Origin of the sequence: Streptomyces sp. NPDC004732, from assembly GCF_040609235.1 — a bacterium.
Classification (GTDB): Bacteria; Actinomycetota; Actinomycetes; order Streptomycetales; family Streptomycetaceae; genus Streptomyces.
The window spans coordinates 1-52,987 of record NZ_JBEXJR010000010.1; the positions used below are offsets into that span (position 1 = coordinate 1).

Consider the following 52,987-nt stretch of genomic DNA (forward strand, 5'->3'; position numbering starts at 1 on the left):
ACTCTTTCGTGTCCGACTTCCTCGGTGCCTTTCCGGTTCCCGCTCCGGCCTTTCGGCTTTCGCGTTTCCCTTTCCGGCGGTTCCGACTTTATCAGAAGTTCTTGGCCGGTCTTACCGGCTTCAGATTCCGAATAATTCGGTGCGGCTTCTTGCGAGATGAGATTCAAGAAGCAGGCAGACTCTAACCGCCGCCACTGGACTTGTCCAGTTCTAGGCAACTGTTCGAATCTACCTCCCCGGTCCTTCCGTGTCAACGGTTTTTCCGGCGCGATGAGGAGACTAGCAGGTCAGATGCGGCGCATGCACATCACGCTGCGAGAGGGACGGAAGCGCTGCGTTCGTCCCTGTCGAGGTCGCCGGTCTCACCTGCACGGGCGGCCCTTCCGCCCAGCACGTAGACGTACACAAGGAAGGCCAGCTCGGCGCCGATTCCGATGGCGATGCGGGCCCACGTCGGGAGGCCCGAGGGGGTCACGAAGCCTTCGATGGCGCCCGAGACGAAGAGGACCAGGGCCAGGCCGATGGCCATGCCGAGGGCCGAGCGGCCCTCTTCCGCCAGGGCGGTTCGGCGCGTGCGGGGTCCCGGGTCGATGACGGTCCAGCCGAGACGTAGGCCCGTTCCCGCCGCGACGAAGACCGCGGTCAGCTCCAGGAGGCCGTGCGGCAGGACCAGGCCGAGGAAGGTGTCGAGACGGTCGGCCGAGGACATCAGGCCGATGCCGACACCGAGGTTGAGCATGTTCTGGAAGAGGATCCAGATGACCGGGAAGCAGAGGAAGGCTCCCAGGACGAGGCACATCGCGGCTGCCTGGGCGTTGTTCGTCCACACCTGGGCGGCGAACGACGCCGCGGGATGACTGGAGTAGTACGTCTCGTACTCGCCCCCCGGGCGGGTCATCTCCCGGAGCTCACTGGGGGCGGCGATCGTGGACTGCACTTCGGGGTGGGTAGCGATCCACCAGCCGATGACCGCCGCCAGGACCGTCGAGAGCAGGGCCGTGGGGATCCACCAGCGACGGGATCGGTAGACCGCCGCGGGGAAACCGTGTGTCAGGAAGCGGGTCACGTCCCGCCAGGAGGCCCGTCGCGTACCGGTGACGGCGCTGCGCGCGCGGGCCACCAGGTGCGTCAGGCGTCCGGTGAGCTGTGGGTCCGGGGCCGTGGACTGGATCAGGGAGAGGTGGGTGGCGGTGCGTTGGTAGAGGGCGACGAGTTCGTCGGCCTCGGCTCCGGAGAGGCGGCGCCGACGGCGCAGCAGGGCGTCCAGTCGGTCCCACTCGGCTCGGTGGGCGGACACGAAGACGTCGAGGTCCATCGGAAGACTGCTCCTCGTACTGCGGCGCGTGATTGTTCAGCTTGGCAGACTGGCCAGTCCTACGGCAGGGCAGGGAAGGGTGGCGGGCGTGAGTGAGCTTGTGACGGGCGAGGCGGTGGCGCTGGAGCTGCGGCCCGCGAAGCTGCCGAGCCGGGCGCTGGCCGTGCTGATCGACCTGGCCGCAGCATGGACGGTGTATCTGGTGGTGACCTTCGCGGTCATCGCCTCGACTTCTTCGTTGGACGATGCCGCGGCTGCCGCGGTCGCGGTCGCGGGCTTCGTCCTCGTGCTGATCGGGGTCCCCATAGCGGTGGAGACCCTCAGCCATGGGCGGTCGCTCGGGAAGCTGGCGTGCGGGCTGCGGGTGGTGCGGGACGACGGCGGGCCGATCCGGTTCCGGCACGCGCTGGTGCGGGGGGCCGTCGGGGTCGTCGAGATCCTGATGACGTTCGGGGTCGTCGCGTGCATCGCCTCCTTGGTGTCGGCGCGTGGGCGGCGGCTCGGGGACGTGTTCGCGGGGACGCTGGTCGTACGTGAACGGGTGCCTGCGGGACGGGCCGCGGCCGTTCCTCCCCCGCCGCCCTGGCTCGTCGGGCGGTTCGCCGAGCTGGATCTGTCCGGGGTGCCCGAGGGGCTGTGGTTGGCGATCCGCCAGTACCTCACGCGCATGGGGCAGCTGGATCCGCAAGTGGGCTGGACGATGGCCGAGCGGCTCGCGGGTGATCTGGTGGAGCGGACCGGGGCGCCTGCACCGCACGGGGTTCCACCGGCCGCGTATCTCGCTGCTGTGGTGCACGAGCGGCAGGCCCGGGACGCTCGGCGTGCATTTGGTGGCCATGGCTATGAAGGCGGCTCTGGTTACGGGCCTGTGGCTGGTGCCTATCCCGCTGGTCCCGTTAGGCCCGCTGATCCCGTTGGTCCCACAAGGCCCAGTGGGTCTGGTGGGTCTGGTGGGTCTGGTGGGTCTGGTGGGGACGAGGCTCCTCCGGCCACGGGGTTCGCGCCGCCTGCCTGAGCGGAGTGCCGTGGCGTGGCGTGGCGTCAGGTGAACGTCGACGGTGGGGTTTCGAGGTGTTCCAGCTCGATTCCCGGGGCCGCGAGGACGACGTCGCCGGCGATGTGGACGGCGTGCTGTTCACCGGTATCCAGGGCTGTGACCTGGTATTCGTCGACGGTCAGGGGGCCGTTGTCAGTGGCGTGTGCTTCGCTTTTCAGCAGGGCCCAGGACTGGTCGAGGGTGCGGGGGGCGAGGACCGGGTCCGTGAAGGCGACCAGGCGGAGACGGGTCGCGGGGGACGCGGGGGTGAGGCTCAGGAGCCTGGCCGTCGCGACGAGGAAGGCGGGGGATGTGCCGGTGAAGGCGTGGGCGGGGGCGTTCTCTTCGGTGGCGTGAGCGCCTGTGGGGTCGGTGCGGACCCAGGTGACGCCGTTGAGGGCACCTGCGCGGACCTGCCAGTCGCCCGCGTGGAGTTCGAGGCGGATGGGGCGGCCGCGGGCGTCGAGTGCGAGGTCGACGGAGCCTGCGGGGGTGCCTGAAGGGGTGGTTCGTTGGGAGACGTAGCGCCAGCCGGAGGGGCCGGGTGCGCAGTGGAAGTGTTCTTCACCGAGGGGGGTGTGATCGTGTGGATCATGGAGCGAATATCGGCCGCGGGGCATGGGTCTCGGTCCTCGGTCCTGTTCCTGGCGTGAGTCTCGTGCGTTTCGTGAGTCAGGTGAGTCTCGTCGGCGCAAAGGGGCAGGCCCCCGCCGCTGGGGCGAGGGCCTGCTGAAGTGGTGCGTGCTGACCGGCGGCCGGTGGGCCGTCAGTAGCGGTAGTGGTCCGGCTTGAAGGGACCCTCGACCTCGACGCCGATGTAGGCGGCCTGCTCCGCGCTCAGCGTCGTCAGCTTCACGCCCAGCGAGTCCAGGTGCAGGCGCGCGACCTTCTCGTCCAGGTGCTTGGGCAGCACATAGACGCCGGTCGGGTACTCCTCCTGCTTGGTGAACAGCTCGATCTGGGCCAGCGTCTGGTCCGCGAACGAGTTGGACATCACGAAGGACGGGTGGCCCGTCGCGTTGCCCAGGTTCAGCAGGCGGCCCTCGGACAGCACGATCAGCACCTTGCCGTCCGGGTGCGTCCAGGTGTGGACCTGCGGCTTGACCTCGTCCTTGACGATGCCCTCGATCTGCGCGAGACCGGCCATGTCGATCTCGTTGTCGAAGTGGCCGATGTTGCCCACGATCGCCTGGTGCTTCATCTTGGCCATGTCCGCGGCCATGATGATGTCCTTGTTGCCGGTCGTGGTGACGAAGATGTCGGCCTTGTCGACGACCTCGTCGAGCGTGGTGACCTGGTAGCCGTCCATCGCCGCCTGCAGCGCGCAGATCGGGTCGATCTCCGTGATGATCACGCGGGCGCCCTGGCCGCGCAGGGACTCCGCACAGCCCTTGCCCACATCGCCGTAGCCGAGGACGACGGCCGTCTTGCCGCCGATGAGGACGTCGGTGGCGCGGTTGATGCCGTCGATCAGCGAGTGCCGGCAGCCGTACTTGTTGTCGAACTTCGACTTGGTGACGGCGTCGTTCACGTTGATCGCCGGGAAGAGGAGCGAACCGTCGCGGTGCATCTCGTAGAGACGGTGGACGCCGGTGGTGGTCTCCTCGGTCACGCCGCGGATCTCCGAGGCGAGCTGGGTCCACTTCTGCGAGCCCTCGGTGATGGTGCGGTTGAGGAGCTGCAGGATGACGCGGTGCTCGTCGTTCTCGGCCGTCTCGACCGCGGGGACCTTACCGGCCTTCTCGTACTCGACGCCCTTGTGCACCAGGAGGGTGGCGTCGCCGCCGTCGTCCAGGATCATGTTCGGGCCGCCGGTGGGGGTGTTCGGCCAGGTCAGCGCCTGCTCCGTGCACCACCAGTACTCCTCCAGGCTCTCGCCCTTCCAGGCGAAGACCGGAATGCCCTGCGGGTCCTCCGGGGTGCCGTTCGGGCCGACCGCGATGGCGGCGGCCGCGTGGTCCTGGGTGGAGAAGATGTTGCAGGACACCCAGCGGACCTCGGCGCCCAGGGCGACCAGGGTCTCGATGAGGACGGCGGTCTGCACGGTCATGTGCAGCGAGCCCATGATGCGGGCGCCGGCCAGCGGCTGCGCGGCCGCGAACTCCTTGCGGATCGACATCAGACCGGGCATCTCGTGCTCGGCCAGGGTGATCTCCTTACGGCCGAAGGCCGCCAGGGAGAGGTCGGCGACCTTGAAGTCCTTGCCGTTGGTGAGAGTCATGAGTGAGCTGCTCCTCGTGGATCGATCGAGGGTGGACATGGCTGACCTGCGGCGTTGGGATGCACGGGTGCACCGACGCGCGCAGCGCAGTCCGTCGGAGGCCCTCTCTCCCTCGGACAGTCCGTGCGCGGACCGCCCGACCGCCATCAGCAGCGACGTCTGGCTCGGTCTCCAAGCTACACCGATTGGCCCAGCAAGCCCCAGCCCGCCTTCCGGCACGTGATGACTGGCGAATAGGCCGTCAGACCCGGACGATATGGGACCTTTGCGCTTTTGATCCTGCGCTTATGTGTTGCAGGATGCCTTGAGATCGGGAACATTTGCGCGATCTTGTTCGGCAAAGGCGTTAGGAGATCCACGTGACCAGTCCGGCCGATCCCCCCATAGGCGGGGGCAGCAGCGGGCAGAAGAAGCTCAAGCTGCTCGCCGTGACCGCCTGTCCGACCGGTATCGCTCACACGTACATGGCGGCGGAGAAGCTCTCGCAGGCCGCGGAGAGCCTCGGTGTCGACATGAAGGTGGAGACCCAGGGCTCCATCGGGGCCGAGAACGTCTTGACTGACAACGATGTCAGAGAAGCCGACGGCATCATCATCGCAGCCGACAAGGACGTGGACCGCTCCCGGTTCGCCGGAAAGCGGGTGCTGTCCGTCGGCGTCTCCGAGGGCATCAGCCGTCCCGAGCAGCTCATCGAGCAGGTGCGGAGCGCGCCCGTGCACGGCGGTGGCGCGGGCGGTGGCTCCGCCGAGGGTGCCTCGACGGGCAGCGGCGGAGGTGGCGGCGGCCGGGAGCGCAGCGTCGCGTACAAGGCGCTGATGAACGGCGTCTCGTACATGATTCCGTTCGTGGTGGTCGGCGGTCTGCTGATCGCCATCTCGCTGTCGCTCGGCGGGCACACCGACCCCAAGGGCGGGCTCGTCATCCCCGACGACTCGTTCTGGATGCACGTCAATCAGATCGGGACCATCGGGTTCACGCTGATGGTGCCGATCCTCTCGGGATACATCGCGTACGCGATCGGCGACCGGCCCGCATTGGTGCCGGGCATGATCGGCGGCTGGATCGCCAACACCGGTGAGCTGTACGACTCCAAGGCGGGCGCGGGCTTCATCGGCGCCATCGTGACCGGCTTCCTGGCCGGTTATCTGGTGTTGTGGATCAAGAAGGTCAAGGTTCCGAAGTTCGTCCAGCCGATCATGCCGATCATCGTGATTCCGATCATCGCGACGACGGCGCTCGGTCTGTTCTTCATCTACGTCATCGGAAAGCCGATCTCGTGGGTCTTCGAGCATCTGACCAGCTGGCTCAGCGGCATGACGGGGACCAGCGCGATCCTGCTCGGCGCGATTCTCGGGCTGATGATCGCCTTCGACATGGGCGGCCCCGTCAACAAGACCGCCTTCCTGTTCGGCGCGGGGCTCATCGCGACCGGCAACCAGACCGTCATGGGCATGTGCGCCGCGGCCATCCCGGTCATGCCGCTCGGGCAGGGTCTCGCGACGCTGATCCGCAAGCGGCTCTACAGCGAGCAGGAACGGGAGACCGGGCTCGCCTCGCTCTTCATGGGCTTCTTCGGGATCTCCGAGGGCGCCATTCCGTTCGCCGCCGCGCGGCCCGCGCAGGTCATCCCCGCCAACATGCTCGGCGGCGCCGTCGCCGGTGCCATCGCGGGCATGGCGAGCGTGAAGGACGCGGTGCCGCACGGCGGGCCGATCGTGGCGATCCTCGGTGCGGTCGGCGGTGTGCCGATGTTCTTCGTGGCCATCGCCATCGGTTCGGTCGTCACGGCGCTCACGACCGTGACGCTGGTCGACCTGACCGAGCGCAAGCGGCGCGGGGCTCCCCTGGTCGACGCGCCGGGCGGGCTCGGCGGTCCCGAGCCGGTGCTCGCCGGGGTCGGGGCGACCGCGGGCGGCGCGGCCGTCGCCGCCGGGTCCCTGCAGAAGCAGCCCACGGCTCCCGCCGCCGCCTCCCCCGCGCCGGAGCAGGCCGGTGAGGTCCTCTCCGGCTATCTCACCCGGGAGACCGTGCAGGTCCAGCTGGCCGCGGGCGACAAGGAGGCGGCCATCCGGGAGATGGCCGCGCTGCTCGCCGCCACCGGCAAGGTCAACGACGTCGAGGAGCTGGTGCGGACCGCGCTGCGGCGCGAGGCGCAGGGCACCACCGGGCTCGGCGAGGAGATCGCCATCCCGCACGCCAAGACCGACGCCGTGGATTCGCCGATCGTCGGGTTCGCGCGGTCGGCGGAGGGCATCGAGTGGGGCGCGCTCGACGGTACGAAGGCCAAGCTGATCTTCATGATCTCCGTGCCGGAGGCGGCCGCGGGCGACGAGCACCTGCGGATCCTCGCGCTGCTTTCGCGCAAGCTCATGGACACGGGCTTCCGGGAGCGGCTCGTCGCGGCGCCGGACGACGCCGCGATCCTCGACGTGCTGCGTGAGGTCCAGTAGCGGTCGGGTCTTCCCGGATACGTCGATGGGGCCCCGCACCGAGCATGGTGCGGGGCCCCATCGACGTACGAGCGCAGCGCGCCGGGCTCAGTGGCCGCCGGGTGCCTTCGCCGGGTTCTGGCCCGCGGCTGCCGCCGACTCGCTGTAGATGTCCGGCTCCAGGTAGATCACGCGGGCGATCGGGACCGCGGCGCGGATGCGCTCCTCCGCGGCGTTGATCGCGGCGGCGACCTCGGCGGCCGTGTCGTCGTGCTGGACGGCGACCTTGGCGGCGACGAGCAGTTCCTCGGGGCCGAGGTGGAGCGTGCGCATGTGGATGACCTTGGTGACGGTGTCGCCGTCGACCAGGGCCTCCTCGATCTTGTTGACCTCTTCCGTGCCCGCGGCCTCGCCGAGCAGCAGGGACTTGGTCTCCGCGGCCAGGATGATCGCGATCAGGATGAGCAGGACACCGATGCAGAGCGTGCCGATGCCGTCCCAGACGCCGTCGCCGGTGGCCAGGGCGAGGCCGACGCCGCCGAGGGCGAGGACCAGGCCGACGAGCGCGCCGAGGTCCTCCAGGAGGACGACCGGCAGCTCGGGGGCCTTGGCGCGGCGGACGAACTGCGCCCAGCTGAGGCCGCCGCGCGTCTGGTTGGACTCCTTGATGGCGGTACGGAAGGAGAAGCTCTCCGCGATGATCGCGAACACCAGGACCCCGACGGGCCAGTACCAGTGCTCCAGCTCGTGCGGGTGCTTGATCTTCTCGTAGCCCTCGTAGATCGCGAACATGCCGCCGACCGAGAAGAGGACGATCGAGACGAGGAAGGCGTAGATGTAGCGCTCGCGGCCGTAGCCGAACGGGTGTTGCGGGGTCGCCTCGCGCTGGGCCTTCTTGCCGCCGAGGAGCAGCAGGCCCTGGTTGCCGGAGTCGGCGAGCGAGTGGACGCTCTCGGCGAGCATCGAGGACGAGCCGCTGAAGATGAACGCGACGAACTTCGCCACCGCGATCGCGAGGTTCGCGGCGAGTGCCGCGACGATCGCCTTTGTTCCGCCTGACGCGCTCATGAGTGCGGGGTGTCCCTTCGCCTTCGTACGTATCGACCCTGCCGGGGCAGTGCTTTGCCCTGCCTTTGCGGTGGGTCATTGTTGCAGCACGGGAGGGCGGTGGTGTGTCAGGCCACCACAGTGGCCCGGAAAACCGTGCCGTCCCCGGACACTTCGGCCTTTTCACCCGCAGGGACGAATACGGACCGGCCGGGCGTCAGGGCGAGTTCACCGGCGCGGACCGCGCCCGCCGTGCAGAGCAGGATCTGCGGGGTGGCGGCGGTGAGGTCGTGCGGGGCGGTGCCTTCGGGCAGGACGAAGCGGGAGAGGCGGAACTCGTCGATCGGGGTGTCGTAGACCTCCTCGCCGTCGGGGGACGCCTCGGGGCGCAGCACACCGGGGTCGGTCGCCTCGAAGCGGACGATGCGCAGGAGTTCGGGGACGTCGACGTGCTTGGGGGTCAGGCCGCAGCGCAGGACGTTGTCGCTGTTGGCCATGATCTCGACGCCGAGGCCGTCGAGGTAGGCGTGCGGGACACCGGCGCCGAGGAACAGGGCCTCGCCGGGCTGCAGTCGGACGAAGTTGAGGAGCATGGCCGCGATGACGCCGGGGTCGCCGGGGTAGTGGTGGGCGATGCCCGCGTACGGCTCGTACGCTCCGCCGAGGCGCTGGGCGGCGGCCGTGACCTCCGTGACCGTCTCGGCCATCTGCTCGCGGTCGGCGGTCAGTACGGCCGTCAGGACCTCGCGCAGGGCGGCCTCTTGGGGCTGGGCGCGCAGCAGGTCGACGTACGGCTTGAGGGAGTCGACCGCCAGGGCCTCCAGGAGGTCCGCGGTCTCGGCGGGCGGGCGGAAGCCGCACAGGCCGTCGAACGGCGTGAGGGCGCAGATCAGTTCGGGCTTGTGGTTGGCGTCCTTGTAGTTGCGGTTCGCGGCATCGATCGGGACGCCGCGGCGCTCCTCGTCCGCGTAACCCTCCTTCGCCTGCGCGAGGTCGGGGTGCACCTGGAGGGAGAGCGGGGCGCCCGCGGCGAGGATCTTGAGGAGGAAGGGCAGGCGCGGGCCGAACTTGGCGGCCGCGTCCTTGCCGAGCTCGCGCTCCGGGTCCGCGTCGATGACCTCGTTCAGTGCGCCGCGCTCGGTGCGCGAGGGTGCGCCCGGGTGGGCGCCCATCCACATCTCGGCCTGCGGTTCGCCGGTCGGTTCGGCGCCGATGAGCTCCGCGATGGCGGTGGTGGAGCCCCAGGCGTAGGGGCGGATGGTGTTGGTGAGGCGGTCCACGGAGGGGCTCTCCCTTACTTACTGCGTACGCGAGTGCTGACGTGCGGCGGTGACCGGCGCGAGGGTCATGATCCGTCCCCGGGGGCGAGCGCCAGGTAAACGGCGGCGAAATCCGTGACGGCGATCAGCTCCGCGAGGGCTTCCAGTTCGTCGCCGGTCTCCGGCTCCAGCTCGCTGAGCGCGACGTCGTGGCCGTTCGCCAGCTCGCGGGCGGCGGGGGCCGCGGTGAGGCCTCCGGCGTCCGCGGGACGGTCGCGGAGCAGCACCACGCGCGCGCGGAGGGCGGCCCGGTCGTCGACGCGGTCGCGGAAGAAGTCGTCGGTGTCGTCGCCGCCCGTCGGGTTTCCGGCGAGGACGGCGCCGTGCGCGGGGAGCGCCTCGGGCAGTTCGGCGGCAAGCGCGGCGTGCCCGGCGAGCTCGACGAGGATGGCGGCGAAGCGGCGTCCTGCCGCCCCCGCGGACTGCCCCTCGGTCCAGATCAGCGGGAGCGCGTCGGTGAGCTCGGCGGCGAGGGTCTTGGCGGGATTGCTGTACGTCGCGATGGCGGGCCCGCAGCGTTCCGCGACGTGGTCGAGGCGGTCGGCGACCTTCTGCAGGGCGTCGACGGGGGCGGTGACCAGGCCGGTGCGGTCGAGGAGCACGAGCAGCGGGACGAGGAGGGCCCACAGGGTGCCGGGGGCGCCGGGCGCGGCCTCGTCCTCGACGCGGCGTGCCTCGTACGAGGCGGAGTCGCGGGCGGCCTCGTCGTGCGCGCCTTCGTACGCGCCGTAGGGCGAGGTCGCCATGGGGACGGTGAGGCCGTGGCTGCCCGTCACGCTCTCGGCCAGGGGGGTGCGCGCGGGGGCGACCGCGACGACGGTGCAGCCGCGGCGGTAGGCCTGCTCGGCGAGGAGCGAGAGGCCGGGCTCGGTGCCGTCAGGGGTGGCGATGAGCAGCAGGTCGACGGGGCCGACCCAGCCGGGCAGCGCCCAGCGCAGGGCTCCGGCGGCGGGTGCGACGCCGGTCGGGGCGAGGCGGACGACGGGGCAGCCGGAGCCCACGAGCCCGTCGAGGAGGTCGGCGACGCAGCCTGCGGCGGTGCCAGGACCCGCGATGAGGACGGCGCGCGGGCGGCCGTCGGGCTTGAGCTCCGTCAGCCCTGCCTCCGCGGCGTGCCGGACCGCGGTGCGGACGCGGGCGCCTGCCTCCGCCGCGCCGCGGAGCAGGCCGCGGCGGTCGGCGCGGGCGAGCGCCTCGGGGTCGTCGAGCAGCGACTCGTCGAGCATGGGGTCAGGTCTCCGATCGCGGTGCGCGGCTTCCTGCGGGTGCCGGGTCGTGCCGGGCGGTCGGCGCTACGCGGGGCGGCGTGCCTCGTCGACCAGGAGGACGGGGATGCCGTCGCGGAGCGGGTAGGCAAGGCCGCACTCCTTGGCGTCCGCCGTGCAGACCAGCTCGGTCTCCGTCTCCTTGAGGGGAGCGTGGCAGGCCGGGCAGGCGAGGATCTCCAGGAGGCCGGCTTCGAGCGGCATGGGGTGGGTCCCTTCGAAAGGATGCGGTGGGTGGTGCGCTGCTGCGACGGGGCGTTCGCACGCGGTGATCCGCCGGGAACCGCGCCGCCGCCGCGCAGGATGCGGCCTGGTCAGCCTACCTCCGTGCGGGGCGGGGCGCGGGGGGCCTGCGGGGGCGCAGGGGCGCCGTGCGCGGGACCCCGTGCGGCCCTCAGGCGCGGATGATCGCCAGGGCCTCGTCCCGCACCTTGGCCATCGTCGCCTCGTCGCGTGCCTCCACGTTCAGGCGCAGGAGGGGCTCGGTGTTCGACGCGCGTACGTTGAACCACCAGTCCGCGGCGGTCACGGTGAGGCCGTCGAGCTCGTCGAGGGTCACGCCGTCCTGGTCGGCGTGCGCCGTCCTGATCGCGGCGAGGCGGGTGCTCTGGTCCTCGACCGTGGAGTTGATCTCGCCGGAGCCCGCGTAGCGGTCGTACTGGGCGACGAGGGCGGAGAGCGGGCCGTCCTGGCCGCCGAGGGCCGCGAGGACGTGGAGGGCGGCGAGCATGCCCGTGTCCGCGTTCCAGAAGTCCTTGAAGTAGTAGTGCGCGGAGTGTTCGCCGCCGAAGATCGCGCCGGTCTTGGCCATCTCCTCCTTGATGAAGGAGTGGCCCACGCGCGTGCGCACGGGCGTGCCGCCGTTCTCCTTCACGACCTCCGGGACCGACCAGGAGGTGATGAGGTTGTGGATGACCGTGCCCTTGCCGCCGTGGCGGGCGAGCTCGCGGGAGGCGACCAGAGCGGTGACGGCGGACGGGGAGACCGGGTCGCCGTTCTCGTCGACGACGAAGCAGCGGTCCGCGTCGCCGTCGAAGGCGATGCCGAGGTCGGCGCCCTCCTCGCGCACCCGCGCCTGGAGGTCCACGATGTTGGCCGGGTCCAGGGGGTTGGCCTCGTGGTTGGGGAAGGTGCCGTCGAGCTCGAAGTACATGGGCACGACGTCCAGGGGCAGGCCCTCGAAGACGGTGGGGACCGTGTGCCCGCCCATGCCGTTGCCCGCGTCGACGACGACCTTGAGGGGGCGGATGGCGGTCAGGTCGACGAGGCCGCGCAGGTGCGCCGCGTAGTCGGTGAGGGTGTCGCGCCGGGTGAGGGTGCCCGCGGTCGCCGCGGACTCGGGGGCGCCGGACGCGCTCCAGCCCTCGACCAGGGTGCGGATCTCCGCGAGGCCGGTGTCCTGGCCGACCGGGGCGGCGCCCGCGCGGCACATCTTGATGCCGTTGTACTGGGCGGGGTTGTGCGAGGCCGTGAACATGGCGCCCGGCAGGTTCAGCGCGCCCGACGCGTAGTACAGCTGGTCGGTCGAGCAGAGGCCGATCTCCGTGACGTCGACGCCGCGCGCGGCCGCACCGCGTGCGAAGGCCCGCGAGAGGCCGGGCGACGAGGGCCGCATGTCGTGCCCGACGACGATGGCGTCCGCCGCCGTGATCTGCGCGAAGGCCGCCCCGAACAGCTCGGCGAGCGACTCGTCCCACTGGTCTGGGACCACCCCGCGGACGTCGTACGCCTTCACGATCTGGGACAGATCAGCAGTCACGGCCAACCCTCTCTGCAGGTTCTGCGAGTTCAGCGCGTACGGCGAGTCCACCGCGCAGCACAAAACTACCCGCTGGAGCCGACAGCGGGCCGGGCACCGGCCACACACGTCTCACGCCTCGGAAGACCGAAGCCGAAGCCGAAGACGAAGACGGCTCACGGCAGCATCCAGCCGAGCACCGCCGTGCTCTGCCCCACCACGATCAGACACATCACGAGGAGCAGGCCGAGGCTCCACGGCAGCACCTTGCGCAGCAGGTCGCCTTCCTTGCCCGCGAGTCCGACGGCGGCGCACGCGATCGTCAGGTTCTGCGGGGAGATCATCTTGCCGAGGACGCCGCCGGAGCTGTTGGCGGCGGCGAGGAGTTCGGGCGAGAGCCCGGACTGTTCGGCCGCTGTCACCTGGAGGGCGCCGAAGAGCGCGTTGGCCGAGGTGTCGGAGCCGGACACCGCGACGCCGAACCAGCCGAGCACCGGTGACAGGAAGGCGAGTCCCGCGCCCGCGGCGGCTACGTAGTGCCCGATCGTGGCGGCCTGTCCGGAGAGGTTCATGACGTACGCGAGAGCCAGCACGGAGGTCACCGTGAGGATCGCGAAGCGCAGTTCGTGGACGGTGGCGACCCATTCCCGCACCGCCACGCGCGCGTGCACCCCGATGATGGCGGCGGTCCCCACGCCCGCGAGCAGCACCAGCGTCCCGCCGGTGGAGACGAGCGGCATCGAGAAGACGTTGCCGCCGACCGGCTTCCCCGAGGGGTCGGCGACGTTCAGGAAGGGCCAGTCGAAGGTGCGCGTCGCCTTGGCCAGGAAGTCCTTGACGGCCGGGATCTGGGCGAGCGAGAAGATGGCGACGATCAGGGCGTACGGGGCGTAGGCGCGCAGCACTTCGGGGCGCGGGTCGTCCTGGTCGAGGTCTTCGCTGCGGGCGCCGGTGAGGACCGCGGCACGGACGGGCTCGGCGGCGGGCCTGCGCGCCTGCGGCACGGCCATCAGCGCGCCCGCGCCCGCCAGGGCCGCGCCGATGTCGGCGAGTTGCGCGGAGACGAAGTTGGATGCCGCGAACTGCGCGGCGGCGAAGGCGAATCCGCAGGCCAGGGCGGGCACCCAGGTCTCGCGGAGGCCGCGCCGCCCGTCCACGAGCACCACCAGGAGGAGTGGTACGACCAGGGCGAGCAGCGGTGTCTGGCGGCCGACGACCGTGGCGACGGTGTCGAGCGGGATCCCCGTCACCTGGGCCAGCGTCACCACGGGGGTGCCCATGGCTCCGAAGGCCACGGGCGCGGTGTTGGCGACGAGGGCGACGACCGCGGCGCGCACCGGGTCGAAGCCGAGCGCGACGAGCATGACCGCGCTGATCGCGACGGGCGCTCCGAAGCCCGCGAGCGCCTCCAGGAGCGCGCCGAAGCAGAACGCGACGACGAGCGCCTGGATGCGGGGGTCGTCGGAGAGCCTGCCGAAGGAGCGGCGCAGGATGTCGAAGTGCCGGGTGCGGACCGTCATGCGGTACACCCACAGGGCGTTGACGACGATCCACAGGATGGGGAAGAGCCCGAAGAGGGCGCCTTGGGCGGCGCTGGACGCGGTCTGGCCGAGCGGCATGCCGTACGCGAGCCAGGCGACCAGGACGGCCACGGTGAGGCCGATGAGTCCCGCCCTGTGGGCCTTCATGCGGACAACGCCGAGGAGGACGAGGACGGTCAGGAGGGGCAGGGTCGCGACGAGTGCGGACAGGCCGAGCGAGTCGGCCACGGGCTCCAGTTGCTGCACGAACACAGGACGCCTCCCGGCTGTGGGGTGGCGAAATCGTCAGTGCGTGGGCGAACGCGCGTCAACGAGGCGGACGGCGAAGATCCAGTGAAGGGGCTCGGGAATCCGGTGAGCGCAGCTGACGGAGCTCAGGAATCCGGTGAGCGCAGCACCCTGAGGTGACCGCGTCGCGCGACCTCCATCGGGTCGGCCCTGCGGGCGCCGCCACCGGCCTCTGCCGTGCGCTGCTGCGGGCGGGCCGCCTCGCGCACGGCGTTGGCGAGCGCTTCGAGGTCGTCGCCGGACGGGCGGGCGGGACCCGAGGCGTCGGCGAGCCGGACGACCTCCCAGCCGCGGGGGGCGGTGAGGCGCTCGGAGTGCTCGGCGCACAGGTCGTAGCAGTGGGGTTCGGCGTAGGTGGCGAGGGGGCCGAGGACCGCGGTCGAGTCGGCGTAGACGTACGTCAGCGTCGCGACGGCGGGACGGCCGCAAGCGGTGCGCGAACAGCGACGTACAGGGCTCACAGCGTTGGACGGTACCGCACTCTTGAGCGGGCCGCGACGACTCTCCCCGAGGTCACCCCACCGTGTCGTGCGCGGGCCCGCGTGTCGAGGCCTCCCCCGGGCACGGCTGTGACCTGCAGAGACACCAGTGACCACAGGGGCGGGTGGTATTGAATCCGGTCACCACATGGCTGGGATCACGTCATTCGGCGCGAGATCGACGGTCCAGGAGAGATGCGGAATTGAGTCCGAGCCCGGCCGGAACGGTCCGGAAGCGACATGCCGCGCACCGCGCGGAAAGGGCGATCTCGGGGACTACTCTTCGTCAGTGATGGACGACCCCGTACAGCCCCGCTCAGCAGACCCGAGGCCCCGCCGACGCGACCGCCACGGCAGAGGCATGCGCGGCCCCGTCGCACCGCCTCAGGTCCCGCTCTCCAGCAGCCGCGGCGAGGCCTTCACCGACCTCGTGCAGGACTCCGTGGAGCGTCTGGAGCGGCGCTGGCCGCAGCTCGCCGAGATCGAGTTCGTGGTGCTGGAGGTGCCGCCCCTCGGCGGGCCCGATGCGGACTGGCAGGACGAGGTGGTGCCGCTCGGCGGCACGGTCCAGGCGGCCGAGGGGCAGCCCGCGCGGGTGATCATCTACCGTCGCCCCGTCGAGATCCGCACCAAGGGGCGCGACGAGCGTGCGCACCTCGTGCACGAGGTGGTCGTCGAGCAGGTCGCGGAACTGCTCGGTCTCTCCCCGGAGTCGGTGGACCCGCGCTACGGGGACGAGGAGTGAACCGACGCCCCACGCGCGCGGGCAGAGCCACTACGGCAGCGTGATCACTGCCGCGGCGCCCTCACTTCTGCAGCACCGCCAGATCCCGCTCCGCCTTCGGCACCTCCACCGTCCCCCGGTCGTCCGGCAGCGTCTGGATGGTGAACATCGGGACGCCCTCCTCGGGCACGGACAGCATCCGCGAGCCGTGGACCGGGCCGCCCGACACCCGCTCCACCGTGAGGGCATAGGCGCCCTTGAGCCCCGCGGGCACCGGCGGGTCCGCGATCTCCAGGGTCGTGCCGCCCTTGACCGTGTACGTCTTGCCGGCCGGTGAGCCGCCCTCGGTCCCTGCCGACGCCGTGACCTTCACCTTCGCCGACTTGCCCGGGGCGACCAGCGCGAGCGTGGAGCCCTTGGCGCGGTTGTCGGCGACCGTCGCGCGGGCGCCGACCGCGGGGGTCGCCGGGATGAACGCCGTCTCCTGCTTGCTTCCCTTGCCGCGGGTGACGCGCAGCGCCGCCACCACGGGCACCGACCTGTCCGTCGGCGTCAGGAGCAGCGAACCGGCCTCGCCCTTGGTGACGTCGCCGAGGTCGACGGCGGCCGTCATGCCGGACTTGACCTGGAGGCTCTCGTTCCCTGCCGGGGTGATGGTGCCGGTCGGCGAGGCCAGCTGGACCTTCAGGTCGGCGTCGTCGGAGCCCGGCGCATAGGCCACCAGGCGGACCGAGGTGGCGTCCTTGGGGATGCCGGGCAGGACGAGGCTGTCCGCGGGGTCCGCGGCGGCGGGCAGCCAGTCGCCGCCCAGCTTCTCGTCGGAGGACTGCACGGCGGCCGCGACCCGGCCGCTGCGCGCGGTCACGTGCATGGTGAGGTTCGTCTGCTGCTTGTCGGCGAGCGTGGACAGCAGCACCGGGACGCTGGAGTGCGGCTGGACCTGGATGGAGTCGCCCACCGCGGACGTGACCTCGCCGTCGGGGCCGTAGAGCTGCACGTCGACGACGGCGGCGGAGTCGTCCGGGTTCGTCAGGTGGATGTAGTCGCTGCGGTCCTTGGCGGTGCTCGCGCCGGGGAACCAGAAGTCCGTGTCGGGCGCGGTGCAGTTGGCGCCGTGCATGCCACGGCCGCTGCCCGCCGCGTACGTGGTGGTCTGCTGCACGGTCCAGCCGGGAGCGAGCCTGCCGTCGGCCGTGCCGATGAGCGCGGGCGACTCCGCGCCGGACTCCTCGCCCGCGACCGGCTCGCCCGGCGCCTTCTGGGTCAGGAAGGGCTTGGCCTTCTTGTCCTTCTCCTTGGCCGCATCGGTCAGCGCCTTGCTCACGGGGAGCAGTTCCGCCTTGCCCTTGGACTCGGCCTCCGCGCCGCTCGCCTTGGGCGTGAACGCGGTGTACGAGGTCTCGGCCAGGTCGGAGGAGCTGGGCACCGGGCAGAGCAGGCTGGTGCGCTCTACGGGCAGCCGCGTCGCGGCCTTGGCCCCGTCGTCGTCCGTACGGTCCGAGCCGCCGAACGCGGCGAACCCGGTGACGGCGCCGAGCGCGACGACCACGGCGATCAGGGACTGGGTGGGGCGGTTCACTGCTGGCTCCCGTCGGGGCGCTCGCTGTCGGTGCCGTGGGGCGGTTGCGGGGGCAGCGGCGGCATCGGGGGCTGCTGCTGGTCCTGGTGCTGCTGCCGGTCGTACGACGCTTCGTAGGAGGCGTCGTACGAGGCGTCGAAGGACTGGCCGTACTGCTGCTGCTCTCCGTAGACACCGCCCGCGCCTCCGTAGGACGCGTACGGGTCGTACTGGCCGCCGTTCTGATAGGCGTCCTGCTGGTACGACGGCTGCTCATAGGTCCCGGCCGGGGCCTGCCCGCCCGGGTACTGCCCGCCTTGGTACTGCTGTCCCGCGTCGTACGCATCCTGCCCGGCGCCCTCGTGGGCGGACGCCTGCCAACCCTCGTCATAGGACTGGGGCTGAGAAGGGGACTGGGGCTGGGACTGCTGCTGCGGGACCGCGGCGAATGCCTCCTCCGAAGGAGGAGGCGGTACGTCCTGGCCCGCCTCCTGCGCGGCCTGCTCGCTCTGGGCCCGCAGCCTGCGCGCCCTGCGGCCCTCGCCCTCGACCGCCTGGGCCGGGATGACGGGCTCGTCGGGGAGGTCGTCGTCGACGTCGCGGCGGCGGCCCGGGAGGGCCATCACCACGAGGACGAGGGCGAGCGCGCCCTGCGCCCACAGCCAGGCGCTGTGGGTCATCGAGGCGTCGTAGGTGACGTCCAGGCGGCCGCCCGCGGTGGGCAGTTCGAAGCCCTGGGCCCAGCCGTCGACCGTGGTGCGGGGCAGCAGGCGGCCGTCGAGGGTCGCCGTCCAGCCCGGGTCGGCCGAGTCGGAGAGCCGCAGGACGCGGCCCGCGTCACCGGATTCGATCTTCGTGTGGAGCTCGACGGGGCCTGCCGCGACGGGTTCCGGGTCGCCCGTCCTGTGGACGATGGCGGCCCGCGCCACCTGCCGGTCCACGCGCCACAGGGCGCTGCCGTCCTCCTGGCTGAGCCGGGTCAGGCCCGGGGTCGCGTCCAGGGTGCGGCTCATCTGGCGGGGGGCTCCGTCGCGTACGAGCACGTATCGCACTGCGTAGCCACCGAGCTGGTCGGCCTGGTCGGCGCCGGAGCCCGCGACCAGGCGGGCGACGATCTTGTCGAGGCGCTCGTCGTCGGCGGCCGCCGAGGCGAGTTCCGCGTCGCCGAGCCGGGCGCCCGAGCCGCGCACGAGCGAGTACGAGACCTGGGCGTCGGATTCGCTGCCGAGGACGAGGGTGCGGGCCTGGTCCTCGGTGCCGCTCTCCTCCGCGACGAAGGCGGGCACCTGCACGGGGTCGCGGCGCTCCAGCGGGCCGTCGGCGCCGCCGATCATCCAGCCCGCGGCGACGAGCAGCGGTCCGGCGGCCGCGGCGAACGCGATGAGCGCGGCCACCGGCTGGCGCCAGCCGAAGCTCTGCTCGGCGACCCGCGCGCGTGCGCCGTCGGCGCCGAGCGCGGCGGCGGCCAGGAGCGCGATGCCGTAGCCGAGGGTGGCGGGGCCTGCCCAGGCCGAGCCGTTCGACAGGACGGCGAAGACCAGCGAGACCAGGGCGACGGCCCAGGCGGTGCGGACCGCGAGCTGCCGCTCACTGCGCAGCAGGGCGCCGAGCGCGGCGAGGACGATGCCGATGAGCAGCAGGCCGTCCACGGTGCCGGGGCCGCCGGGGCTGGCACCGAGCAGGTCGGTGGCGGAGGCGGAGCCGGAGCCGAACTCCAGGCCCGCTTCCGTGAAGAAGCCGAAGGGCAGCAGCGTCAGGGACCACGGGGCGAGGACGAGCAGCGGGGTGCCGAGTGCGGCGAGGAAGCGCAGCCCGTAGGCCGTGATGTCGCCGCGGCGGACCACGAGGAGGGCGAGGCCCAGCACCAGGGCGATCGGCCAGACGATCGGCGTGAAGGCCGTGGCGAGGGTCAGGAGCAGGGTGTACGCCCAGGTGGCGCGCCAGGTGCCGCGGGTGCCGCGCGGGGAGCCGAGGCCGCTCGCCGCGATGCCCGCGCGCGCGATGAGCGGCAGCAGGACGGCGAGGACGGCGGTGCCGATGCGGCCGCCCGCGAGGGCGCCGGTGGCGGCGGGCAGGAAGGCGTACGCCACCGAGGCCCAGGCGCGCAGCAGGCGCGAGGTGACGAGCGGGCGCGAGGCGAAGTACGCGGCGAAGCCCGCCAGGGGGACGGAGCCGACGAGCAGCACCGTGACCGCAAGTCCGGTGGAGCCGAAGAAGAGCGTGGACAGGCCCGCGACGAGCGCGACGTAGGGCGGTGCGCCCTGGGTGCCGCCGGTGCCGACGGGGTGCCAGCCGTCCAGATAGCGCGCCCACAGGTCCGAGGAGTCGGCGGGTGCGGGCAGCAGTGCGCCGCCCGCGAGCGCTCCGGAGCCGAGCAGCGCGCGGCAGGCGATGAGGGAGGCGAAGAGGAGCACTACGAAGAGCATCGGTCCCGGTTTGCGGGCGATGCGCTTGAGGCGGGCGAACTGCTCGATCTGCAGGAAGTCGGCGTCGTCGCCGCCGGGTCCCGACTCGACGACGCCGTGCCGGCCCGCGCCTGCGGGGGCTTCGGTGTCGTTGCGGCCGACGAGGCTGCCCGCGGCCTGTTCGACGGTGGCGCGCACGGTGGCGCCCGGCGGCGGGAAGAGGGGCCGCATCTCGCCCGCGTCCGGCACGGGCTTGCCGCGCTGTTTGCGGGCGCCGAGGATGCGTCCGGGCCGCAGCAGGGTGGCGAGCAGACCGGCGACCTCGTCGATGGCCTGCACGGGTGCCTTGCCGACGAGGTAGGCGACGGTGCGCAGGAGCGTGCCGACGACGACTCGGAAGAGCACCCAGGGGAGCACGGCCGTGCGGGCGTTGACGAGCAGGGTGTATGTGGCGCCGGCCTTGTCGACGCGGTGCGGTGACGTCGCCGTGCGGCCGACGCAGTCGACGGTGCGGCGCTCGCGCGAGGAGGCCTCGGCGTGCCGGACGACGGCGTCGGGGGCGACGAGGACGCGGTGGCCCGCGGCGTGCGCGCGCCAGCACAGGTCGACGTCGTCACGCATCAGCGGCAGGCGGCGGTCGAAGCCGCCCAGCTGTTCGTAGACATCCCGGCGGATCAGCATGCCCGCGGTGGACACGGAGAGGACGGGCCGCACGTGGTCGTGCTGGCCCTGGTCCTGCTCGCGCCGGTCGAGGCCGGTCCAGCGGCGGCCGCTGTTGGCGATGGAGACGCCGACTTCGAGGAGTTGCCTGCGGTCGTACCAGCCGCGGAGCTTGGGGCCGACCACGGCCACGTCCTTGCCGAGCTCCCGTTCGTTCTCCACGACGCGGAGCATTTCGGTGAGGGCGTCGGGGTCGGGCGCGCAGTCGTCGTGCAGCAGCCAGAGCCACTGCACGGGCTCGCCGTGCGGCAGGTCCGGCATGTCGTACGCATCGTCGCGCCAGGTGCGGCTCACCGGGTCCCAGCCGCTGGGGCGCTTCAGATACGGCAGCTCTTCGGGGGTGAGCACCGGGGCGGTGCGGACGGCCTCGTCGACGGCGGTGCCGAAGCCGGAGCGGCGGGCGAGGTGCAGCACGCGGTCGGCGCCGAGGGCTTCGGTGACCAGGCGGGCGGAGTCGTCCGCGCTGCCGGTGTCCGCGGCCACGGCGCTCTGCACGGGGCGCTCCTGGCCGAGGAGGCCTGCCAGGGCGTCGGGCAGCCAGCGGGCTCCGTCGTGGGTGACGAGGACGGCGGTCACGACGTGCCGCGGGAACGCGGGCGGGTGGGTCGGGTCGAACCCGGCGGCGGCGGCCTCTTGGTGGGCTGCCGAATGGCTGTGCACGGACATCGAGGTACGGGCCCCGGTTCGATGGACTGCGGTGGACGCCTGCGCCCTGCGGGGGCGCCGGGGCGTCTCGGACGGGGCCCCACACTAACGGCTGGCACCGGAACGGCCCGCCGCCTGTGGATAACCCTTGGGCGACGGGCCGTTCGTTGCGCATTGTTTGAGGGATATGTGTGCCGGATCGGCCGGCCGGGGCATGCCGTCGGGGTTTTCAGACCGCGGCCTTCTTCAGCCGGCGGCGTTCGCGCTCCGACAAGCCGCCCCAGATACCAAATCGTTCGTCGTTCGCGAGTGCATACTCAAGGCATTCGGAACGGACTTCGCAGGCGAGGCAGACTTTCTTGGCCTCACGCGTGGAGCCGCCCTTCTCGGGGAAGAAGGACTCGGGGTCGGTCTGGGCGCACAGTGCGCGCTCCTGCCAGCCGAGTTCCTCGTCCGCGTCCTCGACCAGCAGTTCCTGAACCAGCTCGGTCATGTGCGCCCCTCGTCTGTCTGTGCGTCCCCGTGGTGCGGCCGTTACCGATTTCGGCTGAACGACACGAGTGAAATTACAAGTGTGCTGATCCGGGCCAGTCAAGCCGAGATCTGCTATTGGGCCCCTTATTCACTCTGCGGAACCAAGGCTGTGCGGAAAGTGTTCAAATCGGCCTAAACCATGACACCGTTCGGCAGCCCGTCCGGCACCCCGCAAACGCGTTCCCCTGAAACGTGATCCCAGTCGAACTTGAGCCGGTCGGGCCTCACGGAGAAAGACGTCGATGTTTGAGTGCCGGTTGCTGCGCGATGTGTCCGGAGCGGCATCTGCACAAACCTTTCGCCTGACAGAACAACCGGATGAGGTGAAACATATTCCACATAGTGGACATTGAGTTGACACCGAAGGTGTAAGACGCTGTCCTGGTGGGCATGCTCGCGAACCTGGCTCTTTCGATGACCCGCACCAGCGGGTCCATCGGTGCTGCCCACGCGCGCTGTTGCTGTTCCTGCTCCAGCTGTTGAGTTTCTCCAGCTGTCGAGCCGCTTTCCCCGCTTCACTTCTTTCGCGTCCTCCCGGGCCTCCGCGGTCCGGCACCCGCTCTCTGCGCTCCACCTTCCTTCGCGAGATCCCAGCACTCTTACGTTGAGGAACCACCGCACGATGAACAGCGACAGCGACCTCCAGATCGCCGGCGACATCCTCGAAGTCCCGCACCTCCTGCAGCCCGCCCGCGAGCACCCGGCCACGGTGGCCGAGTTCGTCGGCCTCGCCCGCACCATCGCCGCCGACCGCTCCCAGTGGGAGCACCTCGTCCAGTACGACGCCACCAGCCGCTGGTACCACCGCCTCACGACAGGACCCGGCTACGAGGTGTGGCTGCTCTCCTGGGTGCCGGGTCAGGGCAGCGGGCTGCACGACCACGGGCGCTCCTCCGGCGTCCTCACCCTCCTGGAGGGCGAGCTGACCGAGCGCACGGACCGGGGTACACGGGCGCTCGGCGCGGGCGCGCAACGCGTCTTCGCGCCGGGGTACGTCCACGAAGTCGTCAACGACTCCCTCGAACCCGCCGTCAGCCTGCACGTCTACTACCCCGGCCTCACCGAGATGCCGATGCACTCGGCCCAGTGCGCCGCCGCCGTCACGCCGGACATCGCGGAGGATGTCGTAACCGCCTGACACGGTGTCGTACCCGCCTGACATGCTGGTGGTTATGCGCATTGTTGTTCTGGCCGGCGGCATCGGCGGCGCCCGTTTCCTCCGCGGGCTCAAGAAGGCCGCGCCCGACGCGGACATCACGGTCATCGGCAACACCGGTGACGACATTCACCTGTTCGGGCTGAAGGTCTGCCCCGACCTGGACACCGTGATGTACACGCTCGGCGGCGGCATCAACGAAGAACAGGGCTGGGGGCGTACGGACGAGACGTTCAAGGTCAAGGAAGAGCTCGCGGCCTACGGCGTCGGGCCCGAGTGGTTCGGGCTCGGCGACCGCGACTTCGCCACGCACATCGTGCGGACGCAGATGCTGGGCGCCGGATATCCGCTCAGCGCCGTCACGGAGGCGCTGTGCGAGCGGTGGCAGCCCGGGGTGCGGCTCATCCCCATGTCGGACGACCGCATCGAGACGCACGTCGCCGTCACCGTGGACGGCGAGCAGAAAGCCGTGCACTTCCAGGAGTACTGGGTGCGGCTCCGCGCCTCCGTGGACGCGCACGCCGTGGTGCCCGTCGGCGCCGAGCAGGCCAAGCCCGCGCCCGGCGTCCTGGAGGCCATCGCCGAGGCCGACATCGTGCTCTTCCCGCCGTCCAACCCGGTCGTCAGCGTCGGCACCATCCTCGCCGTGCCCGGCATCCGCGAGGCCATCGCCGACGCGGGCGTGCCCGTGGTCGGCCTCTCCCCCATCGTCGGCGACTCCCCCGTGCGGGGCATGGCCGACAAGATGCTCGCCGCCGTCGGCGTGGAGACCAGCGCCGCCGCCGTCGCCGAGCACTACGGAAGCGGTCTGCTCGACGGCTGGCTCGTCGACAGCGTCGACGCGGGCGTGGTCGAGCAGGTGGAGAGCGCCGGGATCCGGTGCCGGGCCGTGCCGCTGATGATGAGCGACCTCGACACCACCGCACAGATGGCGCGCGAAGCCCTCGCGCTGGCCTCGGAGGTCCGCGCGTGACACCACCGTCGTACAGCGTCTGGGCCGTGCCCGGACTGCCCGAGGTGCGGGCGGGCGACGACCTCGCCAAGCTGATCGCGGCCGCCGAGCCGGGGCTCGCCGACGGTGACGTCGTGCTGGTCACCTCCAAGATCGTCAGCAAGGCCGAGGGCCGGATCGTCGAGGCGGCGGACCGCGAGGCGGCCATCGACGCCGAGACCGTACGGGTCGTGGCGCGCCGCGGGACCCTGCGCATCGTCGAGAACCGGCAGGGGCTCGTGATGGCCGCGGCCGGGGTCGACGCGTCCAACACTCCCGCGGGAACCATTCTGCTGCTGCCCACCGACCCCGACGCGTCGGCCCGCGCGGTGCGCGACGGGCTGCGGGACGCGCTCGGTGTCGACGTGGGCGTCCTCGTCACCGACACGTTCGGGCGGCCCTGGCGGGCCGGGCTCACCGACGTCGCCATCGGGGCCGCGGGCGTGCGGGTCCTCGACGACCTGCGGGGCGGCCAGGACGCGTACGGCAATCCGCTCAGCGCGACCGTCGTCGCCACCGCGGACGAACTCGCCGCCGCGGGCGACCTCGTGAAGGGCAAGGCCGCGGGGCTGCCGGTCGCGGTGGTACGGGGGCTGCCGGGCGTGGTGGCGGGGGCGGGGGACGGTTCCGATGAGGGGGCCGATGCAGGAGCCCGGGCGTTGGTGCGCAATGCGCGCGACGACATGTTCCGGCTCGGTACGTCCGAGGCGGTACGGGAAGCGGTGACGGGGCGGCGGACCGTCCGGGAGTTCACGGACGAGGAGGTCGACCCGGGCGCGGTGCGGCGGGCCGTGGCCGCGGCGATCACCGCACCCGCGCCGCACCACACGACGCCGTGGCGCTTCGTGCTCCTGGAGTCCGCCGCGTCCCGGGTCGAGCTGCTCGACGCGATGCGGGACGCGTGGATCGCCGATCTGCGGCGGGACGGGAAGTCCGAGGAGTCCGTCGCCAAGCGGGTGCGGCGCGGGGACGTGCTGCGCAAGGCGCCCTATCTGGTGGTGCCCTGTCTGGTGACGGACGGCTCCCACACGTACGGGGACGCGCGGCGGGATGCGGCCGAGCGCGAGATGTTCGTCGTCGCGATGGGGGCGGGGGTGCAGAACTTCCTGGTCGCGTTGGCCGGGGAGCGGCTCGGGTCCGCGTGGGTTTCGTCGACGATGTTCTGTCGGGATGTGGTGCGGGAGGTTCTGGGGTTGCCGGGGTCCTGGGATCCGATGGGGGCGGTGGCTGTGGGACATCCGGTTCGTGAGGCTGCGTCGCGGGGTGGGCGGGTGGTGGAGGACTTCTTCGCCGTGCGGTAGCTGGCGTTAGCTGGCCGGGGGCCTTGGGGGGTGTTGCGCAGTTCCCCGCGCCCCTGATCGGTCTCGGCCGGGGTTCGTTGTCAGGGGGAGCGCCGTGGGTTTTTTTGCGCAGTTCCCCGCGCCCCTGACATGTTTCCCGCGCCCCTGACACCGCGCCCCCTAACATCGCAACCCCCTAGCAGCGCGACCCCTGGCACCGTGCGCCTGACTTCGCGTCGGCGCGGCTGGGGTTACCAAGTGGCGATGTTTGTTTTTCGCATTTTGGGGGTTCTTCGGGGTGGGGTTCTGCCGCTCAGGAGGATCAGGCGGGTGGCTCTGTGGCGTTGGCCCTCGTAGGGGGTCAGGAGGGTCAGCATTTCGGAGTCGTTCGCGTCTCTGTTGTTCGCCAGGGCGTGGCCGATGATGCCTGGGAGGTGGACGTCGCCGAGCGTCACCGCGTCGGGGGCGCCGTTGCTGCGCTGGACCGTTTCCGCCGAGGTCCAGGGGCCGATGCCGGGGATGAGTTCCAGGCGGGCCTGGGCCTGAGGGGGGTCCATCGACGCCGCTTCCTCCAGGCGGGCCGCCCGGGCCACCGCGCGCAGGATCGTGGACGCCCGCTTGTTGTCGACGCCCGCCTTGTGCCACTCCCAGGAGGGGATGAGGGACCAGGTGCGCGGGTCCGGCATCACACACATGTGGAGTGCGGGGCCGGGGGCCTGCTCGCCGTACTTGCGGACCAGGAGGCGCCAGGCCCGGTAGGCCTCCTCCGTCGTGATCTTCTGCTCCAGAATCGACGGGATCAGGGATTCCAGGACCAGGCCCGTACGGGTCAGCCGCAGGCCCGGGCGGCGGTGGGCCGTCGCGGCGACCAGGCTGTGGCGCGGGGTGAAAAGAGCGGGGTCGTCCGACTCGCCCAGGAGCGCGGGCAGTTGGTCGAGGAGCCAGGCCGCGCCCGGGCCCCACGCCTCCGCCTCCACCGAACCGCCGCGCGCGGCGACCCTGAGGGTGCCCGCGCCCTGCGGCGTGCGGCTCGCGCGCCAGACCGAGCCGTCCGGCGTCGTACGGAACGTGGGGTCCGCCGGGCCGCGGCGCAGCGGGCCCAGGGTCAGGCCCAGGTCCAGCGGGAAGGGCGGCTGCCAGGTGCGGGACAGCGCCGCGGTCGACTGGCGCGGGACGCCCTCGGGCACGGCCGTCTCGCCCCCGCGCACGGTGGTGCGTGTGGGACGCGGGGCGAAACGGGACGACATCTGTACGAGGGTAGAGGGTAGGTAGAGGGTGCGGGAGGGACGTACGCCTTACTGGTCCGAGGAGAAGCGGACCGCGCCCGCAGGCAGCGTCGCCTCGCACCAGACGCGTACGCCGTCGCGCAGCTCGTTGTCCGCGCCGACGGTCGCGCCGTCCCCGATCACCGTCCCCGAGAGCGTCGAGCGGGCGCCGACGCGGGCGCCCGCGCCGATCAGGGAGTCCGCGACGACCACGCCGGGCTCGATGACCGCGCCGGACAGGATCGTGCTGCCGGAGATCCGCGCACCCTCTCCGACCTGCGCGTTCTCGCCGACCACCGTGCCGCCGGTGAGCTTGGCGTCGGGGGCGACGGAGGCGCTGGGCAGGACCAGGTGCTCGCCGCAGCGGCCGGGGACCGCCGGGGAGGGGGCGCGGCCGAGGACCAGGTCGGCGGAGCCGCGTACGAACGCCTGGGGCGTGCCGAGGTCCAGCCAGTACGTCGAGTCGACCATGCCCTGGAGGTGGGCGCCGGAGGCGAGGAGGTCGGGGAAGGTCTCGCGTTCGACCGAGACGGGGCGGCCCGTGGGGATCGTGTCGATGACCGAGCGGCGGAATACGTACGCGCCCGCGTTGATCTGGTCGGTGACGATCTCCTCGGGGGTCTGCGGCTTCTCCAGGAAGGCGGTGACCCTGCCGGTCGCGTCGGTGGGGACCAGGCCGTAGGCACGCGGGTCGTCGACCTTCGTGAGGTGCAGCGAGACGTCGGCGCCGGACTCCTCGTGGGTGGCGACGAGGGCACGGATGTCCAGCCCGGTGAGGATGTCGCCGTTGAAGATCAGGACCGGGTCGTCCGGGTCCGAGTGCAGCCGCGACGCCACGTTGCGGATGGCGCCGCCCGTGCCGAGGGGCTCGGTCTCCGTGACGTACTCGATGTGGAGGCCGAGGGCCGAGCCGTCCCCGAAGTACGGCTCGAAGACCTCGGCGAGGTAGGAGGTGGCGAGGACGATGTGGTCCACGCCCGCCGCGCGGGCCCGCGCCAGCTGATGGGTGAGGAACGGGACGCCTGCCGCCGGGACCATCGGCTTGGGGGTGTGGACCGTGAGGGGTCGCAGCCGGGTTCCCTTGCCGCCGACCAGGAGGATCGCTTCTGTCACCTGTCGTCTCTGCTTCCTGCTGGGGCCGGCCGAACTTGAGTTTCGGCCGGCCAGTGTATGCAGACGGATGTGCAGGTCGTGCAGGTCGTACGGATCGAGCGGGTGCCTCGGACCTCAGCGGCCCTGGAAGCGGGCCGAGGTGGTCCGGGCCTTGCCGAGCTTGTTGTACAGGCGGCTACCGGGGCACTCGGTGGCGAATCCGTCCCGATGACCGGAGATCACCCGGAGCCGGACGTTCTTGCCTTTCTTGTACAGGTTGCCACCGCCGGACTTCAGGTAGGTGGTTCCGCGCGGATTGGCGCCGTACAGGCCGAGCTTCCACGCGGTCAGCCGGGCGACGGCGTCCACGGCCGCCTTCGGCGGGTTGGAGTAGCTGTACGTGCCGAGGACGGCGATGCCCATGCTGTTGGTGTTGAACCCGAGAGTGTGGGCCCCCAGGACCGGCTTGGCCACACCTCCGGCACGTCCTTCGTAGATGTTTCCGCAGCGGTCGACGGCGAAGTTGTAGCCGAAGTCACGCCAGCCACTGCTCTTGACGTGGAAGCGGTAGATGCTGCGGAGCACCGCTCCGGACTGTGAGCAGCGGTAGTAGTTGCCGGACGCGCTGTGGTGCACGAAGGCGGCCTTCACCGTCTTCGTGTACGCGAAGTCCTTCTCGCGGAGCTTCTCGTCGGCGCCCCAGCCCTTGCGCGTGATGATGCGCGGGCGCGGGCCGACGTAGGGCCCCGCCTTGCTGCCGGACTTGCCGCCGCCCTTGGCGACCGCCTCGATGCCGCCGCGCGCGGCGGTCAGGTCGGCCTCCGTCTGCCGCTTGGTCAGCGCGGGGATCACCGAGGCTCCGATGGGTGCGAGGTCGGCGTTGACGGCGGAGGAGGCGGCGGAGGCGGAGGCGGCGGACTGGGCGCTCGTCGCGGAGGCGCGCGGCGCTTCGGCCTGGGGGCCCTTCGGCGGCGGTTCGTCGCCCGGGTCGACGAGTTCGAGGCGTAGGCCCTTGGGGAGGGAGGCCCCGGAGGGGGTGGCAGCGGCGCGGTTCGTGGGGGCGGCCTGTTCCGGACGTACGCGGATCTCGACGCCGTCCGAGTCGCCGACCCACAGCGGTGCGGTCGAGCCGCGGACCGCGCCGCCGCCGCGCTCGGGGGTGCCCGGGTCGGCGGCGTGTTCGTGGTTGTGGGTCTCCACGCGCCGCCAGCCCGACCAGGTGGTGGTGCCGGTCGCGCGGGTGCGGACCTGGACGGTGCCGTGCAGTTCCGCTTCGGGGTCGTGCCAGACGACGCCCACCAGGGAGAAGGGGTGGACATCGCGTCGGTCCAGGCCCTGTTCGCGCGCCCCGGCCGAGCCGAGCGCGCGATCGGAGCCGAGGGAGGCGAGCGGGATGGACTGGGTGCTGCCGGGGACCGCCTCCGCGGCGGGCCCGGCGGCCGACGGTGCGTCGGGCGCCGCGGCTCGGGCGCCGGACGACGGCAGGGAGAGGGGCAGGGCCAGGGCGGCCGCGCACGTGACGCCGATCGAGGAAGCTAGAAATCCACGCATACGTACGATCGTTGGCATAACGGTGCATTTCTGTCCATTGGGAAACTGACGGCCCGTCGGCCAAGTGTGGGCGATCCAGCCACCCGCGCTCCCCCGCCACGCCGGGGGCACGCGGCGGCCCGCGTACCCTTGCGCCCGTGAACGCCAACGACCGCACCCCTGCCGACCTGCTGCGATCCGCGCTCGCCTCGGACCCGGCCCGCCCACTGGTCACCTTCTACGACGACGCCACCGGTGAGCGCGTGGAATTGTCCGTGGCCACCTTCGCCAATTGGGTGGCCAAGACCGCCAATCTGCTCCAGGGCGACCTTGCCGCCGAGCCGGGCGACCGGGCCGTTCTGCTGCTGCCCGCGCACTGGCAGACGGCCGTGTGGCTGCTCGCCTGTTCGTCGGTGGGCGTGGTCGCGGACGTGGGCGGCGATCCGGCTGCGGCGGACCTCGTCGTCAGCGGGCCCGACTCGCTCGACGCCGCGCGCGCCTGCTCCGGGGAGCGGATGGCGCTCGCGCTGCGGCCGCTCGGCGGGCGCTTTCCGCAGCCGCCGGTGGGCTTCGCCGATTACGCGGTGGAGGTGCCGGGGCAGGGTGACCGGTTCGCTCCGTACGCCCCTGTGGACCCGGACGAGACCGCCCTCGTGGTCGACGGGGTCGAGCTGACGGGCTCGGAGCTCGTGGAGCGGGCGCGGGCGGATGCGGGGCGGCTCGGGATCGAGGCCGGCTCCCGGGTGCTGTCCGGGCAGTCGTACGGGACCTGGGACGGGCTCAGTGTGGGGCTGTACGGGGCGCTGGCTGTGGGCGGGTCGGTGGTTCTGTGCCGGAATTTGGGGCGGCTGGCTGAGGGTGGGCTGGAGAAGCGGGTCGAGGATGAGCGGGTGGGTGTGGTCCGGCCCTGACGGTAGGGCGGGCTCCCTCCCGGGGGGCGGGTGTGCTTTCGGGTTCGCTTTCGGGTGCGGGTTCGTTGTGGGTTTTGCGCAGTTCCCCGCGCCCCTGAATTGCGCCCCCTGGATCGGTCGTCTGCCGGTTCGTTGTGGCTGGTCGCGCAGTTCCCCGCGCCCCTGAGTCGCGTCCCTGGATCGTTCGTCTGCGGGTTCGTTGTGGGTTTTACGCAGTTCCCCGCGCCCCTGAATTGCGCCCCCTGGATCGGTCGTCTGCTGGTTCGTCGTGGCTCGGCGCGCCGTTCCTCGCGCCCCTGAGTCGCGCCCCTGCGTCGCGGCCCTGGAGCGGTCGTCCCCCGTTCGGCTCAGTCGGAGCGGCGGTCCAGAGGCCGGGCGGGGCTTGGCGGGCCATGGTCGTAGTGGACGCATCACGGACCGACGCAGCCATGAGGGGTGGACGCACACGTGACCGAGAACGCAGGCATGCCCTCCGGGGAGGACGGTGTCGCGCCTGAGCCGAAGGCCACGTATGGACCGGGCGCGGGCGCCAGCCCCACCGGCGCGGGCACCGTCCGCCGCAGGCGCCGCTGGCTGCGCTACACCGCGATCGGCGTCGCCGTCCTCGTGCTCGGCGCGGGCGGCGTGGGGTGGGCGGCGTACCAGAAGCTCAACGGGAACATCACCGAGGACACGGACGCGGCCGCCGAGCTGGCGCGCTACGAGAAGGAGCGCCCGACACCGCTGGTGCAGGACGCGCAGAACATCCTGCTGCTCGGCTCCGACACCCGTGCCGGCAAGGGAAACCGCAAGTACGGGAGGGATCCGGGCACCCAGCGCTCGGACACCACGATCCTGCTGCACCTGGCGGCCGACCGGCAGAGCGCGACCGCCGTGTCCATCCCGCGCGACCTGATGGTGGACATCCCGGGCTGCCGCAAGCCGGACGGCACCCGGACCGACGCCCAGTTCGCGCAGTTCAACTGGGCCTTCGAGTTCGGTGGGACGGCCTGCACGATCCGTACCGTCGAGAAGCTCACGAACATCCGCGTCGACCACCACATGGTCGTGGACTTCGCGGGGTTCAAGGACATGGTCGACGCGGTCGACGGCGTGCAGGTCTGCCTCCGGGAGCCGATCGACGACACCGACGCGCACGTGAAGCTCGCGCCGGGGCTGCGGACCCTCAACGGCGAACAGGCGCTGGGTTATGTGCGGGCCCGCAAGAGCCTCGGCAATGGCAGCGACACCGACCGGATGGACCGCCAGCAGGAGTTCCTCGGCGCCCTCGTCAACAAGGTGCAGAGCAATGACGTCCTGCTGAATCCGACGAAGCTCTATCCCGTTCTCGATGCGGCGACTTCTTCGCTCACCACCGACCCGGGACTGGCGAGCCTGCGGGGTTTGTACGAACTGGTGCGCGGCATGCGCAATATCCCCACAGAACGGGTGCAGTTCCTCACCGTGCCCCGGCAGTCGTACACCTACGACGCCAATCGCGACGAGCTCGTCGAGCCCGCGGCGGCACGGCTCTTCACGCGCCTCCGCACGGACACTCCGGTGGCCGTGACCCCGCAGAAGCCCGCGGAACAGGCGGGGCGGGACTCCTCGGACCAGTCGGCCGAGTCGGCGGAAGAGGGGGCCTCCTCCGAGGAGGAGTACGACGACTCCGGCGAGGACTGGAGCGACGAGAAGCCGGACGACCCTTCACATACGCCGTCACCCGCGCCGACATTCCGGGGCAACACGGCCGCGGGATCGAGCTGCGAGTAAAACGCTCCCCAAGGGAAGGGCTCGCCCCACAAAGAAATAGGGCGGATTGCCCAGTTGTAGGGGAGTGGAATTTGTCACCGGCGTCGTTCGACGCTGAACTGGGCGGATAGTGTGAGCGATCCGGTGCGCCAAGGCCCTCTCGGCCATGCACCGATGGAACGACTGACCGAGCGCCTTCTTGAGGGGGGAAAGGCGCCGCGTGGCCCCGACGGAGGACGCAAACAACCGTGGACGCGCAAGGCCGTGGGCGGGCGGAGAACATCGACCCCGCAGACCAATGGGTTCTCAATCCGGATACCGGTGACTACGAACTGCGACTGAGCCCCTCCGCAGGGCAGTCGCCGGTGCCAGGACCCCGTGGATCGTCATCCCGTACGGGCGGCCGTGGCCGCTCCGCACCGGGCCGTGAGCGCTCCCGCCCCGACGAGCGCGACGAGCGCCGTGAGGTGCCGGGGCAGCGCAGGCGACGCGTGAAGGAGCCGGAGCCGGGCTCCGGTGGCCGACGCAAGCAGAATTCCCGCAAGTCCAAGGGCAAGGGCAAGGGGAAGTCCAAGGGCAAGAAGGTGATGATCTGGACGGGCGGCACGCTGGCCTTCCTGCTCGTCGCGGGCTGCACCGGCGGCTATCTCTACTACCAGCACCTCAACGACAACATCACGTCGATAGACGACGACGGCGCGGGCACCGGCGGCTTCAGCAAGGACCGCGCCATCAACATCCTCGTGATGGGCACCGACAAGCGCAGCGGCAGCGGCAACAAGGGCTACGGCGACGAGGGCAGCGTCGGTCACGCGGACACGACGATCCTGCTGCACGTCTCCAAGGACCGCACGAACGCGACCGCGTTGAGCATCCCGCGCGACATGATCGTGGACATTCCGAACTGCCCGACGAAGCAGGAAGACGGCAGTGTCAAGGACATCCAGGGCACGGAGAAGTCCCGCTTCAACGAGAGCCTCGGCCAGTTCGACCGCACGCCGAGCTGCACGATGCGTACGGTCAAGGCGATCACCGGCATCACGCCCGACCACTTCATGGTGGCCGACTTCAACGCGGTCAAGACGCTCTCCAGCGCGGTCGGCGGCGTCGACGTGTGCCTCGCCAAGGACATCGACGACCCGAAGTCGCATCTGAAGCTGCCCAAGGGCAAGCACACGATCGAGGGCGAGGACGCGCTGGCGTTCGTCCGCACCCGGCACTCGGTGGGCACGGGCGGCGACTTGAGCCGGATCGAGCTGCAGCAGCAGTTCCTGAGCGCGCTCATGCGCAAGCTCAAGTCGAACGACACCCTGACCAGCCCGAAGAAGATGATAAGCCTCGCGGAGGCGGGCACCGAGGCCCTCACCGTCGACTCCAAGATCGCCGACATCATGAAGCTGAAGGACCTCGGCATGGAGCTCGGCAAGCTCGACATGAAGAACCTGAGCTTCGCCACGGTGCCGGTCATCGACAACCCCGCCGAGAAGGTCCACACCACGGTCGTGCCGGACCCGACCAAGGCCGAGCAGCTGTTCGCGATGATGCGCGCCGACGAATCCCTGACCGTGGTGAAGAAGAAGGAGAAGAAGGAGAAGGCCGCGGTGGCCGCCCGCCTCAAGGGCCCCAAGGCCGACCCCTCCGAGGTCCGCGTCGACATCTACAACGGCAGTGGGAAGACCGGCGCCGCTCAGACAACTCTCACGTGGCTGCAGAACACTGAGGGCGTGCTCAAGTCCAGCCAACTGGGCAACGCGCCCTCGGACATCAAGAAGACGACGCTCGAGTACGCGCCTGACCAGGCGGACCAGGCCCGTCGGCTCGCCGACATCATGGGTCTGTCCGGCGCCGCCCTGAAGCCTGGCAAGAGCGAGAAGAACGCACAGGGCCTCCCGGCCATGAAGCTGACGCTCGGCGGAGACTTCAAGGGCGCGGGGGTGCCCATTGATGCTTCTTCGAAGGCACCTAAGGACATCAAGAAGGTCGAAGCGGACAAGGTTATGTGCGCCAAGTGACCTGAAGCGGTCGTTCTGCGTCTAACAATGCGCCAAGGCGCCGCAGGGCGACCGCAGTTCACGAATGGGCGGGGAGGGGCTGGGGATGAGGCAGAACAGCGTGCGTAAGGAGGGGGCGCGACAACGCGCTCCGCACGCAAGTGATCACGGCTGGGACGAGGGTACGCAGGACGGTGCACCCGCCGGTACGCAGCAGGGCTCCAAGGATGGGGAGGGCCGCTCGGGGAAGTCCCGGGACAAGGGCGACGATCCCCCGGAGGGCAGTGCAAGACATCGCCGAGGCGCGGGCGGCGGTGCGCGTCCGCCGCGCCGGAAGCGCCGTGTGCTCCGCTGGTCGGCGACGATCCTGTCGGTCCTGATACTCGGCACGGCCGGCGCCGGATACCTCTACTACCAGCACCTCAACGGCAACCTGGAGACGGACGTCCTGAACCTCGGCGACCACCGGGCCCCCGAGCCCACGCCGAACGCCGCGGGCCAGACCCCGCTGAACATCCTCCTGATCGGGTCGGACGCGCGGGACTCCAAGGCGAACCAGAAGCTCGGCGGCGCCAAGGAGACCTTCGGTTCGCCGCCTCTCGCGGACGTCCAGATGCTGCTGCACCTCTCGGCCGACCGCTCCAACATGTCGGTCGTCAGCATGCCGCGCGACACCCTGCTGCAGATCCCCAAGTGCACCGACCCGGACGACGGCAAGGTCTATCCGCAGACCGGCCCGAAGTACATGACGAACGAGTCGCTGGGCCGCGGCGGCCCCGGCTGCACGGTCGCCACCTGGGAGAAGCTCACCAACATCCACATCAACCACTTCATGATGGTCGACTTCTCGGGTGTGGTCTCCATGGCGGACGCCATCGGCGGCGTACCGGTCTGCGTGGACAAGAACATCCACTCGCGCGACAGCGAGGGCCACGGCTCGGGCCTGAAGCTGAAGAAGGGCACCACGGACGTCAAGGGCGAGCAGGCCCTGCAGTGGCTGCGCACCCGCTACGGCTTCGAGGGCGGCACCGACATCAGCCGTGCCAAGGCCCAGCACATGTACATGAACGCGCTGGTCCGCAAGCTCCGCGAGAACACCGGCCTGACCAGCCCCAACCAGCTGCGCAAGCTGGCCGAGAAGGCGACGAGCGCGCTGACGGTCGACGACGGCCTGGGCAGCCCCATGAGGCTGTACGACCTGGGGAACGAGCTCAAGAAGGTCTCGCCGAGCCGTACGACGATGACGACCATGCCGTTCGACTACGTCGGGGCGCGCGTCGTCCCCAAGCCCGAGGACGCGGAGCAGCTCTTCCGCCTGGTCCGCGACGACGTCGCGCTGGACGGCAAGGGCAAGAAGAAGCCCGCCAAGGAGAAGGTGTCGGACGACCCGGCCGCCGCGGACGACGAGATCGCGGTGCAGGTCCAGAACGGCACGCGCAGCGCCGTGGAGCCCCCGGTCAGCGGCCGGGCGACCACGGTGGCCCAGCTCATGGCGGGCAAGGGCTTCAAGAAGGCGACGCCGGACACGACGACGGCACTGGCCGAGGAGCAGACGGTCGTCCGCTATCCCAGCGCGGATCTGGAGGGCGACGCCCAGCGGATCGCCAAGTCCCTCGGGCTGCCGCTGAGCGCGGCGAAGAAGTCGACGGACGTGTCCGGTGTGACGCTGGTCGTCGGCGCCGACTGGCGCGAGGGCGACACCCCGCCCAAGAGGAAGAAGAAGGACGACAGGACGCCGGATTCCGCCGATGCGCTGAGCGGGTCCGACAAGAAGGCGTGCATGAAGGTGGACCCGAACTTCACCTGGTAGCCGTCCAGGACGCACGAAGGGCCCCGGCACACTGCCGGGGCCCCTTCTGGCGTGGTGGTGGGGCCCTCTCAGGCCCCTCCTGGCCCTCTCAGGCCTCCTGCGTCTCCTGGGTCCCGCCGAGGACCGCCGGGCGGCGCGAGGCGATGACCCGCTTGGCCAGCGAGCGCGGGCTGGTGAGGAAGCCCCAGCCCCACGACATGTGCATGGTCGCGAGCGCCACCGGGATCTGCAGGCGTGCCTTCAGGGGCAGGCCCTTGCCCGCGGGGACGGACCCTGCGGCGATCGCCGCGAGGTAGCCGCCGGGGATCACGAAGCCCCACGGCGTGAGGGCCGCGCCCACCACGATGCCCGCGGCGATCGCGCAGACCGCGGTCGGCGGCGCGAGGTAGCGCAGGTTGATGGAGCCCTCGTGGTAGCGGGCGACGACGTGGCGCCAGCGGCCGTAGTCCTTGTACTGCTTGGCGAGCGCCTTCACGCTCGGCCGCGGGCGGTACGAGACCTTCAGCTCGGGCGAGAACCAGATCATGCCGCCGGCCTCACGGATGCGGAAGTTCAGCTCCCAGTCCTGGGCGCGGATGAACTCCTCGTTGTAGCCGCCCTGCTGCTCGAGGGCCTCACGGCGGAACACGCCCAGGTAGACCGTCTCGGCCTGCTGGGCGTCGCCTCCGGTGTGGAAGGCGGCGTTGCCCACGCCGATCTTCGACGTCATGGCGGCGGCGACCGCGTGCTCCCAGTCGTTCTGCCCCTCGGCGTGCATGATGCCGCCGACGTTCATCGCGCCGGTCTCCTCCAGGAGGCGGACGGCGGTGGTGATGTAGCCGGGCGAGAGCGCGGCGTGGCCGTCGACGCGCACCACGATCGGGTGACGGGACGCCTTGATCGCGGCGTTGAGCGCCGCGGGCGTGCGCCCGGTCGGGTTGGGGACCGTGTGCACCCGCCCCCAGGCATTCGATTCGGTCTCGCGGACCAGCTCGGCGGCGATCTCGTCCGTGCGGTCGGTGGAGGGGCCGAGCGCGACGACGACCTCCATCTCGCCCGCGTACTCCTGCTGCAGGATCGCGTGCACGGCCTCGCGCAGATGCCGCTCCTCGTTGAGGACGGGCATGATCACGGATACGGCTGGAGGCTGCACCTCAGACTTCGCGTTCATCACGCGTCACGTTACCGCGAATGGGGGACACCGGTGCGCGCCGTCCGGGTCGCTACCCCGGGCCGCATTTCGTATGGCCTTACGTTTCTAGGGTTAACCGGCTCATCCCCAACCGGGCCACGGCCCGTCTCGCGGAGGTGCCCCGCACGTGCCCACACCGCCCCGCCGCTCCCCCGCCCCTCCACCGCGCCGCCCCCGCCCACCGGCTCCGAGGGCCGCGCGGGCCGAGAGGGCTCCCCGGAAGCCCGCGGGACGGCGGCGGCCGCGCTGGGCGATGCGGGTGGCGACCGCCTTCTCCGTGACGGTCCTGGTCGCGGCGGGCATCGGGCACTCGGTCCTGAGCAGCCTGGACACCGGCATCAAGCGGGTCGACGCCTTCAAGGACATGAAGAACAGGCCCGCGGCGGGCAACGGCATGAACGTCCTGCTCGTCGGCACCGACGGCCGCGACAAGCTCTCGCCGGAGGACAAGCAGAAGTACCGCCTCGGCGGCGCTCCCTGCCACTGCACGGACACGATCATGATCGTGCACATCTCGGAGGACCGGGACCGGGCCAGCGTCGTGAGCCTGCCCCGGGACAGCTATGCGGATCTGCCCGCGCACACCGACAGGAACACGCGCAAGAAGCACCACGAGCACCCCAACAAGATCAACGCGGCGTACGCGGAGGGCGGCCCGAACCTCACGGTGCGCACCGTCGAGCACATGACGAAGGTCAAGATCGACCACTATCTGGAGGTCGACTTCACCAGCTTCATGAAGACCGTGGACGTGCTCGGCGGCGTGGAGATCTGCACGGCGACGCCGCTGAAGGACTCGCACACCGGCCTGAACCTGGCGGAGGGCACGCACCTCATGAACGGCGGTGAGGCGCTGCAGTACGTCCGCTCCCGGTACGTCGACGGGGCGTCGGACCTCGGCCGCATGCAGCGCCAGCAGCGCTTCCTCGCGGCGCTCATCGCCAAGGCGACGGGCAGCGGCGTACTGCTGAATCCGGTCAAGTTCCGCGACGTGACACGGACGCTGCTCGGCGCGGTCCGTGCGGACAACGGCTTCGGGACGGACGAGATCCTCGACCTCGGGCGGGCGATGCGGGGCTTCTCGCCGTCGTCGTCGGAGTTCACGACCGTGCCGCTGAGCGCCAAGGGGACGAACATCCCGGGCATCGGGTCGACGCTGAGGTGGCACCCGAAGAAGTCCGAGAAGCTGTTCGCGGCGCTGCGCGAGGACCGTCCGCTCGCGGTGCGCCGGGGCAAGGGAAGGGCCACCCTGGTCGGCGTCGCGCCGCAGCAGATCCGGGTCCAGGTGGAGAACGGCACCGGGACCCCGGGGCTCGGGAAGCAGGTCGACGCGGGGCTGCGGGGGACCGATTTCCGGACCTCGCGGCTGCCGGTGGACGTGCCCGGGGCCAAGGAGAAGCCCCTCGGGCGGACCGTCGTCGCGTACGACCCGCGGTGGGACCGCTCGGCGAAGGCCCTGGCCACGGCGTTGCCCGGGGCCCAGATGCGGCCGGTGAAGGGGCAGGGGGCGACGTTGAAGGTGATCGTGGGGAAGGACTTCAAGGCGGTGCGGCCGGTGCGGGCCGAGGATGTGCGTCAGGGGGAGTTCGGTGCGGTCACCGGGGACGAGGTCGTCTGTTCCTGAGTCCGGTCTCAGGGCTTCCTGAGTCCGGTCTCAGAGCTTCCTGGGGCGGGCCCCGTGCTCCCTGAGGTCGGGCCCCGTCTCAGTCCTCGAACTCAGTCCTCGAAGCCCTCGGCCGCCCGGGACTCGCGCAGCTCCTTGATCGCCCGGCGGCGTGCCAGACGGTGGGTGCGGCGGATCTGGGCCTCCTGGTAGCGGCGGCGGTCGCGGTCGGTCTCGGGGACGACCGGGGGGACCGTGCGGGGCTTGCCGTCCGCGTCGACCGCGGCGAAGACCAGATAGGCGGAGCCGACCTGCTGCGCGGGCGTCGACTCGTTCCAGCGCTCGGCCAGGACCCGGACGCCGACCTCCATGGAGCTGCGTCCGGTCCAGTTGACCTGGGCCTTCACATGAACGAGGTCGCCCACGCGGACCGGCTCAAGGAACACCATCTCGTCCATCGACGCGGTGACCGCGGGGCCGCCGGAGTGGCGTCCGGCGACGGCTCCTGCCGCGTCGTCCACGAGTTTCATGATCACGCCACCGTGCACCGTGCCGAGGAGGTTGGTGTCGTTGTGGGTCATGATGTGGCTGAGCGTGGTGCGGGATGCCGAGGTCGGCTTGCCCGGAATCTCCGATTCCGAGCGGGGAGCCTGGTCTGTCATGCCCTCCACCCTATGCCGGACGTATGTCCGAGCTCTCCCCGGCCGCTTTGCATCAGCTCTGCAACAGCCGTGACCCGAATTCCCGACCGCCCTGTGAGGCACGGCCCCCGAGACGGCAGACTGGGCCACATGAGCGATTGGCCTGACGATCAGGGGGGCGGCCGGGGATACGGCCGCGGCAGCGGGAACTCCCAGCCCGAGGGAGCCCGCGCGATGCGGCACGTCCAGCCCGGCCGGTCCTCCCGTCCGGCCGGACCACCGCCCGGTGGCGTCCCACAGCAGTCCGCGTACGACGACGGCTACGACGGCTACGACGAGCCGCGCGGGAACGGGCAGCCGTACGGCGACGCCCGTGACCAGGTCTTCGAGCCGCGCGCCGCGCGCCAGGACCCGTACGCCCAGAACCAGAACCAGGGCTACGACAGCGGCTACAACACCGGCCAGGTCTACGGCAGGCCCGGCCCGGGCGAAGGTGGCCCGCCGGGCGGCGAAGGACACCCGCCGCGCGCCGCGCGCCCCGCGCCGAACTGGCGCAAGCGGATCAAGTGGACCGCGATCACGCTGGTCAGCGTGTTGCTCGTGACCTCCGTCATCACGTACTTCTGGGCCGACTCCAAGCTCAAGCGCGAGGTCGACCTCTCCAAGGTCATCGAGCGGCCCGAGGGCGGCGACGGCACGAACTACCTGATCGTGGGCTCCGACAGCCGCGAGGGCATGACCGCGGAGGACAAGAAGAAGCTCCACACGGGCTCCGCCGATGGCAAGCGCACGGACTCGATGATGATCCTGCACGTCGCGGACGACGGCGGGAACACGATGATCTCGCTCCCCCGCGACTCGAACGTCACGATCCCCTCGTTCAAGGGCGCCGAGTCCGGCAAGCTCTACCCGAACCAGGGCCGCCAGACGAAGCTGAACGCCGCGTACGCGGAGGACGGCCCCGAGCTGCTCGTCCGTACCGTCGAGTACAACACCGGCCTCAAGATCGACCACTACGCCGAGATCGGCTTCGGCGGCTTCGCCAAGATCGTGGACTCGGTCGGCGGCGTCGAGATGGACATCCCCAAGGCCTTCAAGGACAAGTGGTCGGGCGCCGACTTCGAGGCGGGCAAGCAGACGCTCAACGGCCAGGAGGCCCTGGCCTTCGTCCGCACCCGGCACGCCTTCTCCAGCGACCTGGACCGTACGAAGAACCAGCAGAAGTTCCTCGCGTCCCTGGCCCACCAGGTGGCGACGCCCGGCACGGTCATGAACCCGTTCAAGCTCTACCCCACGATGGGCGCGGGCCTGGACACGCTGATCGTCGACAAGGACATGGGGCTGCTGGACGTGGCCTCCATGTTCTGGGCGATGAAGGGCGTGACCGGCGGCGACGGCAAGTCGATGAACATCCCGATCTCCGGCTCCACCGGCAGCAACCTCGTCTGGGACAAGGCCAAGGTCAAGCAGCTGGTCAAGGAGCTCAACAACGACGAGAAGGTCACCGTCTCGGGCGACTGAGCCGTCTCGCAGAAGGGCCCCGCCGATTCGTCCGGCGGGGCCCTTTCGCGTCCCCTGGCGGCGCCCCGTACCCCGAACGCGTACCCCGAACGCACCGTCCGCCGCGAAGCCCTGGCCGTGCCGTGCCACGGTTTGTTGGAACTGCCGCCCGCCGACGTCCGGAGCACCTGCCATGGCAGACCTGCAGGAGGAACTCAACACCACCGCCGAGGCGGGGGCGCTCGACCAGGCCCTCGCCCCACCCGACCCCGCCCCTGACCCCGACCCCGACCCGCTGCCCGAAGTCGCCCCCGAGACCGCCCCCGCCCCGGAGACGGCCCGCCGCGCCTCCCCGGCGGAACGCGCCCGCGCCCTGCTCACCGCCCACCCCGTCGCCGACGGGTACAGCGGGCTGCCGTGGGCCCTGAGCGCGCTGCCCTGGCACGACTTCGAGACCGGCGACAGCGGGCTGGAGAGCGACGTCCCGCGGCTGCGCTCGGGCCGCGTCGGCGCGCAGTTCTGGTCGGTGCACGTGCCCGAAGGGCCGGGCGGCGACCGCACCGTCCGCGCGACGCTCGAACAGATCGACCTGGTGCGGCACGTCGTCGCCGCCCACCCCGAGGCCCTGCGGCTCGCCCGCAACGCCTCGGAGACCGCCGACGCGCGCAACTGCGGCCGCATCGCCACCCTGATCGGCCCGGCCCGCGGCGCCGCCCTCGGCGACTCGCTCGGCACGCTGCGGGCCATGCACAGCCTGGGCCTGTGCGTGGTCACCCTCTGCGGCACGTCGTGGGCGGGTGCGGGCGGCCTGACGCCGTTCGGCGAGGAGGTCGTCAGGGAGATGAACCGGCTCGGGGTCCTCGCGGACCTGTCCGGCGCCTCCGAGGCGACGGCGCGGCGGGTGCTCGCCGTCTCCAAGGCCCCGGTGGTCTTCATGCGCTCGGGTGCCCGCGCCCTGTACGACCATCCGGCGAACCTCTCGGACGAGCTGCTCGCGGAGGTCGGCGCCGCCAAGGGCCTGTGCCTGGTCCCGCTCGCCGCGGGGCGGACCGGCCCCACGGTGCGCACGGTGGCGGACCATCTCGATCACGTGCGCCGGGTCGCGGGCCCGGAGTCCGTCGGGCTCTCCGGGACGTACGACACCCTTGAGGCGCACCCGGAGTCCCTGGCGGACTCGGCGGGTTACCCGCGGCTGATCGCCGAGCTCGTCGAACGCGGCTGGCCCGAGGCCGACTTGGCGCTGCTCACCTGGGGCAACGTCCAACGCGCGCTGCGCGGCGCGGACTTCACGGCGCGGGCGACGCGGGAACGGCGGCCCGCGTCGACGGCGACGATAGACCGCCTGGACGGGACGGACCGCCCGGAGGAGTGAGCCGTCCCGGTCGCCCCTAGGGCTAGGGGCTAGGGCCTAGGCCGCGGGCCTGCCCATCGCGCGGTACGTCCAGCCCGCGGCCCGCCACGCCGCGGGGTCCAGGGCGTTGCGGCCGTCCAGGATGAGCGGGGCGGCCGCCGCCGCGGCGAGCTCCGCCGGGTCGAGCTCGCGGAACTCGCGCCACTCGGTGAGGTGCAGGACGACGTCGGCGCCGCGGACGGCGTCCAGCGCCGTCTCCGCGTAGCCGAGGGTGGGGAAGAGCCTGCGGGCGTTCGCCATGCCCTTGGGGTCGTAGACGGTGACCTGGCCGCCCTGGAGGTGGATCTGCCCGGCCACGTTCAGGGCCGGGGAGTCGCGCACGTCGTCCGAGTCCGGCTTGAACGTGGCACCGAGGACGGCGACCCGCTTGCCGAGGAAGGACCCGCCGCCGAGCGCCTCGCGCGCCATCTCGACCATCTGGCCGCGACGCCGCATGTTGATGGAGTCGATCTCGCGCAGGAAGGTCAGGGCCTGGTCCGCGCCGAGCTCACCGGCCCGCGCCATGAACGCGCGGATGTCCTTGGGCAGGCAGCCGCCGCCGAAGCCGATCCCGGCCCGCAGGAACTTCTTCCCGATCCGGTCGTCGTGGCCGAGGGCCTCCGCCAGCTTCACGACGTCGCCGCCCGCGGCCTCGCAGACCTCGGCCATGGCGTTGATGAAGGAGATCTTCGTGGCGAGGAAGGAGTTCGCCGAGGTCTTCACGAGCTCGGCGGTCGGGAAGTCCGTGACGATGAAGGGCGAGCCCTCCCCCATCGGCGTCGCGTACACCTCGCGCAGGAGCTTCTCCGCGCGCTCGCTGCGCACGCCGACCACGATCCGGTCGGGGTGCAGCGTGTCCTTGACGGCGAGGCCCTCCCGCAGGAACTCGGGGTTCCAGGCGAGCTCGACCGCGTCGCCCGCCGGGGCGAGCTCCGCGAGGCGGGCCGCGAGCCGGTCCGCGCTGCCGACCGGGACGGTGGACTTGCCGACGACGAGGGCCGCCTTGGTGAGGTGCTTGGCGAGGGACTCCAGGGCGTTGTCGACGTACGACATGTCGCACGCGTACTCGCCGTGCTTCTGCGGGGTGTTCACACAGACGAAGTGGACGTCGCCGAAGTCCGCGACCTCCGCCCAGTCCATCGTGAAGCGCAGCCGCCCGCTGGAGCCCTCGATGCCCGCGACGTGCTTGCGCAGCAGCTCCTCCAGACCGGGCTCGTACATGGGGACCTCGCCCCGCTGGAGCATCTCGATCTTCTCGGGCACGACGTCAAGACCCAGCACCTCGAAGCCGAGCTCGGCCATGGCCGCGGCGTGCGTGGCGCCGAGATAGCCGGTGCCGATCACAGTGATCTTGAGGGCCATGCGGTGCTCCAGAGGTCTGCGGCTTCAGTGCGCTGACGAGCATAGTCCCGCGTGTCTCGGCCTCTCACCGGGTGTGATTCACGCTGTCGCGAAGCTCACGTATCCCTTACGTGGGGGGCACCACTAAAATTTGGGTTACTTAACGGTAATTAGCGTCCTTGGAGCGTGAGAGACCTTGGCCGGATCGGCTGATTTCGACCTGTACCGCCCGTCCGAGGAGCACGACATGCTCCGTGACGCGATCCGCTCGCTGGCCGAGGCGAAGATCGCGCCGTTCGCCGCCGCGGTGGACGAGGAGGCCCGCTTCCCGCAGGAGGCCCTCGACGCGCTGGTCGCGAACGACCTGCACGCCGTGCACGTCCCCGAGAGCTACGGCGGCGCGGGCGCCGACGCCCTCGCGACGGTCATCGTCATCGAGGAAGTGGCGCGCGTCTGTGCCAGCTCCTCGCTAATCCCCGCCGTGAACAAGCTCGGCTCGCTGCCCGTCATCCTCTCCGGCTCCGAGGAGCTGAAGAAGAAGTACATGACGCCGCTCGCCGGTGGCGAGGGCATGTTCTCCTACTGCCTCTCCGAGCCGGACGCCGGTTCGGACGCGGCGGGCATGAAGACGAAGGCCGTGCGCGACGGGGACTTCTGGGTCCTCAACGGCGTGAAGCGCTGGATCACCAACGCGGGCGTCTCCGAGTACTACACGGTCATGGCCGTCACGGACCCGGAGAAGCGCTCCAAGGGCATCAGCGCCTTCGTCGTCGAGAAGGGCGACGAGGGCGTCTCCTTCGGCGCCCCGGAGAAGAAGCTCGGCATCAAGGGCTCCCCCACCCGCGAGGTCTACCTCGACAACGTCCGCATCCCCGCCGACCGCATGATCGGCGAGGAGGGCACGGGCTTCGCGACCGCCATGAAGACCCTGGACCACACCCGCATCACCATCGCGGCCCAGGCCCTCGGCATCGCCCAGGGCGCCCTCGACTACGCCAAGGGGTACGTCAAGGAGCGCAAGCAGTTCGGGAAGCCGATCGCGGACTTCCAGGGCATCCAGTTCATGCTCGCCGACATGGCGATGAAGATCGAGGCCGCCCGCCAGCTGACGTACACGGCTGCGGCCAAGTCCGAGCGCGGCGACAAGGACCTCACCTTCCAGGGCGCGGCCGCCAAGTGCTTCGCCTCGGACGTGGCGATGGAGGTCACCACGGACGCGGTGCAGCTCCTCGGCGGCTACGGCTACACCCGTGACTACCCCGTCGAGCGCATGATGCGCGACGCGAAGATCACGCAGATCTACGAGGGCACGAACCAGGTCCAGCGCATCGTGATGGCGCGCAACCTGCCGTAGCCTGCGGCGCTTGAGCGGTGACGGTGGCCTCTCCCTGGTTTCAGGGAGAGGCCACCGTCTTTAGGGGCGCGCCTGACGGGGCGCCTCCGTCTCAGCCGTCCAGTTGCTCCAGCGTGGCGACGGACGGGCCCCGTCGGGAGCTGATGTCCCGGGAGACGTCCTCCGCCGCGCCAAGCACCCGCACCGCGTTCTGCCACGTCAGCTGCGCGAGGTCCGCCTTGGACCAGTTGCGGTCCAGGAGCTCCGCGACCAGGTTCGGGTAGCCCGCCACGTCGTCCAGGCCGGACGGGGTGAAGGCCGTGCCGTCGTAGTCGCCGCCGATGCCGATGTGGTCGATGCCCGCCACCTCGCGCATGTGGTCGAGGTGGTCGGCGACCGTCGCGGCGGTGGCGACCGGGCGCGGGGTCGTCGCCTCGAAGGCCTCGTGGACCTTCATCGCCTCCGGCGTCGTGTCCAGGTGGTGGAAGCCGTTGGCCCGCATGTTCTCGTCGGCGGCCTGGGTCCAGTCGACCGCTGCCTGGAGGACGAACTTCGGGACGAAGGTCGCCATCGCCACGCCGCCGTTGGCAGGCAGGCGCTCCAGGACGTCGTCCGGGATGTTGCGCGGGTGGTCGCACACCGCGCGCGAGGACGAGTGGGAGAAGATGACGGGCGCCACCGAGGTGTCCAGGGCCGCCCGCATCGTCGTCGCCGCCACGTGCGAGAGGTCCACCAGCATGCCGACGCGGTTCATCTCGCGCACGACCTCGCGGCCGAAGGGCGAGAGGCCGCCGACGCCCGGCTCGTCCGTCGCCGAGTCCGCCCACGCGATGTTGTCGTTGTGCGTGAGCGTCATATAGCGGACGCCGAGCGTGTGCAACGCCCGCAGCGTGGCGAGGGAGTTGTTGATGGAGTGGCCGCCCTCGGCCCCCATCAGGGAGGCGATGCGCCCCTGCGAGCGCGCCTCCTCCATGTCCGCGGCGGTCAGCGCGCGGGCCAGGTCGGCGGGGTAGCGGGTGAGGAGCTGCTCGACGCAGTCGATCTGCTCCAGGGTCGCGCTCACCGCCGCGTCGCCGGTCAGGTCGGTGCGCACGTACACCGACCAGAACTGCGCGCCGACGCCGCCCGCGCGCAGCCGGGCGATGTCCGTGTGCAGACTGCCCCGCTGGTCCGTGGCGATGTCGAGCTTGTCGATGTCGTAGCCCGCCTTCTCCCGGAGGGCCCACGGCAGGTCGTTGTGGCCGTCGACGACGGGGAAGTCGGCAAGGAGTGCGCGTGCTTCGTCGAGAGATGTCATGCGATCACTTTCCCGAGCCGAAGCCGAATCCGGAACCCGCTCCTTCGACCTTGGCCCGGAGCCGCTTGCCCTTCTCCGTCGCCTGGTCGTTCAGCTCCTGCTGGAACTCCCGCATGCGGCCGAGGAGTTCGGCGTCGTGCGCGGCGAGGATGCGGGCCGCGAGCAGGCCCGCGTTGCGCGCGCCGCCGACGGAGACCGTCGCGACCGGGACGCCCGCGGGCATCTGCACGATGGACAGGAGGCTGTCCATGCCGTCCAGGTACTTCAGCGGGACCGGCACGCCGATCACGGGCAGCGGGGTCACCGACGCCAGCATGCCGGGCAGGTGGGCGGCGCCGCCCGCGCCCGCGATGACGGCCTTGAGGCCGCGGTCCGCGGCCTGCTCGCCGTACGCGATCATCTCGTGCGGCATGCGGTGCGCGGAGACGACGTCGACCTCGAAGGGGATCTCGAACTCGTCGAGTGCCTTGGCGGCGCCCTCCATCACCGTCCAGTCGGAGTCCGAGCCCATGACGATGCCAACAACAGGTGCGGTCATTCGGTGATCGTTCCTCTGAGGTAGCCGGCTGCGTGACGGGCGCGGTCGAGCACCTCGTCCAGATCGTCGCCGTAGGTGTTCACGTGACCGACCTTGCGGCCGGGCTTCACGTCCTTGCCGTACATGTGGATCTTGAGCTGCGGGTCGCGGGCCATGCAGTGCAGGTACGCGGTGTACATGTCGGGGTAGTCCCCGCCCAGCACATTGGCCATCACGGTCCACTTGGCGCGCGGGCGCGGGTCGCCGAGCGGCAGGTCGAGCACGGCGCGGACGTGGTTGGCGAACTGCGAGGTGATCGCGCCGTCCTGCGTCCAGTGGCCGGAGTTGTGCGGGCGCATCGCCAGTTCGTTGACCAGGATGTGGCCGTCAGGGGTCTCGAAGAGCTCGACCGCGAGGTGTCCGACCACGCCGAGCTGCTTGGCGACGCGCAGCGCGAGCTCCTGCGCCTCGACCGCCAGGCCTTCGTCCAGGCCGGGCGCCGGGGCGATCACCGTGTCGCAGACGCCGTCGACCTGCTGGGACTCGACGACGGGGTAGGCGACGGCCTGGCCGTGCGGCGAGCGGACGACGTTCGCCGCCAGTTCGCGCACGAAGTCGACCTTCTCCTCGGCGAGCACCGGGACACCGGCCCGGAACGGGTCTTCGGCGTCCTCGACGGAACGTACGAACCACACCCCCTTTCCGTCATAGCCGCCCCGCACCGTCTTGAGGATCACGGGGAAGCCGTCGCCGCCGTCCGTCGCGCCCTCGGCCGCGAAGGCGGCCACGTCGGCCGGGTCCTTCACGATCCGGTGGCGCGGACAGGGCACTCCGATCTCCGTGAGCTTCGCGCGCATCACACCCTTGTCCTGGGCGTGCACCAACGCGTCGGGCCCCGGACGGACGGGGATGCCGTCCGCCTCCAGGGCCCGTAGGTGCTCGGTGGGTACGTGTTCGTGATCAAAAGTGATCACGTCGCAGCCCCGCGCGAACTCACGCAGCGTGTCCAGGTCGCGATAGTCGCCGATGACGACATCGCTGACGACCTGCGCCGCGGAATCCTGCGGGGTGTCACTGAGGAGCTTGAATTTCAGGCCGAGGGGGATACCCGCCTCGTGGGTCATGCGGGCGAGCTGACCGCCGCCGACCATGCCGACTACCGGGAACGTCACGCCCCCAGGGTATCGGCCGGTATCGGCCACCGGGGAACGGCCGGAAGCCGCGCTCCGCGACCCCTTCCTGTCACAGCGGTGCCACAGAGTCCGGGCACCCGCGCGCGCCCGTGAGGGCCGCTGGTTAGCATGGCTGGGTCGACACGACCGAATCACAATCCGTCGGCACGTACATGACCGGTACGGAACGACCGTGCGAACGACCGGTACGCAATCGACGGGGGCTGGGGCGACACCATGACAGAACGGGGCTCAGTGCGCTTGCGGCTGGACCGGCTGGGGCGCGAGATTGCCAAGTTCGGGGCCGTGGGGGCGGTCGGAACCCTGGTGAACTTCGCCGTCTTCAACCTGGTGCGGCACGTCACCGATCTCCACGTGGTGCGCGCGAGCGTGGTCGCCACGGTCGTCGCCATCGCCTTCAACTACGTGGGGTTCCGCTACTTCACGTACAAGGACCGTGACAAGAGCGGCCGCACCAAGGAACTCACGCTGTTCCTGCTGTTCAGCGCGGTCGGCCTGGTGATCGAGAACGGCGTGCTCTACGCGGCGACGTACTGGTTCGGCTGGGACGGCCGGCTCGAGGCCAACTTCTTCAAGTTCCTCGGCATGGGCATCGCGACGCTCTTCCGCTTCTGGTCGTACCGCACCTGGGTGTTCAAGGCCCTGCCCGCCCGCGAGACCACCGTTGCGCATGCGGAATCGTTCCTGGAGGAGACGGACGAGAAGCCCGTCGTGCGGCGTTCCTAGCGGATCGTCTTGTCCTCCGCTTCGCCGTCCGTGCTCCGCGAGAGCGGCGTACGGGACAGGAAGAGCCCGAAGACCGGCGGCAGTGTCTGCAGCATCTCCAGGCGGCCCCCGTCGGCCTCGGCCAGATCCCGGGCCACCGCGAGGCCGATACCCGTCGAATTGCGGCCGCTGATCGTCCGCTCGAAGATCCGCGCCCCCAGGTCGGCGGGGACGCCGGGCCCCTCGTCCGTGACCTCGATGACCGCCTGGTTGCCGGTGACACGGGTACGCAGCGCGACCGTGCCGCCACCGTGCATCAGCGAGTTCTCGATCAGCGCGGCAAGGACCTGGGCCACCGCTCCCGGCGTGCCCACCGCCTCCAGGTGCCGCTTGCCGGAGCTGACGATGGCGCGGCCCGCGCTGCGGTAGGCCGGGCGCCACTCCTCCAGCTGCTGCTTGACGACCTCGTCCAGGTCGAAGGCGACGGCGGAGCCCGTGCGCGGGTCGCGGGAGTTGGTGAGCAGCCGCTCCACGACGTCGGTGAGGCGCTCGACCTGCGCCAGCGCGATCGTCGCCTCCTCCTTCACCGTGTCCAGCTCCTCGGTGACGGTGATCTCCTCCAGGCGCATGGAGAGCGCGGTCAGCGGGGTGCGCAGCTGGTGCGACGCGTCGGCGGCCAGGCGCCGCTCGGCGGTCAGCATCCGCCCGATGCGCTCGGCCGAGGAGTCGAGGACGTCGGCGACCCGGTCCAGCTCCGGCACCCCGTACCGCTTGTGGCGGGGCCGTGGGTCGCCCGAGCCGAGGCGCTCCGCGGTCTCGGCGAGGTCGGTGAGCGGGGAGGCGAGGCGGTTGGCCTGGCGGACGGCGAGGAGCACCGCCGCGATGATGGCGAGCAGCGCCACGGCGGCGATGATCAGCAGGGTCCTGCCGACCTCGCGGGTGACGGCGGCCTTCGGCTCCTGGACGGTGACCTTCTCGCCCTGTTCGCCGGGGCGGGTGGCGCTGATGACCTCGCCGCCGGGGCGGGTGCCGATCTCGATGGGCTTGCGGCCGGGGATCTCGATGCGGGCGTACCGGTCGGTGGCGACCTGGTCGCGCAGGATCTCGCCGCTGATCTTCTCCTCGCTGATCAGCCGGCTGTCGACGATGCTCGCGAGGCGCAGCGCCTCGGAGTCGACGCGCTCCTGGGCGCTGCTGCTGATCGTCCTCGTCTCGACGATGACGAGGCTCACCCCGAAGACCGCGATGACCACGAGGACGACGGCGAGTGTGCTGTTGATCAGGCGACGGCGCATGCACCCAGTGTCTCGCGTGCGGGAAGCGTTTCAGGGGCGCGGGGAACTGCGCGACCAGCCCGGACGCGCCCGCACCCGCCGTCGGAGCACCGCGGGCAGACGCGTCTGCGGTTTCGTCGTGGCCGATCGCGCAGTTCCGCGCGCCCCTGGGGAGACTTCGGGTACCGCCCCGGAAGGGGTGCGGGTCAGCTCTTCTCGAAGCGGAAACCGACGCCCCGCACCGTCGCGATGTACCGCGGATTGGCCGCGTCGTCCCCGAGCTTCTTGCGGAGCCAGGAGATGTGCATGTCGAGGGTCTTCGTGGAAGACCACCACGTCGTGTCCCAGACCTCGCGCATCAGCTGGTCCCGGGTGACGACCCGGCCCGCGTCGCGCACCAGGACCCTGAGGAGGTCGAACTCCTTCGCGGTGAGCTGGAGCTCCTCGTCGCCCATCCACGCGCGGTGCGACTCGACGTCGATCCGCACGCCGTGCGTGGCGGGCGCCTCCTTCGGCTCGGTGGCGCCGCGCCGCAGCAGCGCCCGGACCCGGGCGAGGAGCTCGGCGAGGCGGAAGGGCTTGGTCACGTAGTCATCCGCGCCCGCGTCCAGACCGACGACGGTGTCCACCTCGTCGGCGCGCGCGGTCAGGATGAGGATCGGCACCGTGAGCCCGTCGGCCCGCAACCGGCGGGCCACCTCCAGGCCGTCCATGCCGGGCAGCCCCAGGTCGAGTACGACAAGGTCTACGCCGCCCTGCAGGCCTGCGTCGAGGGCGGTCGGGCCGTCCTCACGGACTTCGACCTCGTAACCCTCCCTGCGGAGGGCACGGGCCAGCGGCTCCGAGATGGACGCGTCGTCCTCGGCGAGCAGTACACGGGTCATGGAGTGATGGTAGTCCGCAGTGGACAACGGCAGGGCGGTGATCGCACAGTGGAGGTGCGGCCCTGCGGCTATGGGAAGCGATTCACAGAAACACCTTTGAATGTGCGCTGTTGGTTGCAGGGACACCTGTGATCCATCTCTCAAGTCCTTCCATATGCATCCCTGACGTGTCGTATGGTGACCCAACGCCTGATGCACTACTCAAGGACCTTTGGCCCGCTGTGCGCGCCTTAGGTCTCTTTTATGTGTGCGGGCCGGTTCCGGCCGGCCTTGAAAGGAATGACCTGTGGTCGGGCCCTGCGCGCGAGGTTGCGCCAGGGTGTGGATCCCGGAGTCACCGCCCCTCGCCTCTTCTGCGGGGTGAACTCCCCCCGGGCGTGGGGGTGGGCGGCATGACGACGGTGCCGACCGCCCCCCACCGGGCGCGCTCACGCTCCTGCCGCGCGCGTCCCGAACCCACGAGGATCGACCCATGGCGTCCAGCCTGACGAAGGACTCCGCCAGTACCCCTGGCTCCGAGAAGACCTTCTTCGGCCACCCCCGCGGACTGGCCACTCTCTTCATGACCGAGATGTGGGAGCGCTACAGCTTCTACGGCATGAAGGCACTGCTCCCGCTGTACTTGATCGCCCCCGGCGGCATGAACATGAGTGCCACGACGGCGACGGCGATCTACTCCGTCTACATGTCGATGGTCTACCTGCTCGCCATGCCGGGCGGCTGGATGGCAGACCGCTTCTGGGGTCCGCGCAAGACCGTCATCATCGGTGCCGCCGTGGTCATCCTCGGCCACATCACGCTGGCGCTGCCGAGCTCGGCCACCTTCTTCGCCGGTCTCGCGCTCGTCGCGCTCGGCTCCGGCCTCCTGAAGGCCAACATCTCCGTGATGGTCGGCCACCTCTACGACGGTCCGAAGGACCCGCGTCGTGACGGCGGCTTCACGCTCTTCTACATCGGCATCAACCTCGGCGCCTTCTTCGCCCCGCTGTCCATCGGCACGGTCGGCGAGAACGTCAACTGGCACCTCGGCTTCGCGCTCGCCGCGTTCGGCATGGCCCTCGGCCTCGCCCAGTTCATGATCGGCTCGCGCCACCTGAGCGCCCAGAGCAGCGTGGTCTCGCAGCCCGCGACGCCGCAGCAGCGCGCCACCGCCCTGCGCAACGGCCTGATCTGGCTGATCGTCGCCGCCGCGCTCTACACGTTCATGGGCGTGACCGGCAACTTCGCCGACTGGGCCCTGATGCCGCTGATCATCGCGGGTCTGGTCATCCCGGTCACCGTGCTGGCCCGCATGAAGCGCGACAAGGACCTCTCGCAGCTGGAGCAGTCCAAGCTGTCGGGCTACATCTGGTTCTTCGTGGTCGCCGCCGTCTTCTGGATGATCTACGACCAGAACGGCTCGACCCTGTCGATCTTCGGCAAGGGCTCGACGACGAACAGCCTGCTCGGGTTCGACTTCCCGACCTCCTGGTACCAGTCGCTGAACCCGATCTTCATCATGGCGCTGGCCCCCGTGGTCGCCTCGGCGTGGCTGTGGCTGAACAAGCGGGGCAAGGAGCCGAGCACGGCCGTCAAGTTCGCCTCCAGCCTGACGCTGATCGGCATCTCCTTCGCCGTCTTCCTCATCCCGCTGATCGACACCGCCAACAACGGCGGCAAGGTCAGCCCGATGTGGCTGGTCGCGATCTACTTCATCCAGACCGTCGGCGAGCTCTGCCTCTCCCCGGTCGGCCTCTCGCTCACCACGAAGATGGCCCCGGAGAAGTACAGCGCCCAGATGATGGGTGTCTGGTTCCTCGCGGTCACCGCGGGCGACTCCGTCACGGGCCTGCTGACCTCGCCGCAGCTGGGCGTGGACCTGAACAATTCGGGGGCGGTCGCCGTCGAAGCGATCATCGCCGTACTGGCGGGTGTCGGAATCTGGACGTCCCGCAAGAAGGTCAAGCAGCTCATGGGCTCGGTCAACTGACCCTGTCGCTGTGAGAAAGGGCCGCTGCTCCTAGAGCAGCGGCCCTTTCTGCTTTCTTCAGGTCTCTTCAGGCAGACGCGTGCGAACAGAGGAACGTCCCGCCACCCGCACAGGTGGTGCGGAGGCGTTGCGCGGGAAGCGGGCGGCCGTGCGGTGCAGCATCTCGCCATGCGTCGTACGTTGCTGAGCGTTGCCCTCTGTGGGGCGCTGTTGTCGTCGAGTGCCGCCGCCCAGGCGGCCCCCGAGCCGCCGCACGGGCAGCTCTTCCGTTACGGGGCACACCCCCGCCAGAACATCACCGTGTACGGCGACAGCGGCCCCCCGCTCGTCATCCTGCACGGCGGCTACTGGTCGAAGGACACCGACTGGAGCGGGTGGGCGCGGTGGTTCGCGGCCCGTGGGTTCACCGTGTACGACACCGACTACCGGCTGACCTCGGACGCGGTCTGGCCCGCACAGCGCGACGACGTCCTCGCGGCGCTGCGCTGGGTGGGGCTGCGGGAGGGCGGCGGGCGGCCGCTGGTGCTCGGGTCGTCGGCGGGCGGGCACCTCGCGCTGCAAGCCGGGGCGTACGGGGCGGGGCGGGCGCGGACGCGCGGTGTCGTCGCGCTGTCGCCCGTGGCGTCCCCGTACCGCGCCTGGCGCGACGGCGCGCGCCCCGGGGCCTCCGCCGAGCGGCGGGCGCTGCGGGGGGCCGCGGAGCGGCTTGCGGGGTGCGTGCCGGACGGCGGGGCGGGGCGGGCGTGCCGGGCCCGGTGGGCCGACCTGTCCGTCGCGTCCCACGCCTCCGGCGCGGACGACGCGCCGCTGCTCCTCATCCACTCCACGGGGGACTTCGTGCCGCGGGCCCACTCCTCGGAGCTCTCGAGTGCAGAGGCCGACGCGGGCCTCAGCGACATCACCCTCCGCACGGTGTCGGGCTCCGCGCACGGGGGCCCGCTCCTCCGGGCGCCGGGGATGGCGCAGTCGATCCTGCGCTGGCTGCGGGCCCATGCGTAGCGTCTGCGTCTGCCTACGGCGGCTCGTCGGCGGCTGCGGGCCGCCCTGGGCCGCTCGCGCAGTTCCCCGCGCCCCTGACGGGGCGCCGGAGGCGCCCTTTAAGGGGCGCGGGGGACAGCGCCGCCCCGCACCCAACGCCCCCCCCAGGG

General features: G+C 71.0%; 41 protein-coding genes. 17 read left to right on the top strand and 24 right to left on the bottom strand.

Translation table 11 applies throughout. From position 1 onward, the window contains the following. Positions 1 to 307: 307 nt before the first annotated feature. Complete coding sequence (locus ABZV77_RS28780; protein ID WP_356262752.1) at positions 308 to 1,315, bottom strand: stage II sporulation protein M; 1,008 nt, start codon at positions 1,313 to 1,315, stop codon at positions 308 to 310. 88 nt (positions 1,316 to 1,403) lie between these two features. Between ABZV77_RS28780 and ABZV77_RS28785 the strand changes: the two genes are divergently transcribed. Next, positions 1,404 to 2,330 (top strand): RDD family protein, encoded by a 927-nt coding sequence (locus ABZV77_RS28785; RefSeq protein WP_356262755.1) that lies wholly within the window; start codon positions 1,404 to 1,406, stop codon positions 2,328 to 2,330. Positions 2,331 to 2,356: 26 nt separating this feature from the next. On the opposite strand, the gene ABZV77_RS28790 is transcribed toward ABZV77_RS28785, so the two are convergent. Continuing rightward, positions 2,357 to 2,971 carry a hypothetical protein gene (locus tag ABZV77_RS28790; RefSeq protein WP_356262758.1) on the bottom strand — a complete coding sequence of 205 codons (615 nt, stop codon included), beginning with the start codon at positions 2,969 to 2,971 and terminating at the stop codon, positions 2,357 to 2,359. Between the two features lie 146 nt (positions 2,972 to 3,117). Next, positions 3,118 to 4,572 (bottom strand): adenosylhomocysteinase, encoded by a 1,455-nt coding sequence (gene ahcY / locus ABZV77_RS28795; protein ID WP_356262759.1) that lies wholly within the window; start codon positions 4,570 to 4,572, stop codon positions 3,118 to 3,120. A 359-nt stretch (positions 4,573 to 4,931) separates the two neighbouring features. Between ahcY and ABZV77_RS28800 the strand changes: the two genes are divergently transcribed. After that, on the top strand, positions 4,932 to 7,022 hold the full coding sequence (locus ABZV77_RS28800) for a fructose-specific PTS transporter subunit EIIC (protein ID WP_356262762.1): 2,091 nt from the start codon (positions 4,932 to 4,934) through the stop codon (positions 7,020 to 7,022). Positions 7,023 to 7,109: 87 nt separating this feature from the next. Here the strand turns inward: ABZV77_RS28800 and ABZV77_RS28805 are convergent, their stop codons facing one another. The 7 genes from ABZV77_RS28805 to ABZV77_RS28835 form a co-directional block, all read right to left on the bottom strand. Then, positions 7,110 to 8,069 (bottom strand): cation transporter, encoded by a 960-nt coding sequence (locus ABZV77_RS28805; protein ID WP_356262765.1) that lies wholly within the window; start codon positions 8,067 to 8,069, stop codon positions 7,110 to 7,112. Between the two features lie 107 nt (positions 8,070 to 8,176). Next, positions 8,177 to 9,328: a mannose-6-phosphate isomerase, class I gene (manA, locus tag ABZV77_RS28810; RefSeq protein WP_356262768.1), complete on the bottom strand. Its 1,152-nt coding sequence runs from the start codon at positions 9,326 to 9,328 to the stop codon at positions 8,177 to 8,179. Positions 9,329 to 9,393: 65 nt separating this feature from the next. Further along, positions 9,394 to 10,593 (bottom strand): SIS domain-containing protein, encoded by a 1,200-nt coding sequence (locus ABZV77_RS28815; protein WP_356262771.1) that lies wholly within the window; start codon positions 10,591 to 10,593, stop codon positions 9,394 to 9,396. A 66-nt stretch (positions 10,594 to 10,659) separates the two neighbouring features. Then, complete coding sequence (locus ABZV77_RS28820; protein WP_150168621.1) at positions 10,660 to 10,836, bottom strand: Trm112 family protein; 177 nt, start codon at positions 10,834 to 10,836, stop codon at positions 10,660 to 10,662. A gap of 190 nt (positions 10,837 to 11,026) precedes the next feature. Further along, positions 11,027 to 12,391, bottom strand: coding sequence for a phosphomannomutase/phosphoglucomutase (locus ABZV77_RS28825; RefSeq protein WP_356262774.1), 1,365 nt, complete (start codon positions 12,389 to 12,391; stop codon positions 11,027 to 11,029). Between the two features lie 155 nt (positions 12,392 to 12,546). Next, positions 12,547 to 14,163 carry an L-lactate permease gene (locus ABZV77_RS28830; protein WP_356262777.1) on the bottom strand — a complete coding sequence of 539 codons (1,617 nt, stop codon included), beginning with the start codon at positions 14,161 to 14,163 and terminating at the stop codon, positions 12,547 to 12,549. 122 nt (positions 14,164 to 14,285) lie between these two features. Next, on the bottom strand, positions 14,286 to 14,660 hold the full coding sequence (locus tag ABZV77_RS28835) for a DUF3499 domain-containing protein (protein ID WP_356262780.1): 375 nt from the start codon (positions 14,658 to 14,660) through the stop codon (positions 14,286 to 14,288). A gap of 310 nt (positions 14,661 to 14,970) precedes the next feature. On the opposite strand from ABZV77_RS28835, the gene ABZV77_RS28840 reads away from it, so the two are divergent. After that, positions 14,971 to 15,423: a metallopeptidase family protein gene (locus ABZV77_RS28840; protein WP_356262783.1), complete on the top strand. Its 453-nt coding sequence runs from the start codon at positions 14,971 to 14,973 to the stop codon at positions 15,421 to 15,423. Positions 15,424 to 15,484: 61 nt separating this feature from the next. Here the strand turns inward: ABZV77_RS28840 and ABZV77_RS28845 are convergent, their stop codons facing one another. The 3 genes from ABZV77_RS28845 to ABZV77_RS28855 form a co-directional block, all read right to left on the bottom strand. Then, positions 15,485 to 16,981 carry a DUF5719 family protein gene (locus ABZV77_RS28845; protein WP_356262785.1) on the bottom strand — a complete coding sequence of 499 codons (1,497 nt, stop codon included), beginning with the start codon at positions 16,979 to 16,981 and terminating at the stop codon, positions 15,485 to 15,487. Continuing rightward, positions 16,978 to 20,751, bottom strand: coding sequence for a glycosyltransferase family 2 protein (locus tag ABZV77_RS28850; RefSeq protein WP_356262788.1), 3,774 nt, complete (start codon positions 20,749 to 20,751; stop codon positions 16,978 to 16,980). The genes ABZV77_RS28845 and ABZV77_RS28850 overlap by 4 nt, the downstream gene beginning before the upstream one ends. A 208-nt stretch (positions 20,752 to 20,959) precedes the next feature. After that, the gene (locus ABZV77_RS28855) at positions 20,960 to 21,223 is read right to left on the bottom strand and encodes a WhiB family transcriptional regulator (protein ID WP_016642094.1); all 264 of its coding nucleotides are present in this window, start codon (positions 21,221 to 21,223) and stop codon (positions 20,960 to 20,962) included. Between the two features lie 663 nt (positions 21,224 to 21,886). Here ABZV77_RS28855 and ABZV77_RS28860 point away from each other — a divergent pair. Genes ABZV77_RS28860 through ABZV77_RS28870 form a run of 3 tightly spaced genes read left to right on the top strand, consistent with a single transcriptional unit; the run spans position 21,887 to position 24,712 of the window. Next, positions 21,887 to 22,402 carry a cysteine dioxygenase family protein gene (locus ABZV77_RS28860; protein WP_356262791.1) on the top strand — a complete coding sequence of 172 codons (516 nt, stop codon included), beginning with the start codon at positions 21,887 to 21,889 and terminating at the stop codon, positions 22,400 to 22,402. Between the two features lie 34 nt (positions 22,403 to 22,436). Next, positions 22,437 to 23,393, top strand: a complete 957-nt coding sequence (cofD, locus tag ABZV77_RS28865; RefSeq protein WP_356262794.1) for a 2-phospho-L-lactate transferase — start codon at positions 22,437 to 22,439, stop codon at positions 23,391 to 23,393. Then, positions 23,390 to 24,712, top strand: coding sequence for a coenzyme F420-0:L-glutamate ligase (locus tag ABZV77_RS28870; protein ID WP_356262797.1), 1,323 nt, complete (start codon positions 23,390 to 23,392; stop codon positions 24,710 to 24,712). The genes cofD and ABZV77_RS28870 overlap by 4 nt, the downstream gene beginning before the upstream one ends. Positions 24,713 to 24,942: 230 nt before the next feature. Here ABZV77_RS28870 and ABZV77_RS28875 read toward each other — a convergent pair whose 3' ends face one another. The 3 genes from ABZV77_RS28875 to ABZV77_RS28885 form a co-directional block, all read right to left on the bottom strand. Further along, a complete protein-coding gene (locus ABZV77_RS28875; RefSeq protein ID WP_356262800.1) occupies positions 24,943 to 25,938 on the bottom strand; it encodes a DNA-3-methyladenine glycosylase 2 family protein in 996 nt (331 codons plus the stop codon). A 48-nt stretch (positions 25,939 to 25,986) separates the two neighbouring features. Then, positions 25,987 to 27,069 (bottom strand): NDP-sugar synthase, encoded by a 1,083-nt coding sequence (locus ABZV77_RS28880; RefSeq protein WP_356262802.1) that lies wholly within the window; start codon positions 27,067 to 27,069, stop codon positions 25,987 to 25,989. 114 nt (positions 27,070 to 27,183) lie between these two features. Then, complete coding sequence (locus tag ABZV77_RS28885) at positions 27,184 to 28,599, bottom strand: peptidoglycan recognition protein (protein WP_356262805.1); 1,416 nt, start codon at positions 28,597 to 28,599, stop codon at positions 27,184 to 27,186. Positions 28,600 to 28,736: 137 nt separating this feature from the next. Here ABZV77_RS28885 and ABZV77_RS28890 point away from each other — a divergent pair, with 137 nt between their 5' ends. From ABZV77_RS28890 to ABZV77_RS28905, 4 genes are all read left to right on the top strand, one after another. Continuing rightward, positions 28,737 to 29,489, top strand: a complete 753-nt coding sequence (locus ABZV77_RS28890) for a TIGR03089 family protein (RefSeq protein ID WP_356262808.1) — start codon at positions 28,737 to 28,739, stop codon at positions 29,487 to 29,489. Between the two features lie 465 nt (positions 29,490 to 29,954). Further along, positions 29,955 to 31,241, top strand: coding sequence for an LCP family protein (locus ABZV77_RS28895; RefSeq protein WP_356263588.1), 1,287 nt, complete (start codon positions 29,955 to 29,957; stop codon positions 31,239 to 31,241). A gap of 227 nt (positions 31,242 to 31,468) precedes the next feature. Then, positions 31,469 to 33,232, top strand: coding sequence for an LCP family protein (locus ABZV77_RS28900; RefSeq protein WP_356262811.1), 1,764 nt, complete (start codon positions 31,469 to 31,471; stop codon positions 33,230 to 33,232). An 85-nt stretch (positions 33,233 to 33,317) separates the two neighbouring features. Then, the gene (locus ABZV77_RS28905; RefSeq protein ID WP_356262813.1) at positions 33,318 to 35,021 is read left to right on the top strand and encodes an LCP family protein; all 1,704 of its coding nucleotides are present in this window, start codon (positions 33,318 to 33,320) and stop codon (positions 35,019 to 35,021) included. Between the two features lie 88 nt (positions 35,022 to 35,109). Here the strand turns inward: ABZV77_RS28905 and ABZV77_RS28910 are convergent, their stop codons facing one another. Further along, positions 35,110 to 36,171, bottom strand: coding sequence for a glycosyltransferase family 2 protein (locus ABZV77_RS28910; protein WP_356262815.1), 1,062 nt, complete (start codon positions 36,169 to 36,171; stop codon positions 35,110 to 35,112). A 274-nt stretch (positions 36,172 to 36,445) separates the two neighbouring features. Here ABZV77_RS28910 and ABZV77_RS28915 point away from each other — a divergent pair, with 274 nt between their 5' ends. Next, entirely contained in the window at positions 36,446 to 37,816 is a 1,371-nt protein-coding gene (locus ABZV77_RS28915; protein ID WP_356263591.1) for an LCP family protein, read from the top strand. A gap of 92 nt (positions 37,817 to 37,908) precedes the next feature. On the opposite strand, the gene ABZV77_RS28920 is transcribed toward ABZV77_RS28915, so the two are convergent. Beyond that, positions 37,909 to 38,457 (bottom strand): acyl-CoA thioesterase, encoded by a 549-nt coding sequence (locus ABZV77_RS28920; protein WP_356262817.1) that lies wholly within the window; start codon positions 38,455 to 38,457, stop codon positions 37,909 to 37,911. Between the two features lie 129 nt (positions 38,458 to 38,586). Here ABZV77_RS28920 and ABZV77_RS28925 point away from each other — a divergent pair, with 129 nt between their 5' ends. Together ABZV77_RS28925 and ABZV77_RS28930 are read left to right on the top strand one after the other, a co-directional pair. Continuing rightward, on the top strand, positions 38,587 to 39,957 hold the full coding sequence (locus ABZV77_RS28925) for an LCP family protein (protein WP_356262820.1): 1,371 nt from the start codon (positions 38,587 to 38,589) through the stop codon (positions 39,955 to 39,957). Between the two features lie 172 nt (positions 39,958 to 40,129). Beyond that, on the top strand, positions 40,130 to 41,308 hold the full coding sequence (locus tag ABZV77_RS28930; protein ID WP_356262823.1) for a dipeptidase: 1,179 nt from the start codon (positions 40,130 to 40,132) through the stop codon (positions 41,306 to 41,308). A 36-nt stretch (positions 41,309 to 41,344) separates the two neighbouring features. Here ABZV77_RS28930 and ABZV77_RS28935 read toward each other — a convergent pair whose 3' ends face one another. Further along, positions 41,345 to 42,688 carry a UDP-glucose/GDP-mannose dehydrogenase family protein gene (locus tag ABZV77_RS28935; RefSeq protein ID WP_356262826.1) on the bottom strand — a complete coding sequence of 448 codons (1,344 nt, stop codon included), beginning with the start codon at positions 42,686 to 42,688 and terminating at the stop codon, positions 41,345 to 41,347. 175 nt (positions 42,689 to 42,863) lie between these two features. Here ABZV77_RS28935 and ABZV77_RS28940 point away from each other — a divergent pair, with 175 nt between their 5' ends. Beyond that, positions 42,864 to 44,021 (top strand): acyl-CoA dehydrogenase, encoded by a 1,158-nt coding sequence (locus tag ABZV77_RS28940; RefSeq protein WP_356262829.1) that lies wholly within the window; start codon positions 42,864 to 42,866, stop codon positions 44,019 to 44,021. Between the two features lie 91 nt (positions 44,022 to 44,112). Here ABZV77_RS28940 and ABZV77_RS28945 read toward each other — a convergent pair whose 3' ends face one another. The 3 genes from ABZV77_RS28945 to ABZV77_RS28955 are packed head-to-tail and all read right to left on the bottom strand — an operon-like array spanning position 44,113 to position 46,965. Continuing rightward, the gene (locus ABZV77_RS28945; protein WP_356262832.1) at positions 44,113 to 45,297 is read right to left on the bottom strand and encodes a dipeptidase; all 1,185 of its coding nucleotides are present in this window, start codon (positions 45,295 to 45,297) and stop codon (positions 44,113 to 44,115) included. 4 nt (positions 45,298 to 45,301) lie between these two features. Continuing rightward, entirely contained in the window at positions 45,302 to 45,835 is a 534-nt protein-coding gene (purE, locus tag ABZV77_RS28950; RefSeq protein ID WP_356262835.1) for a 5-(carboxyamino)imidazole ribonucleotide mutase, read from the bottom strand. Beyond that, on the bottom strand, positions 45,832 to 46,965 hold the full coding sequence (locus ABZV77_RS28955) for a 5-(carboxyamino)imidazole ribonucleotide synthase (protein WP_356263594.1): 1,134 nt from the start codon (positions 46,963 to 46,965) through the stop codon (positions 45,832 to 45,834). The genes purE and ABZV77_RS28955 overlap by 4 nt, the downstream gene beginning before the upstream one ends. A 258-nt stretch (positions 46,966 to 47,223) precedes the next feature. On the opposite strand from ABZV77_RS28955, the gene ABZV77_RS28960 reads away from it, so the two are divergent. Continuing rightward, positions 47,224 to 47,733, top strand: coding sequence for a GtrA family protein (locus tag ABZV77_RS28960; protein WP_356262838.1), 510 nt, complete (start codon positions 47,224 to 47,226; stop codon positions 47,731 to 47,733). On the opposite strand, the gene ABZV77_RS28965 is transcribed toward ABZV77_RS28960, so the two are convergent. Both ABZV77_RS28965 and ABZV77_RS28970 read right to left on the bottom strand, forming a co-directional pair. Next, positions 47,730 to 49,007 carry an ATP-binding protein gene (locus ABZV77_RS28965; RefSeq protein WP_356262841.1) on the bottom strand — a complete coding sequence of 426 codons (1,278 nt, stop codon included), beginning with the start codon at positions 49,005 to 49,007 and terminating at the stop codon, positions 47,730 to 47,732. The genes ABZV77_RS28960 and ABZV77_RS28965 overlap by 4 nt on opposite strands. A 185-nt stretch (positions 49,008 to 49,192) precedes the next feature. After that, complete coding sequence (locus ABZV77_RS28970; protein ID WP_055567988.1) at positions 49,193 to 49,870, bottom strand: response regulator transcription factor; 678 nt, start codon at positions 49,868 to 49,870, stop codon at positions 49,193 to 49,195. Between the two features lie 472 nt (positions 49,871 to 50,342). Between ABZV77_RS28970 and ABZV77_RS28975 the strand changes: the two genes are divergently transcribed. Beyond that, on the top strand, positions 50,343 to 51,839 hold the full coding sequence (locus ABZV77_RS28975; RefSeq protein ID WP_356262844.1) for an oligopeptide:H+ symporter: 1,497 nt from the start codon (positions 50,343 to 50,345) through the stop codon (positions 51,837 to 51,839). 168 nt (positions 51,840 to 52,007) lie between these two features. Next, a complete protein-coding gene (locus tag ABZV77_RS28980) occupies positions 52,008 to 52,838 on the top strand; it encodes an alpha/beta hydrolase (protein ID WP_356262847.1) in 831 nt (276 codons plus the stop codon). Positions 52,839 to 52,987: the final 149 nt, after the last annotated feature.

What these genes read in the sequence shown, in the direction of transcription:
- purE (WP_356262835.1), bottom strand. Translation starts at nt 45,835, where the DNA reads ATGACCGCACCTGTTGTTGGCATCGTCATGGGCTCGGACTCCGACTGG.
- ABZV77_RS28780 (WP_356262752.1), bottom strand. Translation starts at nt 1,315, where the DNA reads ATGGACCTCGACGTCTTCGTGTCCGCCCACCGAGCCGAGTGGGACCGA.
- ABZV77_RS28955 (WP_356263594.1), bottom strand. Translation starts at nt 46,965, where the DNA reads ATGGTCGGCGGCGGTCAGCTCGCCCGCATGACCCACGAGGCGGGTATC.
- ABZV77_RS28945 (WP_356262832.1), bottom strand. Translation starts at nt 45,297, where the DNA reads ATGACATCTCTCGACGAAGCACGCGCACTCCTTGCCGACTTCCCCGTC.
- ABZV77_RS28885 (WP_356262805.1), bottom strand. Translation starts at nt 28,599, where the DNA reads ATGCGTGGATTTCTAGCTTCCTCGATCGGCGTCACGTGCGCGGCCGCC.
- ABZV77_RS28875 (WP_356262800.1), bottom strand. Translation starts at nt 25,938, where the DNA reads ATGTCGTCCCGTTTCGCCCCGCGTCCCACACGCACCACCGTGCGCGGG.
- ABZV77_RS28855 (WP_016642094.1), bottom strand. Translation starts at nt 21,223, where the DNA reads ATGACCGAGCTGGTTCAGGAACTGCTGGTCGAGGACGCGGACGAGGAA.
- ABZV77_RS28980 (WP_356262847.1), top strand. Translation starts at nt 52,008, where the DNA reads ATGCGTCGTACGTTGCTGAGCGTTGCCCTCTGTGGGGCGCTGTTGTCG.
- ABZV77_RS28905 (WP_356262813.1), top strand. Translation starts at nt 33,318, where the DNA reads ATGAGGCAGAACAGCGTGCGTAAGGAGGGGGCGCGACAACGCGCTCCG.
- ABZV77_RS28805 (WP_356262765.1), bottom strand. Translation starts at nt 8,069, where the DNA reads ATGAGCGCGTCAGGCGGAACAAAGGCGATCGTCGCGGCACTCGCCGCG.
- ABZV77_RS28815 (WP_356262771.1), bottom strand. Translation starts at nt 10,593, where the DNA reads ATGCTCGACGAGTCGCTGCTCGACGACCCCGAGGCGCTCGCCCGCGCC.
- ABZV77_RS28820 (WP_150168621.1), bottom strand. Translation starts at nt 10,836, where the DNA reads ATGCCGCTCGAAGCCGGCCTCCTGGAGATCCTCGCCTGCCCGGCCTGC.
- ABZV77_RS28850 (WP_356262788.1), bottom strand. Translation starts at nt 20,751, where the DNA reads ATGTCCGTGCACAGCCATTCGGCAGCCCACCAAGAGGCCGCCGCCGCC.
- ABZV77_RS28965 (WP_356262841.1), bottom strand. Translation starts at nt 49,007, where the DNA reads ATGCGCCGTCGCCTGATCAACAGCACACTCGCCGTCGTCCTCGTGGTC.
- ahcY (WP_356262759.1), bottom strand. Translation starts at nt 4,572, where the DNA reads ATGACTCTCACCAACGGCAAGGACTTCAAGGTCGCCGACCTCTCCCTG.
- ABZV77_RS28910 (WP_356262815.1), bottom strand. Translation starts at nt 36,171, where the DNA reads ATGAACGCGAAGTCTGAGGTGCAGCCTCCAGCCGTATCCGTGATCATG.
- ABZV77_RS28970 (WP_055567988.1), bottom strand. Translation starts at nt 49,870, where the DNA reads ATGACCCGTGTACTGCTCGCCGAGGACGACGCGTCCATCTCGGAGCCG.
- ABZV77_RS28860 (WP_356262791.1), top strand. Translation starts at nt 21,887, where the DNA reads ATGAACAGCGACAGCGACCTCCAGATCGCCGGCGACATCCTCGAAGTC.
- ABZV77_RS28840 (WP_356262783.1), top strand. Translation starts at nt 14,971, where the DNA reads ATGGACGACCCCGTACAGCCCCGCTCAGCAGACCCGAGGCCCCGCCGA.
- cofD (WP_356262794.1), top strand. Translation starts at nt 22,437, where the DNA reads ATGCGCATTGTTGTTCTGGCCGGCGGCATCGGCGGCGCCCGTTTCCTC.
- ABZV77_RS28975 (WP_356262844.1), top strand. Translation starts at nt 50,343, where the DNA reads ATGGCGTCCAGCCTGACGAAGGACTCCGCCAGTACCCCTGGCTCCGAG.
- ABZV77_RS28960 (WP_356262838.1), top strand. Translation starts at nt 47,224, where the DNA reads ATGACAGAACGGGGCTCAGTGCGCTTGCGGCTGGACCGGCTGGGGCGC.
- ABZV77_RS28895 (WP_356263588.1), top strand. Translation starts at nt 29,955, where the DNA reads ATGCCCTCCGGGGAGGACGGTGTCGCGCCTGAGCCGAAGGCCACGTAT.
- ABZV77_RS28790 (WP_356262758.1), bottom strand. Translation starts at nt 2,971, where the DNA reads ATGCCCCGCGGCCGATATTCGCTCCATGATCCACACGATCACACCCCC.
- ABZV77_RS28935 (WP_356262826.1), bottom strand. Translation starts at nt 42,688, where the DNA reads ATGGCCCTCAAGATCACTGTGATCGGCACCGGCTATCTCGGCGCCACG.
- ABZV77_RS28925 (WP_356262820.1), top strand. Translation starts at nt 38,587, where the DNA reads ATGAGCGATTGGCCTGACGATCAGGGGGGCGGCCGGGGATACGGCCGC.
- ABZV77_RS28930 (WP_356262823.1), top strand. Translation starts at nt 40,130, where the DNA reads ATGGCAGACCTGCAGGAGGAACTCAACACCACCGCCGAGGCGGGGGCG.
- ABZV77_RS28920 (WP_356262817.1), bottom strand. Translation starts at nt 38,457, where the DNA reads ATGACAGACCAGGCTCCCCGCTCGGAATCGGAGATTCCGGGCAAGCCG.
- ABZV77_RS28915 (WP_356263591.1), top strand. Translation starts at nt 36,446, where the DNA reads ATGCGGGTGGCGACCGCCTTCTCCGTGACGGTCCTGGTCGCGGCGGGC.